This window comes from Streptomyces adustus, from assembly GCF_009377175.1.
GTDB lineage: Bacteria > Actinomycetota > Actinomycetes > Streptomycetales > Streptomycetaceae > Streptomyces > Streptomyces adustus.
In genome coordinates, this window is the sequence record NZ_VJZD01000034.1 from 1 (window position 1) to 53,699 (window position 53,699).

General features: G+C 72.8%; 54 protein-coding genes and 1 riboswitch. Of the genes, 34 read left to right on the forward strand and 20 right to left on the reverse strand.

The window, feature by feature from the left end:
• Positions 1-21 precede the first annotated feature (21 nt).
• On the reverse strand, positions 22-594 hold the full coding sequence (locus FNH09_RS11285; protein WP_152886724.1) for a helix-turn-helix domain-containing protein: 573 nt from the start codon (positions 592-594) through the stop codon (positions 22-24).
• A 44-nt stretch (positions 595-638) separates the two neighbouring features.
• Between FNH09_RS11285 and FNH09_RS11290 the strand changes: the two genes are divergently transcribed.
• The 8 genes from FNH09_RS11290 (at position 639) to FNH09_RS11325 (ending at position 8,557) form a co-directional block, all read left to right on the forward strand.
• Positions 639-1,634, forward strand: coding sequence for an NAD(P)/FAD-dependent oxidoreductase (locus FNH09_RS11290; protein WP_152886726.1), 996 nt, complete (start codon positions 639-641; stop codon positions 1,632-1,634).
• A gap of 29 nt (positions 1,635-1,663) precedes the next feature.
• A complete protein-coding gene (locus tag FNH09_RS11295) occupies positions 1,664-3,205 on the forward strand; it encodes an ATP-dependent DNA ligase (RefSeq protein WP_152886728.1) in 1,542 nt (513 codons plus the stop codon).
• On the forward strand, positions 3,202-3,675 hold the full coding sequence (locus tag FNH09_RS11300; protein WP_162468414.1) for an NUDIX domain-containing protein: 474 nt from the start codon (positions 3,202-3,204) through the stop codon (positions 3,673-3,675). Before FNH09_RS11295 ends, FNH09_RS11300 begins: the two co-directional genes overlap by 4 nt.
• A gap of 122 nt (positions 3,676-3,797) precedes the next feature.
• Positions 3,798-5,183: an NADP-dependent succinic semialdehyde dehydrogenase gene (locus tag FNH09_RS11305; RefSeq protein WP_152886730.1), complete on the forward strand. Its 1,386-nt coding sequence runs from the start codon at positions 3,798-3,800 to the stop codon at positions 5,181-5,183.
• 25 nt (positions 5,184-5,208) lie between these two features.
• The gene (locus FNH09_RS11310) at positions 5,209-5,445 is read left to right on the forward strand and encodes a DUF6213 family protein (protein ID WP_162468415.1); all 237 of its coding nucleotides are present in this window, start codon (positions 5,209-5,211) and stop codon (positions 5,443-5,445) included.
• A 91-nt stretch (positions 5,446-5,536) separates the two neighbouring features.
• Positions 5,537-6,817, forward strand: a complete 1,281-nt coding sequence (locus tag FNH09_RS11315; protein ID WP_338017539.1) for a type III polyketide synthase — start codon at positions 5,537-5,539, stop codon at positions 6,815-6,817.
• Positions 6,814-8,028 carry a cytochrome P450 gene (locus FNH09_RS11320; RefSeq protein WP_152886735.1) on the forward strand — a complete coding sequence of 405 codons (1,215 nt, stop codon included), beginning with the start codon at positions 6,814-6,816 and terminating at the stop codon, positions 8,026-8,028. Before FNH09_RS11315 ends, FNH09_RS11320 begins: the two co-directional genes overlap by 4 nt.
• A 7-nt stretch (positions 8,029-8,035) precedes the next feature.
• A complete protein-coding gene (locus FNH09_RS11325; protein WP_152886737.1) occupies positions 8,036-8,557 on the forward strand; it encodes a cupin domain-containing protein in 522 nt (173 codons plus the stop codon).
• A 57-nt stretch (positions 8,558-8,614) separates the two neighbouring features.
• Here the strand turns inward: FNH09_RS11325 and FNH09_RS11330 are convergent, their stop codons facing one another.
• Entirely contained in the window at positions 8,615-9,841 is a 1,227-nt protein-coding gene (locus tag FNH09_RS11330) for an acyl-CoA dehydrogenase family protein (protein ID WP_152886739.1), read from the reverse strand.
• Positions 9,842-10,013: 172 nt separating this feature from the next.
• Here FNH09_RS11330 and FNH09_RS11335 point away from each other — a divergent pair, with 172 nt between their 5' ends.
• Positions 10,014-10,658, forward strand: a complete 645-nt coding sequence (locus tag FNH09_RS11335) for a TetR/AcrR family transcriptional regulator (RefSeq protein ID WP_152886741.1) — start codon at positions 10,014-10,016, stop codon at positions 10,656-10,658.
• A gap of 196 nt (positions 10,659-10,854) precedes the next feature.
• Here FNH09_RS11335 and def read toward each other — a convergent pair whose 3' ends face one another.
• Positions 10,855-11,394 carry a peptide deformylase gene (def, locus tag FNH09_RS11340; protein ID WP_152886743.1) on the reverse strand — a complete coding sequence of 180 codons (540 nt, stop codon included), beginning with the start codon at positions 11,392-11,394 and terminating at the stop codon, positions 10,855-10,857.
• Between the two features lie 159 nt (positions 11,395-11,553).
• Between def and FNH09_RS11345 the strand changes: the two genes are divergently transcribed.
• The 5 genes from FNH09_RS11345 to FNH09_RS47600 all read left to right on the forward strand — a co-directional run bounded on the left by FNH09_RS11345 (position 11,554) and on the right by FNH09_RS47600 (position 16,210).
• On the forward strand, positions 11,554-12,792 hold the full coding sequence (locus FNH09_RS11345) for a MurT ligase domain-containing protein (protein WP_152886745.1): 1,239 nt from the start codon (positions 11,554-11,556) through the stop codon (positions 12,790-12,792).
• Positions 12,793-12,813: 21 nt separating this feature from the next.
• Positions 12,814-13,542, forward strand: coding sequence for a type 1 glutamine amidotransferase (locus FNH09_RS11350; protein WP_152886747.1), 729 nt, complete (start codon positions 12,814-12,816; stop codon positions 13,540-13,542).
• Between the two features lie 233 nt (positions 13,543-13,775).
• A complete protein-coding gene (locus tag FNH09_RS11355) occupies positions 13,776-14,801 on the forward strand; it encodes a 6-phosphofructokinase (RefSeq protein WP_152886749.1) in 1,026 nt (341 codons plus the stop codon).
• A 121-nt stretch (positions 14,802-14,922) separates the two neighbouring features.
• Positions 14,923-15,873, forward strand: a complete 951-nt coding sequence (locus tag FNH09_RS11360) for a cytochrome c oxidase assembly protein (RefSeq protein WP_152886751.1) — start codon at positions 14,923-14,925, stop codon at positions 15,871-15,873.
• A 160-nt stretch (positions 15,874-16,033) separates the two neighbouring features.
• On the forward strand, positions 16,034-16,210 hold the full coding sequence (locus FNH09_RS47600) for a hypothetical protein (RefSeq protein WP_152886753.1): 177 nt from the start codon (positions 16,034-16,036) through the stop codon (positions 16,208-16,210).
• A gap of 194 nt (positions 16,211-16,404) precedes the next feature.
• Here FNH09_RS47600 and FNH09_RS11375 read toward each other — a convergent pair whose 3' ends face one another.
• The 4 genes from FNH09_RS11375 to FNH09_RS11390 are packed head-to-tail and all read right to left on the reverse strand — an operon-like array spanning position 16,405 to position 20,468.
• Entirely contained in the window at positions 16,405-17,610 is a 1,206-nt protein-coding gene (locus FNH09_RS11375) for a histidine kinase (RefSeq protein ID WP_162468416.1), read from the reverse strand.
• Positions 17,607-19,337: a cation acetate symporter gene (locus tag FNH09_RS11380; protein ID WP_162468417.1), complete on the reverse strand. Its 1,731-nt coding sequence runs from the start codon at positions 19,335-19,337 to the stop codon at positions 17,607-17,609. The genes FNH09_RS11375 and FNH09_RS11380 overlap by 4 nt, the downstream gene beginning before the upstream one ends.
• A 5-nt stretch (positions 19,338-19,342) precedes the next feature.
• Positions 19,343-19,702 (reverse strand): hypothetical protein, encoded by a 360-nt coding sequence (locus FNH09_RS11385; RefSeq protein ID WP_162468418.1) that lies wholly within the window; start codon positions 19,700-19,702, stop codon positions 19,343-19,345.
• A gap of 10 nt (positions 19,703-19,712) precedes the next feature.
• Positions 19,713-20,468: a LytR/AlgR family response regulator transcription factor gene (locus FNH09_RS11390; RefSeq protein ID WP_152886756.1), complete on the reverse strand. Its 756-nt coding sequence runs from the start codon at positions 20,466-20,468 to the stop codon at positions 19,713-19,715.
• Between the two features lie 77 nt (positions 20,469-20,545).
• On the opposite strand from FNH09_RS11390, the gene FNH09_RS11395 reads away from it, so the two are divergent.
• From FNH09_RS11395 to FNH09_RS11420, 6 genes are all read left to right on the forward strand, one after another.
• Positions 20,546-21,070: an Lrp/AsnC family transcriptional regulator gene (locus FNH09_RS11395; RefSeq protein ID WP_152886758.1), complete on the forward strand. Its 525-nt coding sequence runs from the start codon at positions 20,546-20,548 to the stop codon at positions 21,068-21,070.
• A gap of 116 nt (positions 21,071-21,186) precedes the next feature.
• Positions 21,187-22,005, forward strand: a complete 819-nt coding sequence (ddaH, locus tag FNH09_RS11400; RefSeq protein ID WP_162468419.1) for a dimethylargininase — start codon at positions 21,187-21,189, stop codon at positions 22,003-22,005.
• Positions 22,005-23,243 (forward strand): ornithine--oxo-acid transaminase, encoded by a 1,239-nt coding sequence (rocD, locus tag FNH09_RS11405; protein WP_152886760.1) that lies wholly within the window; start codon positions 22,005-22,007, stop codon positions 23,241-23,243. Before ddaH ends, rocD begins: the two co-directional genes overlap by 1 nt.
• Positions 23,244-23,393: 150 nt before the next feature.
• Positions 23,394-25,853 carry a SpoIIE family protein phosphatase gene (locus FNH09_RS11410; protein ID WP_162468420.1) on the forward strand — a complete coding sequence of 820 codons (2,460 nt, stop codon included), beginning with the start codon at positions 23,394-23,396 and terminating at the stop codon, positions 25,851-25,853.
• A 274-nt stretch (positions 25,854-26,127) separates the two neighbouring features.
• Entirely contained in the window at positions 26,128-27,168 is a 1,041-nt protein-coding gene (locus FNH09_RS11415; protein ID WP_152886765.1) for an NAD-dependent epimerase/dehydratase family protein, read from the forward strand.
• 144 nt (positions 27,169-27,312) lie between these two features.
• Positions 27,313-28,038, forward strand: coding sequence for a 1-acyl-sn-glycerol-3-phosphate acyltransferase (locus tag FNH09_RS11420; RefSeq protein WP_162468421.1), 726 nt, complete (start codon positions 27,313-27,315; stop codon positions 28,036-28,038).
• Positions 28,039-28,149: 111 nt separating this feature from the next.
• On the opposite strand, the gene FNH09_RS11425 is transcribed toward FNH09_RS11420, so the two are convergent.
• The 7 genes from FNH09_RS11425 to FNH09_RS11455 form a co-directional block, all read right to left on the reverse strand.
• Positions 28,150-29,745: an alpha/beta hydrolase gene (locus FNH09_RS11425; protein WP_152886767.1), complete on the reverse strand. Its 1,596-nt coding sequence runs from the start codon at positions 29,743-29,745 to the stop codon at positions 28,150-28,152.
• A gap of 177 nt (positions 29,746-29,922) precedes the next feature.
• Positions 29,923-30,690, reverse strand: coding sequence for an urease accessory protein UreD (locus FNH09_RS11430; protein ID WP_152886823.1), 768 nt, complete (start codon positions 30,688-30,690; stop codon positions 29,923-29,925).
• Positions 30,672-31,355, reverse strand: coding sequence for an urease accessory protein UreG (gene ureG / locus FNH09_RS11435; RefSeq protein ID WP_152886769.1), 684 nt, complete (start codon positions 31,353-31,355; stop codon positions 30,672-30,674). Before ureG ends, FNH09_RS11430 begins: the two co-directional genes overlap by 19 nt.
• 257 nt (positions 31,356-31,612) lie before the next feature.
• Positions 31,613-32,287: an urease accessory protein UreF gene (locus FNH09_RS11440; RefSeq protein ID WP_152886771.1), complete on the reverse strand. Its 675-nt coding sequence runs from the start codon at positions 32,285-32,287 to the stop codon at positions 31,613-31,615.
• The gene (locus FNH09_RS11445) at positions 32,287-34,008 is read right to left on the reverse strand and encodes an urease subunit alpha (protein ID WP_152886772.1); all 1,722 of its coding nucleotides are present in this window, start codon (positions 34,006-34,008) and stop codon (positions 32,287-32,289) included. Before FNH09_RS11445 ends, FNH09_RS11440 begins: the two co-directional genes overlap by 1 nt.
• Positions 34,001-34,312: an urease subunit beta gene (locus FNH09_RS11450; RefSeq protein ID WP_152886774.1), complete on the reverse strand. Its 312-nt coding sequence runs from the start codon at positions 34,310-34,312 to the stop codon at positions 34,001-34,003. Before FNH09_RS11450 ends, FNH09_RS11445 begins: the two co-directional genes overlap by 8 nt.
• Before the next feature lie 12 nt (positions 34,313-34,324).
• The gene (locus tag FNH09_RS11455; protein WP_162468422.1) at positions 34,325-34,627 is read right to left on the reverse strand and encodes an urease subunit gamma; all 303 of its coding nucleotides are present in this window, start codon (positions 34,625-34,627) and stop codon (positions 34,325-34,327) included.
• 124 nt (positions 34,628-34,751) lie between these two features.
• On the opposite strand from FNH09_RS11455, the gene FNH09_RS49775 reads away from it, so the two are divergent.
• Positions 34,752-35,153 (forward strand): hypothetical protein, encoded by a 402-nt coding sequence (locus FNH09_RS49775; RefSeq protein WP_162468423.1) that lies wholly within the window; start codon positions 34,752-34,754, stop codon positions 35,151-35,153.
• 506 nt (positions 35,154-35,659) lie between these two features.
• Positions 35,660-35,857, forward strand: a complete 198-nt coding sequence (locus FNH09_RS49780; RefSeq protein WP_152886778.1) for a hypothetical protein — start codon at positions 35,660-35,662, stop codon at positions 35,855-35,857.
• A gap of 24 nt (positions 35,858-35,881) precedes the next feature.
• Here FNH09_RS49780 and FNH09_RS11470 read toward each other — a convergent pair whose 3' ends face one another.
• Positions 35,882-36,160, reverse strand: a complete 279-nt coding sequence (locus tag FNH09_RS11470) for a type II toxin-antitoxin system Phd/YefM family antitoxin (protein ID WP_152886780.1) — start codon at positions 36,158-36,160, stop codon at positions 35,882-35,884.
• A 73-nt stretch (positions 36,161-36,233) separates the two neighbouring features.
• Here FNH09_RS11470 and FNH09_RS11475 point away from each other — a divergent pair, with 73 nt between their 5' ends.
• From FNH09_RS11475 to FNH09_RS11485, 3 genes are all read left to right on the forward strand, one after another.
• Entirely contained in the window at positions 36,234-36,941 is a 708-nt protein-coding gene (locus FNH09_RS11475; protein WP_152886782.1) for an ATP-dependent Clp protease proteolytic subunit, read from the forward strand.
• Between the two features lie 7 nt (positions 36,942-36,948).
• A complete protein-coding gene (locus tag FNH09_RS11480; RefSeq protein ID WP_152886784.1) occupies positions 36,949-37,257 on the forward strand; it encodes a hypothetical protein in 309 nt (102 codons plus the stop codon).
• A gap of 380 nt (positions 37,258-37,637) precedes the next feature.
• Positions 37,638-37,808: riboswitch (cyclic di-AMP (ydaO/yuaA leader) on the forward strand.
• Positions 37,809-37,811: 3 nt separating this feature from the next.
• Entirely contained in the window at positions 37,812-38,285 is a 474-nt protein-coding gene (locus FNH09_RS11485) for a C40 family peptidase (protein ID WP_152886787.1), read from the forward strand.
• 95 nt (positions 38,286-38,380) lie between these two features.
• On the opposite strand, the gene FNH09_RS11490 is transcribed toward FNH09_RS11485, so the two are convergent.
• Positions 38,381-38,839: an ATP-binding protein gene (locus tag FNH09_RS11490; RefSeq protein ID WP_152886789.1), complete on the reverse strand. Its 459-nt coding sequence runs from the start codon at positions 38,837-38,839 to the stop codon at positions 38,381-38,383.
• 209 nt (positions 38,840-39,048) lie between these two features.
• Here FNH09_RS11490 and FNH09_RS11495 point away from each other — a divergent pair, with 209 nt between their 5' ends.
• Positions 39,049-39,906, forward strand: coding sequence for a helix-turn-helix domain-containing protein (locus FNH09_RS11495; protein ID WP_152886791.1), 858 nt, complete (start codon positions 39,049-39,051; stop codon positions 39,904-39,906).
• Positions 39,907-39,915: 9 nt separating this feature from the next.
• Positions 39,916-40,140, forward strand: a complete 225-nt coding sequence (locus tag FNH09_RS11500; RefSeq protein ID WP_152886793.1) for a DUF397 domain-containing protein — start codon at positions 39,916-39,918, stop codon at positions 40,138-40,140.
• Between the two features lie 126 nt (positions 40,141-40,266).
• Here the strand turns inward: FNH09_RS11500 and FNH09_RS11505 are convergent, their stop codons facing one another.
• Positions 40,267-41,394: an 8-amino-7-oxononanoate synthase gene (locus tag FNH09_RS11505; RefSeq protein WP_152886795.1), complete on the reverse strand. Its 1,128-nt coding sequence runs from the start codon at positions 41,392-41,394 to the stop codon at positions 40,267-40,269.
• Between the two features lie 146 nt (positions 41,395-41,540).
• On the opposite strand from FNH09_RS11505, the gene bioB reads away from it, so the two are divergent.
• The 3 genes from bioB to bioD are packed head-to-tail and all read left to right on the forward strand — an operon-like array spanning position 41,541 to position 44,733.
• Entirely contained in the window at positions 41,541-42,728 is a 1,188-nt protein-coding gene (gene bioB, locus FNH09_RS11510) for a biotin synthase BioB (RefSeq protein WP_152886797.1), read from the forward strand.
• Complete coding sequence (locus tag FNH09_RS11515; protein ID WP_152886799.1) at positions 42,721-44,001, forward strand: adenosylmethionine--8-amino-7-oxononanoate transaminase; 1,281 nt, start codon at positions 42,721-42,723, stop codon at positions 43,999-44,001. Before bioB ends, FNH09_RS11515 begins: the two co-directional genes overlap by 8 nt.
• A gap of 3 nt (positions 44,002-44,004) precedes the next feature.
• The gene (gene bioD, locus FNH09_RS11520) at positions 44,005-44,733 is read left to right on the forward strand and encodes a dethiobiotin synthase (protein ID WP_152886801.1); all 729 of its coding nucleotides are present in this window, start codon (positions 44,005-44,007) and stop codon (positions 44,731-44,733) included.
• Positions 44,734-44,857: 124 nt separating this feature from the next.
• Here bioD and FNH09_RS48400 read toward each other — a convergent pair whose 3' ends face one another.
• The gene (locus FNH09_RS48400) at positions 44,858-47,689 is read right to left on the reverse strand and encodes a helix-turn-helix transcriptional regulator (protein WP_338017540.1); all 2,832 of its coding nucleotides are present in this window, start codon (positions 47,687-47,689) and stop codon (positions 44,858-44,860) included.
• A 127-nt stretch (positions 47,690-47,816) separates the two neighbouring features.
• Here FNH09_RS48400 and FNH09_RS11535 point away from each other — a divergent pair, with 127 nt between their 5' ends.
• Positions 47,817-48,503, forward strand: a complete 687-nt coding sequence (locus FNH09_RS11535) for an esterase/lipase family protein (protein ID WP_152886803.1) — start codon at positions 47,817-47,819, stop codon at positions 48,501-48,503.
• A 181-nt stretch (positions 48,504-48,684) separates the two neighbouring features.
• Positions 48,685-49,374 (forward strand): class I SAM-dependent methyltransferase, encoded by a 690-nt coding sequence (locus tag FNH09_RS11540; RefSeq protein ID WP_152886805.1) that lies wholly within the window; start codon positions 48,685-48,687, stop codon positions 49,372-49,374.
• Between the two features lie 18 nt (positions 49,375-49,392).
• On the opposite strand, the gene FNH09_RS11545 is transcribed toward FNH09_RS11540, so the two are convergent.
• Together FNH09_RS11545 and FNH09_RS11550 are read right to left on the reverse strand one after the other, a co-directional pair.
• Positions 49,393-49,767: a fic family toxin-antitoxin system, toxin component gene (locus FNH09_RS11545; protein WP_152886807.1), complete on the reverse strand. Its 375-nt coding sequence runs from the start codon at positions 49,765-49,767 to the stop codon at positions 49,393-49,395.
• A gap of 4 nt (positions 49,768-49,771) precedes the next feature.
• A complete protein-coding gene (locus FNH09_RS11550; protein WP_152886809.1) occupies positions 49,772-50,011 on the reverse strand; it encodes a toxin-antitoxin system HicB family antitoxin in 240 nt (79 codons plus the stop codon).
• A 211-nt stretch (positions 50,012-50,222) separates the two neighbouring features.
• Here FNH09_RS11550 and FNH09_RS11555 point away from each other — a divergent pair, with 211 nt between their 5' ends.
• Both FNH09_RS11555 and FNH09_RS11560 read left to right on the forward strand, forming a co-directional pair.
• A complete protein-coding gene (locus FNH09_RS11555; protein WP_152886811.1) occupies positions 50,223-51,101 on the forward strand; it encodes an ABC transporter ATP-binding protein in 879 nt (292 codons plus the stop codon).
• 4 nt (positions 51,102-51,105) lie between these two features.
• Positions 51,106-53,673 carry an FtsX-like permease family protein gene (locus tag FNH09_RS11560; protein WP_162468424.1) on the forward strand — a complete coding sequence of 856 codons (2,568 nt, stop codon included), beginning with the start codon at positions 51,106-51,108 and terminating at the stop codon, positions 53,671-53,673.
• Positions 53,674-53,699: the final 26 nt, after the last annotated feature.

Consider the following 53,699-nt stretch of genomic DNA (forward strand, 5'->3'; position numbering starts at 1 on the left):
GCCCCGCTCACGGCTCACGGCTCACGGGCGCGAGGGTCGTGCCCGTACGTGCATCCGCTCGCCCTGCGGTCCGAACAGGCTGAGGAACTCCACCGGCCCCTCCCCCGTCGACCCGAACCAGTGCGGCACCCGCGTGTCGAACTCCGCCGCCTCCCCGGGGCCGAGCACCACGTCGTGCTCCCCCAGCACCAGCCGCAGCCGCCCGGACAGCACGTACAGCCACTCGTAGCCCTCGTGGGTGCGCGGGTCCGGGTCGAGGCTGCGCTGCGGTTCGAACACCTTGAACGCCTGGAGCCCGCCGGGCTGCCTGGTCAGCGGCCAGTGGGTACGCCCGTGCCGCACGATCGGCTTCGCCCGCACCCGCGGGTCCCCGACCGGCGGCGCACCGACCAGCTCGTCCAGCGGCACCTGGTGGGCCTGGGCGATCGGCAGCAGCAGTTCGAGGCTGGGCCTGCGCAGGCCGGACTCCAGCCGGGAGAGGGTGCTGACCGAGATGCCCGTCGACTCGGACAGCGCGGCGAGGGTGACCTCCCGCTCCTTGCGGATCCGGCGCAGCCTGGGGCCCACCGCCGCGAGAACGTCGTCGGTACTCATCCCCGTATTGCAGATTCGGCAAAGCTGTTTGTCAATTCCGCCGGATGCGGGCGACCGTCTCCCCGGAGGTGGTCACCGTGACCGAGAACCACGAGACGATCGAGACGGCCGGGACGTACGAGGTGATCGTCGTCGGCGGCGGCGCGGCCGGGCTGTCCGCCGCCCTGGTGCTGGGCCGGGCCCGGCGCCGCACGCTCGTCGTCGACGCGGGCGAGCCGCGCAACGCGCCGTCCGCGCACATGCAGGGCTATCTGTCCCGGGACGGCATGTCGCCCGCCGAGTTCCTCGCGGTGGGGCGCGCGGAGATCGCCCGGTACGGCGTGCGGCTCGTGCGGGACCGGGCGGTGGACGCGGTACGCGACCCGGACGGCGGGTTCGGCGTGGTGCTCGCGGGCGGGCGGACGGTGCACGCCCGTCAGCTCGTCGTCGCCACCGGCCTGAAGGACGAGCTCCCGCCGGTCGCGGGTGTCGCCGAGCGGTTCGGACGCGATGTGCTGCACTGCCCGTACTGCCACGGCTGGGAGGTGCGCGACCGGGCCTTCGGGGTGCTCGCGACCACCCCGATGAGCGTGCACCAGGCGCTGATGGTGTCCCAGTGGTCCAAGGACGTGACCCTCTTCCTGCACACCGTCGACCGGAGCGAGCTGTCCGGCGACGACGTGCGCCGGCTGACCGCGGCCGGGGTCGCCGTGGTGCCGGGCGAGGTGGCGGGGCTCGTCGTCGACGACGACCGCCTCACCGGCGTCCGGCTCGTGGACGGCACCGTGCACGCGCGTGAGGTGCTGTTCCTGGCGCCGCGCGCCGTGCCGCGCGACGGGCTGCTGCGGCGACTGGGCGCCGAGCTGCGCGACACGCCGTTCGGCGCGTATCCGGTGATCGACGAGCGGGGCCTGACGAGCGTCCCCGGGCTGTGGGCGGCCGGGAACGCCTCCGGCTTCGCCGAGCAGGTGGTGAACGCGGCGAGCCGCGGCTACCGGGCCGGTGCCGCGATCAACGGCGAGCTGCTCTTCGCCGACCTCGACGCGGCCGTGCGGGTGTAGCCGCCGCCCCCGCGGTGCACCATGGCTGCATGCTGCTGAGCCGGCTCGCCCAGGTGTCCCGGGAGGTCGCCGCCACCTCGGCACGGTCCCGCAAGACCGCGCTGCTCGCCGGGCTGTTCCGGGACGCCGACGCGGACGACGTGCCGCTCGTCATCCCCTACCTGGCCGGGCGGCTGCCGCAGGGGCGGCTGGGCGTCGGCTGGAAGGTGCTCTCCCGCCCGGTCCCGGCGGCCGCCGGACCGGCGCTGACCGTGCGCCAGGTGGACGCCCGGCTGACCGAGCTCGCCGCGGTGTCCGGTACCGGCGCGCAGGCCGAACGGGCCCGTCTGGTGGAGGCGCTGATGGGCGCGGCCACCGAGGACGAGCAGCGGTTCCTGCTCGGCCTGATCACCGGCGAGGTACGGCAGGGCGCGCTGGACGCGGTCGCGGTCGAGGGCCTGGCGGCGGCGACGGGGGCGCCCGCGGCGGACGTACGGCGGGCGGTGATGCTGGCCGGTTCGCTCCCGGCGGTGGCGCAGGCGCTGCTCGCCGACGGACCCGCGGCCCTGGACCGGTTCCGGCTCACCGTCGGACGCCCGGTGCTGCCGATGCTCGCGCACAGCGCGGCCTCGGTCGCCGACGCGATCGGCAGGCTGGGCGTCTGCGCGGTGGAGGAGAAACTGGACGGCATCCGGGTCCAGGTCCACCGCGACGGCGACACCGTGCGCGTCCACACCCGCACCCTCGACGACATCACCGACCGCCTGCCCGAAGTGACGGCGGCCGCGCGGGAGCTGGCGGGCGAGCGGTTCGTCCTGGACGGCGAGGTGATCGCGCTCGGCCCGGACGGCCGGCCGCGGTCCTTCCAGGAGACCGCCGGGCGGGTCGGCTCGCGGGTGGACGTGGCCACGGCCGCCGAGACGGTGCCCGTCTCCCCGGTCTTCTTCGACGTGCTGTACGTCGACGGCCGGGACCTGCTCGACCTGCCGCTGACCGAACGGCACGCGGAGCTGGCCCGACTGGTCCCCGAGCCGATGCGGGTACGGCGGACACTGGCCTCCGGGGCGCCGCGGGACGTCGAGGAGGCGGAGGGGTTCCTCGCCGCCACCTTGCGGCGCGGCCACGAGGGCGTGGTGGTCAAGGCCCTGGACGCCCCCTACAGCGCGGGACGGCGCGGCGCCGCCTGGCTGAAGGTCAAGCCCGTGCACACCCTGGACCTGGTGGTGCTGGCCGTCGAGCGCGGCCACGGGCGGCGTACCGGCAGGCTGTCCAACCTGCACCTGGGCGCCCGTACGGCCGACGGCGGCTTCGCGATGCTCGGCAAGACCTTCAAGGGCATGACCGACGCGATGCTCGCCTGGCAGACCGAGCGGCTGGCCGAGCTGGCCGTCGAGGACGACGGCCAGGTGGTCACCGTACGCCCCGAACTCGTCGTCGAGATCGCCTACGACGGTCTCCAGCGCTCCAGCCGCTACCCGGCCGGGGTCACGCTGCGCTTCGCCCGCGTGGTCCGTTACCGGCCGGACAAGCGCGCCGAGGAGGCGGACACCGTGGAGACGCTCCTCGCCGCGCACCCGGAGGTACGCCCGTGAACGCCGCCCGCGGCAGACGCAGCGCCGGACTGCTGTTGTTCCGGCACACCGGCCATGGCCTCGAGGTGTTGCTGGGGCATATGGGCGGTCCGTTCTTCGCCCGGAAGGACGCCGGGGCCTGGACCCTCCCCAAGGGCGAGTACGGGCCCGACGAGCCCGCCTGGGAGGCCGCCCGGCGCGAGTTCCGGGAGGAGCTCGGACTGGCGCCGCCCGACGGCGCGGCGATCGCGCTCGGGGAGGTCCGGCAGACCGGCGGCAAGACCGTCACGGCCTGGGCGGTCGAGGCCGACCTCGATCCGGCGACCGTCCGTCCGGGCACCTTCCGGATGGAGTGGCCACCGCGGTCGGGGCAGCTCCGGGAGTTCCCCGAACTGGACCGGGTGGAGTGGTTCGGGCTCGACCGGGCCCGGGAGCTGATCGTCGCGGCGCAGACCGCGTTTCTCGACCGCCTGACGGAGCACTCGACCTGAGCGGACGCGCACGCGTGGCCTGGGCGAAGGCACGGGCGTTGCCTGAGCGGACGCGCACGCGTTGCGGTTCCGCGAGGCGCGCGCGAAGGTCGAGACACAGCCTGCTCCCAGGGAGGACGGTCATGCCCATCGCAACGGTGAACCCGGCGAACGGCGAGACGCTGAAGACGTACGAGGCCATGGGCGAGGAGGAGATCGAACGCCGGCTCCAGCTCGCCGAGGCCACTTTCCGTACGTATCGCACCTCGACGTTCGCCGAGCGCGCCCGCCTGCTGCACCGGGCAGCCGACCTGCTGGAGGCGGACCAGGCGAACATCGGGCGGGTGATGACCACCGAGATGGGCAAGCCGGTCAAGCAGGCCCGCGCGGAGGCGGCCAAGTGCGCCAAGGCGATGCGCTGGTACGCCGAGCACGCCGAGGAACTGCTGGCCGACGAGCAGCCCGCCGCCGCCGACGTCCAGGACTCCGGCGCCTCGCGGGTCCTGGTCCGCTACCGGCCGCTGGGCCCGGTGCTCGCGGTGATGCCGTGGAACTTCCCGCTGTGGCAGGTGGTCCGCTTCGCGGCGCCCGCCCTGATGGCGGGCAACGTCGGCCTGCTCAAGCACGCCTCCAACGTCCCGCAGACCGCCCTCTACCTGGAGGACCTCTTCCACCGCGCGGGCTTCACCGAGGGCACCTTCCAGACCCTGCTGATCGGCGCGGGCGCGGTCGACGGGATCCTGCGCGACGAACGGGTCAAGGCGGCCACCCTCACCGGCAGCGAGCCGGCCGGCCGGTCGGTCGCGGCGACCTCGGGGGAGATGATCAAAAAGACGGTGCTGGAGCTGGGCGGCAGCGACCCGTTCGTGGTGATGCCGTCCGCCGACGTCGAGCGGGCCGCGCAGGTCGCGGTGACCGCCCGGGTGCAGAACAACGGGCAGTCGTGCATCGCCGCCAAGCGGTTCATCGTGCACACGGACGTCCATGACGAGTTCACCGAGCGCTTCACGGCGGCGATGAGGGCGCTGAAGGTCGGCGACCCGCTGCTGGAGAGCACCGAGGTCGGGCCGCTGGCGAACGAGCAGGGGCGGGCCGACCTGGAGGAACTGGTCGACGACGCGCGGCGCAGCGGCGCCGCCGTGCTGTGCGGCGGTGAACGGCCCGAAGGTCCGGGCTGGTTCTACCCGCCGACCGTGCTGTCCGGGATCACCCGGGAGATGCGCATCCATCGCGAGGAGGCCTTCGGGCCGGTCGCCACGCTGTACCGCGCGGGCGACCTGGACGAGGCGGTGCTGATCGCCAACGACTCCCCGTTCGGACTGAGTTCGAACGTCTGGACCCGGGACGAGGCCGAGGTCGACCGGTTCGTACGGGACCTGGAGGCGGGCAGTGTGTTCGTGAACGGGATGACGGCCTCCCACCCGGCGTTCCCGTTCGGCGGGGTGAAGCGGTCGGGATACGGGCGCGAGCTCTCCGGGCACGGAATCCGCGAGTTCTGCAACATCACCACCGTATGGCAGGGAGCGTGAGCCTTCCGCGGCTACGATCCCCTTTGTGAACCGCGAAGTGACCCTGCCGCTGATCGTCGACGACCGCGGCACGTTGCAGGTGTCGGCGTCCGACGTCAGCAAGCTGCTGCGCACGGTGGGCGGCCGCTGGCTGCATCTGGTGGAGGCCGGCCAGGACGGCCTGGACGAGGACACGGTCGCGGCGCTGACCATCGAACTGGCCAAGCTGGCCGACCGGATCGACGTGGCGTGCATCGCGCACAGCAGCGGACAGCGGGGCTAGGCAGCCGACAGCGGGGACCGCTCGTCCCCTGCCGCGCCCGCGGGTCCGCACGCGTACGCGGGCCCGGGCACGTCCGCGTGCCCCGCGCCGGGTGACCCGCCCGCGCCCTGCCGCGGTCGGCCGGAGCGGCTCCGGGACGCACTCGACGTGCACCGCCCGCTGCGTCCCGAGGCCCCCGATTGGAGTAGTCCAGCGAGAGACCGTCGCCCTGTCGGGTGATCGTGGGTGGACCACCCTCACGGGTGAACCACCTTCTGACCGGAGGACCTGCGAAGGGGTCTTCCGGACGGCGAAAGCAGGCACGGTCATGGCGACTTTGTGCAAGCCCTCGGTGTCGGTTCCGGAGCACGTCATCACCATGGAGGAGACGCTCGAGCTGGCGCGTAACCACCACCAGGACCACCCGCAACTGCCCCTGGCCCTCCGTCTGATCGAGAACACGGGTGTACGCACCCGGCACATCGTGCAGCCGATCGAGGAGACCCTCAGACACCCGGGGTTCGAGGAGCGCAACAAGCTCTACCAGGCCGAGGCGAAGGCCCGGGTCCCCGCGGTCATCCAGCGCGCGCTCGACGAGGCCGAACTGCTCACCACCGACATCGACGTGATCATCTACGTCTCGTGCACGGGCTTCATGATGCCCTCGCTCACGGCGTGGCTGATCAACGAGATGGCCTTCGACAGCACCACCCGACAGATCCCCATCGCCCAGCTGGGCTGCGCGGCGGGCGGCGCCGCGATCAACCGGGCCCACGACTTCTGCACGGCGTACCCGGACGCCAACGCGCTCATCGTGGCCTGCGAGTTCTGCTCGCTGTGCTACCAGCCCACCGACCTCGGCGTCGGATCGCTGCTGTCCAACGGCCTGTTCGGGGACGGCATCGCCGCCGCCGCGGTCCGCGGCAGGGGCGGCACCGGCATCGAGCTGGAGCGCAACGGCTCGTACCTGATCCCCAAGACCGAAGAGTGGATCATGTACGACGTCCGGGCGACCGGCTTCCACTTCCTGCTGGACAAGCGGGTGCCCGCCACCATGGAGCCGCTCGCCCCGGCGCTCCACGACCTCGCGAGCATGCACGGCTGGAACGCGGCCGACCTGGACTTCTACATCGTCCACGCGGGTGGTCCCCGAATACTCGACGACCTCAGCAAGTTCCTGGAGGTCGATCCGCACGCCTTCCGGTTCAGCCGGGCCACGCTCACCGAGTACGGCAACATCGCCAGCGCCGTCGTCCTGGACGCGCTGCGCCGGCTGTTCGACGAGGGCGGCACCGAGCACCGGGCCCGCGGGCTGCTCGCCGGGTTCGGCCCCGGCATCACGGCCGAGATGTCGCTGGGCCGGTGGAACCGCGGCGACGAAGGGGCGTCATGACCGAGAAGACGATCACCGAGACCCTGCCCCCGGTCCGGCACTGGCCGGCCCTCGATCTGGCCGGCGTCGACTTCGACCCGGTCCTGACCGAGCTGATGAACGAGGGCCCGATCACCCGCATCCAGCTGCCCAACGGCGAGGGTTGGGCGTGGCTGGTCACCCGGCACGACGATGTGCGCACGGTGACCAACGACCCCCGGTTCGGCCGCGAGGCGGTCATGGACCAGCCGGTCACCCGGCTGGCCCCGCACTTCATCCCGACCCGCGGCGCGGTCGGCTTCCTGGACCCGCCGGACCACACCAGGCTGCGCCGGTCGGTGGCCGCCGCCTTCACGGCGAAGGGGGTCGAGCGGGTCCGGGAGAAGTCCCGCCTGCTGCTCGACGAGCTGGTCGACGAGCTGCTCCAGGACGGGCCGCCCGCGGATCTCACCGAGACGGTGCTCAGCCCGTTCCCCATCGCGGTCATCTGCGAGCTGATGGGCGTCCCGGCGGCCGACCGCCACGGCATGCACACCTGGACCCAGTTGATCCTGTCCTCCTCGCACGGGGCGCACGTCAGCGAGAAGGCCAAGGCGGAGATGGGCGCGTACTTCGCGGACCTGATCGGCCGGCGCGAGGGCAGCACGGCCGAGGACGTGGCCTCGCTGCTCGGCGCCGCCGTGGGCCGGGGCGAGATCACCCCGGACGAGGCCGTGGGGCTCGCGGTCCTGCTCCAGATCGGCGGCGAGGCGGTCACCAACAACAGCGGGCAGATGTTCTACATCCTGTTGACCCGCCCGAACCTGGCCCGGCAGCTGCGTGCCGAACCGGAGATCCGGCCGCAGGCCATCGACGAACTCCTGCGGTACATCCCGCACCGCAACGCGGTCGGTCTGTCCCGGATCGCGCTGGAGGACGTGGCGATCAGAGGCGTACGGATCCGGGCCGGCGACCCGGTCTACGTGTCCTACCTGGCCGCCAACCGCGACCCGGACGTCTTCCCGTACCCCGAGACGATCGACTTCTCGCGGTCCCCGAACCCGCACGTCGCGTTCGGTTTCGGTCCGCACTACTGCCCCGGCGGCATGCTGGCCCGCCTGGAGTCCGAGCTGCTCGTCGACGCGCTGCTCGACCGGATGCCGGGGCTGAAGCTGGCCGTGCCGGCGGAGAAGGTGCCGTTCCGCAAGGGCGCGCTGATCCGCGGGCCCGAGGCCCTGCCCGTCACCTGGTGAGCCCCCGATGACGGCGACCGAAGGACTGCTGGTGCCGCCCGGCCACGGCCGGGTGGTCCAGAGTCCCGCGCAGCACGTGACGTTCAAGGTGACCGGCTCGCACTCGCGTACGGCCTCCACCTTCGAGGTGGTGGTCCCCCCCGGCTTCGACGTCGGCGCCCATGTGCACGCGCGCAGCGAGGAGTTGTTCTACGTGCTGGAGGGCGAGCTGGACGTGCTCGCCTTCGAGCCCCGCGTCCGTACCCCCGACAACTGGCGGACCTGGGAGTCGGGTTCGGGCAACAGGGTGGTACGGGCGACACCGGGCACGGTGATCGTCGTACCGCCCGGTTGCCCGCACGCGTTCGCGAATCCGACGGAGACGCCCGCGAAGATGTTCTTCCAGGCGTCGCCTCCGCCGGACCACGAGCGCTACTTCGAGGAGCTCCTGGCGATCCTGGACGGCGGAGGTCCGCCGGACCACGCGGCGATCGAGGCACTGAGACTGCGCTACGACATCGAGCAGCTGACCCCGCTGAAGCACCGCTGAACCACCGGGGCACGGGTGTCGGGGCGTGGACCGGACCGGCACCCGCGCCCCGCCGCGCTAGCGGATGGGCATCCCCGACAGGGTGCGGGCGATCACCAGCCGCTGGATCTCGCTGGTGCCCTCGAAGATCGTGTAGATCGCCGCGTCCCGGTGCATCCGCTCCACCGGGTACTCCCGGGTGTAGCCGTTGCCGCCCAGGATCTGGATGGCCTGTCCGGTCACCTTCTTCGCGGTCTCACTCGCGAACAGCTTCGACATCGACCCCTCGGCCGAGGTGAACGGCCGGCCGTTGACCGCCATCCAGGAGGCCCGCCACACCAGCAGCCGCGCCGCGTCGATGGACGTGCGCATGTCGGCGAGCTGGAAGGCCACGCCCTGGTTGTCGATGATCGGCCGGCCGAACTGCTCGCGGGTCGTGGCGTAGTCGAGGGCGACCTCGTAGGCGGCGCGGGCGGTGCCCACCGCCATCGCGCCCACGGCCGGGCGGGACGCCTCGAAGGTGGCCATCGCCGCGTTCTTCACTCGCTCGCCGCCCGACCTGGCCCGCTCGCGCGCCCGGGCGAGGCGCTCGTCCAGCTTCTCCTTGCCGCCCAGCAGGCAGGAACCGGGGACGCGCACGTTCTCCAGGACGACCTCGGCGGTGTGCGAGGCGCGGATGCCGTGCTTCTTGAACTTCTGCCCCTGGGACAGGCCCGGCGTGTTCGGCGGGACGATGAAGGACGCGTGGCCCTTGGAGCCGAGCTCGGAGTCGACCACGGCGACGACCACGTGGACGTTGGCGATGCCGCCGTTGGTCGCCCAGGTCTTCGTGCCGTTGATCACCCACTCGTCCTTGGCCTCGTCGTAGACGGCACGGGTGCGCAGGGAGGCCACGTCGGAGCCGGCGTCCGGCTCGGAGGAACAGAAGGCGGCGACCTTCACGTCGTTCGCGTCGCCGTACATCTGCGGGATCCAGGTGCCGATCTGCTCCTCGGTGCCGTTGGCGAGGACGCCCACGGCGGCGAGGCCGGTGCCCACGATCGACAGGGCGATGCCCGCGTCGCCCCAGAACAGCTCCTCCATGGCCATGGGGATGCCGAGGCCGGTGGGGTCGAAGTACTGCTGGGCGTAGAAGTCGAGGGAGTAGATTCCGACCTTGGCGGCCTCCTGGATGACCGGCCAGGGAGTCTCCTCACGCTCGTCCCATTCGGCGGCCGCGGGGCGGATGACGTCGGCGGCGAAACCGTGCAGCCAGTCCCGGACCTCCTTCTGTTCGTCGTTGAGCTCCATGGTGAACTCGGCCATGTCCCCTCCAGCGGCGGCGCACGTGCATGTTACTAGCGGTAACGCGAGTCTGTTACCGACGGGTAGGCGATGTCAACTCCTGATGACCGGTCGGCAGCCCGTTCGATGTCAGGGGGGTGTTGAGTGTTACTTTGCGCAGGCGTCACCGAACCAGCACGGGTGGGGAGAGCTCATGGACACCACACAGCGGACCGATCAGCAGCGGGCCGCCGACCGTCGACGGCGCGAGCTGCTGGAGGCCGCCGACCGCGTGGTGCTCCGCGACGGCCCGCAGGCGTCGATGAACGCCATCGCGGCGGAGGCCGGCATCACCAAGCCGATCCTCTACCGGCACTTCGGCGACAAGGGCGGACTGTACGCCGCCCTGGCCACGCGGCACACGGACGCCCTGCTCGCCTCGCTGCGGGCCGCGCTGGACGCGCCCGCCGAACGGCGCGAGCGGGTCGAGGCCACCCTCGACACCTACCTCGCGGCGATCGAGGCACGCCCCCAGGTGTACCGGTTCCTGATGCACCCGGCGGAGGGCGGCCAGGCCGGCGACCAGGGCTTCGACGTGGGCAAGCACAGCGCGCCGCTGCTGCGGCGGATGGGCGAGGAACTGGCCCAGGTGATCGAGGAGCGGGTGGATCTGGGTCCGGGCAGCCAGCAGCTGGCACGGGTCTGGGGACACGGGATCGTCGGCATGATGCACGCGGCCGGCGACTGGTGGCTGGGCGAACGGCCGTGCTCCCGCGCCGAACTCGTGCGCAGTCTCGCCGACCTGCTGTGGGGCCGGCTGGCTGCGGCCGGCGACAAGGTGGGCGGCCCGGGGTTCTGAGACCCCGCGCCCCGGCGCCGGTCCGCCCGAGGCGCGTCGGACGGGCCCGGCGCGTCCGCACGTACGGACGCGCACCGCGACGTCGGGACCGGCCGGCCCGCCCCTGCGGACGCGCACCCCGACATTGGGGGCCGGTCCGCCGGCGCGTACGGACGCGCACCGCGGCGTCGGCGGCCGGTCCGCCCGCGCGGACGCGTCACCTGTGCCAGGGGGCCCGCTTCACCTGCCGCATCAGCCGGTGGCCGCGCCATCCCGTCACCCGGTCCGCGTACACCGTACCGTCCAGATGATCACATTCGTGTTGCAGACAGCGGGCGAAGAAGCCGGTCCCGTGCACGGTGACCGGCTCGCCCGTCACCGTGAACCCCTCGACGACCGCGTGGTCGTGACGCTCGGTCCCCGCCTCCAGGCCCGGCAGGGACAGGCAGCCCTCCGGCCCGCGCAGCACCAGTCCGTCCGCCGTGACCAGCCGGGGGTTCACCACGTGCCCAAGGTGCCGGACGTCCTCGTCGTCCGGGCAGTCGTACACGAACACCCGCAGCGCTTCGCCGACCTGGTTCGCGGCCAGTCCCACCCCCTGCGCCGCGTACATCGTGGCGAACAGGTCCTCCACGAGTCGGGCCAGTTCGGGACCGAAGTCGGTGACCTCGGCGCACGGGCTGTGCAGCACCGGGTCGCCGAGCAGGGTGAGGGGCCGGACGCGCCCGCGGGCGCCCGGGATCGGACCGTGTCGCATGGCGGCAAGGGTACGGTCCTGACAGCCACGCGGATGTCGCGTGGGTGCCGCGGGGGTGCCAGGGTTCGGGAGTGTGAATGGATCTCGATAGGCTGAGGTCCACACCACGTTGCCGAACGGCTTGAGGCGCGGCGCGTACGCAAGGAGGATCGAGAACTGATGGCAGGCAACTCGGACCCGCTCACGCCGCGGGCCAAGATCGCCGTGACCGCGGGCAAGGCGGTCGCGGCGGCATCGCGCGCAGCAGGGCGCGGCAGCGGTTCGGTGATCGGCGGACGGGTGGCGCTCAAGCTCGACCCCGACCTGCTCGCCCGGCTCGCCCAGCACTTGGACGTCGTCCTGGTCTCGGCGACCAACGGCAAGACGACCACCACCCGGCTGATCGCGGAGGCCCTGGGCGCCGCGGGCCCGGTCGTGTCCAACGCGCTCGGCGCGAACATGCCGGCCGGCATCACCTCGGCGCTCGCGGGCGGTTCGGAAGCCCGCTACGCGGTGATAGAGGTCGACGAGAAGTACCTCGCGGGCGTGGCCCGGGACACCGACCCGAAGTGCATCGCGCTGCTCAACCTCTCCCGCGACCAGCTCGACCGCGCGGCCGAGACGCGGATGCTGGCGGAGAACTGGCGTGAGGGCCTGGCCGGTTCCAAGGCCGTCGTCGTCGCCAACGCGGACGACCCGCTGGTCGTGTGGGCCGCGTCCTCGTCCGCCAATGTGATCTGGGTCGCAGCCGGGCAGATGTGGAAGGACGACGCCTGGTCCTGCCCGTCCTGCGGCGGTGTGATGCAGCGTCCGGGCGACGACTGGTTCTGCGGCGACTGCGGCTTCCGCCGGCCGTCGCCGAGCTGGGCGCTGTCCGGCGACCACGTCCTCGACCCGCACGGTTCGGCCTGGCCGATCCACCTCCAGCTGCCGGGCCGCGCCAACAAGGCCAACGCCGCCTCCTCGGCCGCGGTCGCCGCCGTCTTCGGGGTGCCGCCGCAGGTGGCCCTGGAGCGCATGTACCAGGTGCAGGCCGTGGCCGGCCGCTATGACGTCGTGCAGTTCATGCAGCGCGACCTGCGGCTGCTGCTCGCCAAGAACCCGGCCGGCTGGCTGGAGACGTTCTCCCTGATCGACCCGCCGCCGACCCCGGTGATCCTGTCGGTGAACGCGCGCGGCGCCGACGGCACGGACACCTCGTGGCTGTGGGACGTCGACTACACCCGGCTGACCGGCCACCCGATCTTCGTGATCGGCGACCGGAAGCTGGACCTCGCGGTACGTCTGGAGGTCGCCAACCAGAGCTTCCAGGTGTGCGAGAGCGTCGACCAGGCCGTGCAGATGGCACCTCCCGGGCGGATCGAGGTCATCGCGAACTACACCGCCTTCCAGGACCTGCGCCGCCGCGTCGGCAACTGACCCACCAAGGACGGTCATCTCATGAGCGACAACCAACTGCGGATCGTCTGGGTCTACCCCGACCTCCTCAGCACCTACGGCGACCAGGGCAACGTCCTCGTCGTGGAACGCCGGGCCCGGCAGCGCGGCCTCGACGTGGCCCGGATGGACGTACGCAGCGACCAGCCGATCCCGACCTCCGGCGACATCTACCTCATCGGTGGCGGCGAGGACCGGCCGCAGCGGCTCGCGGCCGAGCGGCTGCGCCGCGACGGGCACCTGTACCGGGCCGTGGAGAACGGCGCGATCGTGTTCTCGGTGTGCGCCGGCTACCAGATCCTCGGCCAGGAGTTCGTCAACGACCTGGGCCAGCGCGAGCCGGGTCTCGGGCTGCTGGACGTCACGACGGTGCGCGGCACCGGTGAGCGCTGCGTCGGCGACGTGCTCGCGGACATCGACTCGCGGCTCGGTCTGCCCCCGCTGACCGGCTTCGAGAACCACCAGGGCGTCACCCAGCTCGGCCCCACCGCCCGCCCCTTCGCCCAGGTGCGGATCGGCCGGGGCAACGGCACGGGGGACGGCACGGAGGGCGCGTACAACGACACGGTCTTCGGTACGTACATGCACGGGCCCGTGCTCGCCCGCAACCCTCAGGTCGCGGACCTGCTGCTGAAGCTGGCCCTGGACGTGAACGCGCTGCCGCCGATCGACGACCACTGGTACGAGGCGCTGCGCAACGAGCGGATCGCGGCCGCGCAGCAGCCTGCCTGAACGTCTCTGCACAGGCCCGTCGGACACCTTGCGGACACCCGTCCGTTGCCCGTCCGACGGGCCTTCCGCACAGGTGAGCGGGCCCGTCTGACACCCTGTCCGCACAGGTGAGCGGGCCCGTCCAGCAGGCGGACGCACGGTGCGGTCCGGCCCCCTCCTGACGCTAGGGTGGCGACGTCCGTGCCGGACAGCGTGGTTCGGCCCCGGCCCACGTGGAGAAGGTTTTTCGGGCTATGCGCATTGGTGTCCTCACGTCCGGCGGCGACTGCCCCGGCCTGAACGCCGTCATCCGGTCCGTCGTGCACCGTGCCGTGGTCGACCACGGCGACGAGGTCATCGGCTTCCGGGACGGCTGGCGGGGCCTCCTGGAGTGCGACTACCTCAAGCTCGACCTCGACGCCGTCGGCGGCATCCTGGCCCGCGGCGGCACCATCCTCGGCTCCTCCCGGGTCCGCCCCGAGCATCTGCGGGACGGCGTGGAACGGGCCCGGGGTCATGTCGAGGAGCTCGGTCTCGACGCGATCATCCCGATCGGCGGCGAGGGCACGCTGAAGGCGGCCCGCCTGCTCTCGGACAACGGCCTGCCCATCGTCGGGGTGCCGAAGACCATCGACAACGACATCGCGGTCACCGACGTCACCTTCGGCTTCGACACGGCCGTCGGGGTCGCGACCGAGGCCCTGGACCGGCTGAAGACCACCGCCGAGTCCCACCAGCGCGTGCTGATCGTGGAGGTCATGGGCCGTCACACCGGCTGGATCGCGCTGCACTCGGGCATGGCGGCCGGCGCCCACGCCATCGTCGTACCGGAACGCCCCTTCGACATCGACGAGCTGGCGCGGCGGGTCGGGGAGCGCTTCGAGGCCGGCAAGCGGTTCGCGATCGTCGTGGCCGCGGAGGGCGCCAAGCCGCGGGCCGGCTCCATGGACTTCGACGAGGGCGGCAAGGACGTCTACGGCCACGAGCGGTTCGCGGGGATCGCCCGGCAGCTCTCGATCGAGCTGGAGGAGCGCCTCGGCAAGGAGGCCCGGCCGGTCATCCTCGGACACGTCCAGCGCGGCGGCACGCCCACCGCGTACGACCGCGTGCTGGCCACCCGCTTCGGGTGGCACGCGGTGGAGGCCGTGCACCGCGGCGAGTTCGGCATGATGACCGCGCTGCGCGGCACGGACATCGTGATGGTGTCGCTCGCGGAGGCCGTGCAGACGCTGAAGACGGTCCCGGAGGAGCGGTACGCCGAGGCGGAGTGCGTGCTCTAGCCGCTTTTGCGGGCTTCAGCCGCCCCCGGCCGCAGTCGCGGCCGGGGGCGGCTCTAGTCTGGGTGCGGACAGACAGCTGTGGACAGACAGCGCGCAACCCCCACGAACCAGGAGCCGGCGGATGGATCACAGCGGGCACGGCATGACCATGGATCTGCCGCCGTTCACGCTGGGGCGAGGTCTTCAGTGGTCGGCGGACCCCTTCTTCCTCGTGGCCTGCCTGCTGGCACTGGCCCTGTACGGCTGGGGGGTCGTCAGACTGCGGCGGCGCGGGGACGCCTGGCCGGTCGGCCGGACCGTGTCGTTCACCGTCGGCGTGCTGACGGTCATGGCGGTGATGTGCACCGCGCTGAACGACTACGGGATGGTCATGTTCAGCGTGCACATGGTGCAGCACATGGTGATCAGCATGCTGTCGCCGATCCTGATCCTGCTCGGTGCCCCGGCCACCCTGGCGCTGCGCGCGCTGCCGGTCGCGGGCCGGGGCCGCAAGGGGCCGCGCGAGCTGCTGCTGGCGCTGCTGCACAGCCGCTACATGCGGATCATCACGCATCCGGCGTTCACGATCCCGCTGTTCATCGCGAGCCTGTACGCCCTGTACTTCTCCCCGCTGTTCGACTTCCTGATGGGCTCCCGGGCGGGGCACATCGCGATGATGGTGCACTTCCTCGCCGTCGGCGTGGTGTTCTTCTGGCCGATCATCGGCGTGGATCCCGGGCCGAACCGGCCGGGTCATCTGATGCGGATGCTGGAGCTGTTCGCGGGCATGCCGTTCCACGCGTTCTTCGGTATCGCGCTGATGATGGCGTCGACGCCGATGGTCGACAGCTTCCGCAACCCGCCCGCCTCGCTCGCCATCGACGCCCTCTCCGACCAGAACGCGGCCGGCGGCATCGCGTGGGCGTTCAGCGAGATCCCTTCGGTGCTGGTGCTGATCGCACTGCTGTTCCAGTGGTACGGGTCCGAGCAGCGGCAGGCCAAGCGCTCGGACCGGGCCGCGGAGCGTGACGGCGACAAGGAGCTGGAGGCGTACAACGCCTACCTGGCCTCCCTGAACGCACAGGGGCGCTGAGGCCCGCCGGCCCGCTCCGGGCCGGGCCGGGCCGCCACAGCGGCGGTGGGCACTCCCCCGACGGCACCTCGCCCGCGCACGGGCGGTACCGGCGAGCCGGAACCGGGGCACCATGGAGGGGGACGAACCCTGAGCAGGGTGTCCTGAGGAGGGTGTCGCGATGCCCGGTTCCACGGACGGTTCCACGAGAGCGATGGGGGTGCTCACCCTCGGCGGCCTCGTCGTGGTGACGGCCTACACGGTGGCGCTCGGCAGCAACGGCTGGCTGTGGTTCGGCTGGGTCGTGCTGGGACTGCTCACCCTGGCCATGATCGTCACCGACCACCGACCCGCCTAGGGCCTGTCTGACAATTCCCGTCTGCCCGGCGACGCCATGCACGCCCTCTCGCCGCACCGGCCCCAAGCCCGAGTACATCCAGTACGCAGGCCTGGGGCCGGCACACCGAGAGCACGCACCTGACGCCGCCGGGCCGCCCTTCGGGCGACGACGCGAATTGTCAGACAGGCCCTAGCCCGGCGCCCGCCGGGGGCTCACGTGCCGGTCAGCCGGCCCGCCGAGTGCACGCCCGGCTGGTACTTCGGCAGCCGGGCGGTGATCTTCATGCCCGCCCCGACCGCGGTCTCGATGACGAGGCCGTGGTCGTCGCCGTAGACCTGCCGCAGCCGGTCGTCGACGTTCGACAGTCCGATACCGCCGGACGGGCTGACCTCGCCCGCGAGGATGCGGCGCAGCAGGGCGGGGTCCATGCCCGCGCCGTCGTCCTCGATGACCACCAGGGCCTCGGCGCCCGCGTCCTGCGCGGTGATCTGGATGCGGCACGTGTCGGCCTTGCCCTCCAGACCGTGCTTGACGGCGTTCTCGACGAGGGGCTGGAGGCAGAGGAAGGGCAGCGCCACCGGCAGCACCTCGGGGGCGATCTGGAGGGTCACGGAGAGCCGGTCGCCGAAGCGGGCCCGGACCAGTGCCAGATAGTGGTCGATGGCGTGCAGCTCGTCGGCAAGGGTGGTGAACTCGCCGTGCCTGCGGAACGAGTAGCGGGTGAAGTCGGCGAACTCCAGCAGCAGCTCGCGGGCGCGCTCGGGGTCGGTGCGCACGAACGAGGCGATGACCGCGAGCGAGTTGAAGATGAAGTGCGGGGAGATCTGGGCCCGCAGGACCTTGATCTCGGCCTCGATCAGCCGGGTCCGGGACTGGTCGAGGTCGGCCAGTTCCAGCTGCACGGACACCCAGCGGGCGACCTCGCCGGCCGCCCGGAGCAGGACCGCGGACTCGCGGGGCGCGCAGGCGACGAGCGCGCCGCGCACCCGGTCGTCGACGGTGAGCGGGGCGACCACGGCCCAGCGCACCGGGCAGTCGGGGGCGTCGCAGTCCAGCCGGAACGCCTCGCCGCGGCCGGTCTCCAGCGGGCCCGCGAGCCGCTCCCTGACCTCGGCCCGGTGATGACTGCCCGCTCCGTCCCAGACGAGGACGTCGTGGTCGTCGGCGAGGCACAGCGCGTCCGTGCCGAGCAGCGACCGCAGGGTGCGGGCCGATCTGCGGGCCGTCTCCCCGGTGAGGCCCTCGCGCAGCGGGGGCGCGGCGAGGGACGCGGTGTGCAGGGTCTGGAAGGTGGCGTGCTCGACGGGGGTGCCGAGACCGCCCTGGCTCTCCGGGCGTGCCGTGCGCCGCCCCAGCCAGAATCCGGCGGCCAGCAGGGGCAGCGCGGCCACGCACAGGCCCGCCAGGAATCCGCTCACGCCCGCGCCTCCGGCCGCAGCTCCTCGGTGCGCAGCTCCTCCGGCAGATGGAAGCGCGCCAGCACGGCCGCCGTGCCGGCCGGTACCCGCCCCGGGGTCGCGAGGGACACCAGCACCATGGTGAGGAAGCCCAGCGGTACGGACCACAGGGCGGGCCAGGCGAGCAGCGCGTGCGGCGGTCCGCCGGTGCCCGGGAAGCCCGCCATGGTCGCGGTGACCGCCACGAACGCCGAGCCGCCGCCCACCAGCATCCCGGCGGCCGCGCCGGGCGGGGTCAGCCGGCGCCACCAGATGCCGAGGACGAGCAACGGGCAGAACGACGACGCGGACACGGCGAAGGCGAGCCCGACCGCGTCGGCCACGGGCAGACCGCCGACCAGGACGCTCGCCGCGAGCGGTACGGCCATGGCGAGCACCGTGCCGAGCCGGAAGTGCGGTACGCCGCGTGCGGGCAGCACGTCCTGGGTGAGGACGCCGGCCACGGCCATGGTCAGCCCCGACGCGGTGGACAGGAACGCGGCGAAGGCGCCCCCGGCGACCAGCGCGCCGAGCAGTTCCCCGCCCAGGCCCCCGATCAGCCGTTCGGGCAGCAGCAGTACGGCGGCGTCCGCGTCGCCGGTGAGGGTGAGCTCGGGGGCGTACAGCCGGCCGAGCGCGCCGTAGACCGGGGGCAGCAGGTAGAAGGCGCCGACCAGGACGAGGACCGCGACGGTCGTGCGGCGGGCGGCGACCCCGTGCGGGCTGGTGTAGAAGCGGACGACGACGTGCGGCAGTCCCATGGTGCCGAGGAAGGTGGCGAGGATCAGTCCGTACGTGGCGTACAGCGGGCGTTCCTCGCGACCGGCGGCCAGCGAGGTCGACATGCCGGCCTGGCCGCCGCGGTCGGCCGCGGGCACCGTGCTGCCCTCGGCGAAGGTCAGCCGGGTGCCCCGCTCGATGCGGTGGACCCCGGCCGGCAGGGCGAGCCGGGTGCCCTCCAGGGGCCGGCCGTCGACGGTGCCGCTGACGGTCACGGTCAGCGGCCGGTCCAGCATCAGGTCGAGGGTGGAGTCGAAGCGCACGGAGCGCTGGTGGCGGAAGGCGGGGGGTTCCTCGAAGGCGTGCGTGGGCGCGCCGTCGCCCTGCCAGGCGAGGACCAGGAAGAGGGCGGGGACCAGCAGGGCGGTGAGCTTCAGCCAGTACTGGAAGGCCTGGACGAAGGTGATGCTGCGCATCCCGCCCGCGGCCACGGTCGCCACCACGACGACCGCGACGATCACCGCGCCGAGCATCCCGGGCGCTCCCGTCAGCACCGTCAGCGTCAGCCCGGCGCCCTGGAGCTGGGGCAGCAGATAGAGCCAGCCGACGCCCACGACGAAGGCGCCCGCGAGGCGTCGTACGGCCTGGGAGGCGAGCCGTGCCTCGGCGAAGTCGGGGAGGGTGTAGGCGCCGGAACGGCGCAGCGGGGCGGCGACGAACAGGAGCAGGACCAGGTATCCGGCGGTGTAGCCGACGGGGTACCAGAGCATGTCGGGGCCCTGGACGAGGACGAGGCCCGCGATGCCGAGGAAGGAGGCGGCGGAGAGGTATTCGCCGCTGATGGCGGCCGCGTTGAGGCGGGGGCCGACGGTGCGGGAGGCGACGTAGAAGTCGGAGGTGGTACGGGATATGCGCAGCCCGAACGCGCCGACGAGGACGGTGGCGACCACGACGAGGGCGACGGCGGGGACGGCGTAGCCGGAGTTCACGACGCTCAGCGGTCCTCCACGAGGAGCACGAAGTCCCGTTCGTTGCGTTCGGCCCGGCGCACGTACCAGCGGGCGAGCAGCACGAGGGGGGCGTAGAGGCAGAAGCCGAGGACGGCCCATTCGAGGCGGCGGGCGTCCGGCATGGCGGCGAACAGCAGCGGGAGCGGTCCGACGAGCAGCACGAGGACGGCGAACACGGCCGAGGCGGCGCGCAGTTGAGTGCGCATCAGGGAGCGGACGTAGGTGTGTCCGAGGGTGGTCTGCTCGGCTATCTCGGTGCGGGGGCGGTAGTAGCCGGAGGCGCGTCGGGTGCGGCGGGGCGGGCCGGTGACGACGACGCGGCGCTCGGCGGGGTCCTGGGGCACGAAATCCTCCCTAGCTGGTCGGGCGGCGCATCAGCAGGTCCCTCAGCTCGCGTGCGTGGCGGCGGCTGACCTGGAGCTCCTCGGTGCCGACCTGGACGCTCACCGTACCTGCGTCCAGGCGGAGTTCGCCGATGTGGCGCAGGGCGACCAGGTGGCGGCGGTGGATGCGGACGAATCCGCGGGAGCGCCAGCGCTCCTCCAGGGTGGACAGCGGGATGCGGACGAGGTGGCTGCCGCGGCCGGTGTGCAGTCGGGCGTAGTCGCCGTGCGCCTCGACATGGGTGATGTCGTCGACCGCGACGAAGCGGGTCACGCCGCCGAGTTCGACCGGCAGATGGTCGGGGTCGGGTTCGTGCACGGGGATCCGTGTGGTGGTGCCGCGCAGTTCGGCGGCCCGTCGTACCGCTTCGCCGAGGCGTTCCTTGCGGACCGGTTTGAGCACGTAGTCGACGGCCTTCAGGTCGAAGGCCTGGACGGCGAAGTCCTCGTGGGCGGTGACGAACACGATCAGCGGCGGCCGGGCGAAGCCGGTCAGCAGCCGGGCCAGGTCGAGGCCGTCGAGACCGGGCATGTGGATGTCGAGGAAGACGACGTCGACGGCCTCGGGGCCGTGCGGGCCGGACTCCAGGGCACGGTTGATGCGGCGCAGCGCCTCGGTCGCGTCGCCCGCGCCCTGCACGCTGCCTATCCGGGGGTCGGCGTTGAGCAGGTAGAGCAGTTCCTCCAGCGAGGGGCGTTCGTCGTCGACGGCGAGGGCGCGCAGCATGAAGGTGGAGTGTAGGAGCAATCGGTACGTCTGGACATGTGCCCTGCGTGTCGGTTCGCGCTGGATACAGTGCGGCCATGAACAGCAGGCCCACGTCGTTCGACGAGCTCGACCGGAAGATCCTCACCGCGCTGATGGCGAACGCCCGGACCAGTTTCGCCGAGATCGGCACGGCGGTCGGGCTGTCCTCGACGGCAGTGAAGCGCCGGGTGGACCGGTTGCGGGAGACCGGGGTGATCACGGGGTTCACGGCCACGGTGAAGCCGTCGGCGCTGGGCTGGAGCACGGAGGCGTACGTCGAGGTGTACTGCGAGGGCGCGGCGCCGCCGCGGCGGCTGGCGGAGGTGGTGCGCAACCATCCGGAGATCACCGCCGCGATGACGGTGACGGGCGGCGCGGACGCGCTGCTGCATGTGCGGGCCCGGGACGTGGACCACTTCGAGGAGGTGCTGGAGCGGATCCGCGTCGAGCCGTTCATCCGGAAGACGATCAGCGTCATGGTGCTCTCCCACCTGCTGCCGGAGAGCCCGGAGGCGGGCGCGAACCAGCCGGCTCCCACGGAGCCCGCGCAGGACGCAGCGGACATGCGCCGACCGGCGTAAAGACGCAGCAATGCTGCGCGAACACGCAGGGTTCGTTCCTTGTCGTGCGGTTCTGTCACTTCCTACCTTGGTGTCAACCCTCAGTCGCCACCCGTAGGAAGCGGAGGAACCCCTCTGTGTCCGAAAGCCGTGTGCCACGCTCCCGGCGTTTCCTGGTCTGCGAACCCAGACACTTCGCCGTGCAGTACGCGATCAATCCCTGGATGCATCCCGACACCCCCGTCGACGTCGATCTGGCCCAGGAGCAGTGGCGGGCGCTGATCGACGCCTACCGGGCCCACGGCCACACCGTCGAGACGGTGGAGCCGGTGGCCGGTCTGCCGGACATGGTCTTCGCCGCGAACTCGGCGGTCGTCGTCGACGGCCGGGTCTTCGGCTCGCTGTTCCACGCGCCCGAACGGCGCCCCGAGGCCGTGCACTACGACACCTGGTTCAAGACCGCGGGCTTCACCGTGCACCGTCCCGAGTCGGTCTGCGAGGGCGAGGGCGACCTGGTCTGGACGGGCCGGTACCTGCTGGCCGGCACCGGGTTCCGGACGACCCGCGAGGCGCATCGCGAGGTGCAGGAGTTCCTCGGCCGGCCGGTGATCGGCCTGACGCTGGTGGACCCGTACTTCTACCACCTGGACACGGCTCTGTTCGTCCTCGGCGACGGTCCCGACGCCGACATCGTGTACTACCCGCAGGCGTTCTCGCCGGGCAGCCGCGAGGTGCTGGAGCGGCTGTTCCCTGACGCCGTCCTGGCCACCCGCGAGGACGCGCTGGCCTGGGGCCTGAACTCGGTGTCCGACGGCCGTCACGTCTTCATCGCGCCGCAGGCCGAGGCGCTGGCCGCCCGGCTGGCCGAGCGCGGCTACCTCCCCGTCCCCGTCGACCTGTCCGAGTTCCACAAGGCCGGCGGCGGCATCAAGTGCTGCACCCAGGAGATCCGCTGATGACCGCACCCGCCCGTACGCTCCCGGACAGCCGCACCTCGGCCGACCTCATCCGCGCGGAGGCGCCCGTCCTCGCGCACAACTACCATCCGCTGCCCGTGGTCGTGGCCCGGGCCGAGGGCGTCTGGGTGGAGGACGTCGAGGGCCGCCGCTATCTCGACATGCTGGCCGGCTACTCGGCGCTCAACTTCGGCCACCGCCATCCGGCGCTGATCGAGGCGGCGCACCGCCAGCTCGACACGCTGACCCTCACCTCGCGCGCGTTCCACAACGACCGCCTCGCCGAGTTCGCCGAGCGGCTGGCGGCGCTGACCGGTCTGGACATGGTGCTGCCCATGAACACCGGCGCGGAGGCGGTGGAGAGCGCGATCAAGGTGGCCCGCAAGTGGGCGTACGAGGTGAAGGGCGTGCCCGCCGACCGGGCCACGATCGTGGTCGCGGCGGACAACTTCCACGGCCGTACGACGACGATCGTCGGCTTCTCCACGGACGAGACGGCCCGCGCGGGCTTCGGACCCTTCGCGCCCGGCTTCCGGGTGGTGCCGTACAACGACCTCGCCGCGCTGCGGGAGGCGGTCGACGAGACGACGGCCGCGGTGCTGATCGAGCCGATCCAGGGCGAGGCGGGCGTCGTGATCCCGGACGACGGCTATCTGGCCGGTGTCCGGGAGCTGACCCGGCGCGAGAACTGCCTGTTCGTCGCGGACGAGATCCAGTCGGGCCTCGGCCGCACCGGCCGCACCCTCGCGGTCGAGCACGAGGAGGTCGTCCCGGACGTCCTGCTGCTGGGCAAGGCGCTGGGCGGCGGCATCGTGCCGGTGTCGGCCGTGGTGGCCCGCCGGGAGGTCCTCGGAGTGCTGCGGCCGGGCGAGCACGGCTCCACGTTCGGCGGCAACCCGCTCGCCGCCGCGGTCGGCACGGCCGTCGTCGAACTGCTGGAGACGGGCGAGTTCCAGCGCCGGGCCGCCGAGCTGGGCACGGCCCTGCGCGACGGACTGACCGCGCTGGTCGGCCGGGGTGTGGTCGGCTTCCGCGCCCGCGGGCTGTGGGCGGGCGTCGACGTCGACCCGGCCATCGGCACCGGTCGCGAGATCAGCGAGCGCCTGATGCGCGAGGGCGTCCTGGTCAAGGACACCCACGGCTCCACGATCCGGCTGGCGCCGCCACTGACGATCACCGGCGAGGAACTGGCGGGGGCGCTCGCCGCCCTGGCGAAGGTGCTCACGCAGGCGGCCTGATCGGGGCCCGCGCGACCCCGTCCTTACGAGCCCGTCCGGCTCGTACGGACGGGGTCGTCGCGCGTCTGCGGTGGCGCGGGCGCCTGCGGTTGCGCAGGGTGAAGACAGTCGGGTGGTGGTGGACCACTGTCAGCGCCAGAGAGGTCGGCCGTGAGCGCACACGAGGAGCACCACGTGGCTCGCCCGCGCTTCGACGTGGCCGACGCCGCACCCCTGCTGCTCGACGCGCGGGGGGTGGTGACGAGCTGGACGGGCGCGGCCCGGCGGCTGCTGGTGTACTCGGCCGCGGAGGCGGTCGGCCGGGGGCTGGCCGACCTGCTCGGCGAGCGGGACGCGGCGCGGGTGCCGGAGCTGGTCGAGCACTGCCGTGCGCACGGCGGCTGGGCGGGGCTGCTCACGGTACGGACCAGGGACGGGCGGCCGGTCAGCGTGATGGCCCGGCTGGTGCGGGCCGAGGACGGCGCGGGCCCGGCCCGGCTGTTGCTGCTGTTGTCGGAGCTGTCCGGGGCGGCGGGCTGGGACCTGGACCGCGGCATGCTGGAACAGCTGGTCCAGTCGCCGATCGGTATCGCGATCGTGGACCGGGACCTGCGCTACGTGTGGTCCAACGAGGCCCTCACCCAGTTCGGCGGCGGGTCGCCGCACCAGCGGCTGGGCCTGCGGATCTCGGACATCCAGCCGGGCCTGGACACGGATCGCATGGAAGACCGGATGCGGCACGTGCTGGAGACCGGGGAGCCGGTGACCGGCTACGAGCACGTGGGGTACCTACGGTCCGCGCCGCACCGCGAGACCGCCCACATGATGTCGTTCACCCGTCTGGAGGACGAGCACGGCCAGCCGGTGGGCGTGTACTACACGGTCGTGGACATCACCGAGCTGCACCGGGCCCGGCGGCGGCAGGCGCTGCTGGACCGCGGCGGCGAGCACATCGGCCGCAGCCTGGACATCATGCGCACCGCGCAGGAGCTGGCCGACGTGGTGGTGCCCGGCTTCGCCGACTTCGTCACCGTGGACCTGCTGGAGCCGGTGCTGCGCGGCGCCGAGCTCGCGCCCGGTCCCCTGCGCGACGTGGACCCGCTGCGGCTTCGCCGGGTCGCCCAGCGCTCGGCGCAGGCGAACGTGCCCGAGGCCGTCGTCACCATCGGGCAGACCGCCGCCTACGCGGCCGGTTCCCCTCCGGTGCGGTGCCTGTCCACCGGCACGTCGTGGCACGAGGAACGCCTCGACCCGCTGGCCCGGGAGTGGGCGACGAACGTGCCGGAGGGCAAGGAGGCCACGTTCGTCGAGCTGGGGCTGCACAGCGTGCTGATCGTGCCGCTGCGGGCGCGGGGCATCACCCTCGGCATCACCCTGTTCTACCGGCGGCACCCCCAGGAGCCCTTCGACGAGGACGACCTGGCCCTGGCCGAGGACATCGTCTCGCGGGCGGCCGTGTGCGTCGACAACGCCCGCCGCTACACCCGCGAGCGCCTGTCCGCGCTGGTCCTCCAGCGCAACCTGCTGCCGCGCCGGCTGCCCGAGCAGGACGCGGTGGAGGCGGCCGCCTGCTACCGGCCCGCCGACGAGCTGACGGGCCTGGGCGGCGACTGGTACGACCTCATCATGCTGTCCGGCGCGCGGGTGGCCCTGGTGGTGGGCGAGGTGCTCGGCCACGGGATCCAGGCCGCCGCGGCCATGGGGCGGCTGCGGACCGCCGTGGACACCCTGGCCGCGCTCGACCTCCCGCCCGACGAGGTGCTCGGCCATCTGGACGACCTGGTCGCCCGCTCGGCGAGCGAGGAGGTGACCGGGGCGGACCCCGAGGGCGGCGACGAGGCCGGGACGCTGGGCGCGGGCTGTCTGTACGTCGTCTACGACCCGGTCGAGGGACGCTGCGGGATGGCCGCCGCGGGCCATCCCGCGCCGGTGCTGATCGCGCCGGACGGGAGCATCACCTTCATCGAGCTGCCCCAGGGGCCGCCGCTGGGGGTGGGCGGTCCGCCCTTCGAGGCGGTGGAGCTGGCCCTGGAGGAGGGCAGCACGCTGGTCCTGCACACCGACGGCCTGCTCACGCACAGTACGCAGCAGCATTTCGCCGACGCGGACCGCGACCGGCTGCGCGCGGCCCTGGAGCGCCCGGCGCCCAGCCTGGAGCTGCGCTGCCAAGACGTGGTCGACGCGCTGGTCCCGGCCGGGCCCCACGACGACGTCGCCCTGCTGATGGCCCGCACCCGGCGGCTGGACGCCGAACACGTCGCGTCCTGGGACCTGCCGGCCGCACCGGAGGTCGTCGCCGACGCCCGCAGGTCGGCCACCCGGCAACTGGCGCAGTGGGGCCTGAAGGAGCTGACGTTCAGCACGGAACTGGTGGTCAGCGAGCTGGTCACCAACGCGATCCGGCACTCGGCGGGCCCGATCCGGCTCCGGCTGATCCGGGGGCACGCCCTGGTCTGCGAGGTCTTCGACGGCTCCGCCACCGCGCCCCATCTGCGCCATGCGCGCACCACGGACGAGGGCGGGCGCGGCCTGCTGCTGGTCTCCCAGGTCGCCGACCGCTGGGGCACGCGCTTCGTCCCCGACGGCAAGATCATCTGGGCCGAGCAGTCCCTGGCGGGGCACACGGGGTGACGGGGCGCGCGACGGCGCGCGGGGCAGCCGGGGTGACCGGTCACGCGGCGCCTGCCGCCGAGTAACCCGCGCGATGCCCGGCGGCTCGCGCGGCGCCCCACGGCGCGCAGCGCTCGGCGGCACGCCCGACGCCCGGCAGCGCGCTCGGCGGCCGGGGGGATCGTCCACCGGGGGGCGGGGCCGTGCCGGGCGGCCCGGCCCCCGTCCGGACGGGGGTACGCGGTCGCCGCCTGGGTACCCGGCGGGTGGACCTCCCCCTGGAAGGGCGGCTGCGATGAACGACGTGGCGCGGCAGCGGACAGCAGGCACCGACGGACTGCGGGTCGTGGTCGTCGGCGCGACCGGCAACGCCGGTACGAGCGTGGTGGAGGCCCTGCGCCACCATCCCGCGGTGGCGTCGGTCCTGGGGCTGGCCCGCCGGGTTCCGGACTGGCGACCCGACGGCACCGCCTGGGCGGCCGCGGACGTCGACCCCGGCGGCAGCGATCTCGTCGACCACTTCGCCGGTGCGGACGCGATCGTCCATCTGGCCTGGAAGTTCCAGCCCACGCACGACCCCGTCACGACCTGGCGCACCAACGTGCTCGGCAGCATCAGGGTCTACGAGTCCGCGGCGGCGGCCGGGGTCCCCGCGCTGATCCACGCGTCGTCCGTCGGCGCCTACTCCCCCGGTCCCAAGGACCACCCGGTCGACGAGTCCTGGCCGACCCACGGCTGGCCGCAGGCGGCGTACTGCCGCGAGAAGGCCTACATGGAGCGGTACCTGGACGGGTTCGAAGCGGCCCACCCGGACGTGCGGGTGGTACGGATGCGCCCCGGATTCCTGTTCAAGCGGGAGTCGGCGTCGCAGCAACGGCGCATCTTCGCGGGGTCGCTGCTGCCCGCCCAGCTGATGCGCCCGTCGTTCGTGCCGGCGGTCCCGGACCTGCCGGGTCTGGTCTTCCAGGCCCTGCACACCGATGACGCCGCCACCGCGTACGTGGCGGCCGTCGTACGCCCCGTGCGCGGCGCGTACAACCTCGCCGCCGATCCGCCCCTGGACGCGGCCAGGCTGGGCCGGCTCCTGGATTCGCGGCCGCTGCGGCTCCCGCTGCCGCCGCTCAGGGCCGCGCTCTCGATGGCCTGGCGGCTACGGCTCGTACCCGCGTCCCCGGACCTGTTCGACGCCGTCCTGCGACTGCCGCTGATGGACTGCTCGCGGGCGCGGGCGGAGCTGGACTGGCGGCCGCGGCGCACGGCCACCGAAGCCGTCCGGGAGTTCCTGGACGGCCTGCGCGACCACGCGGGCATGAACACGGCACCGCTCGCCGCCTGAACCGGACGACCGCCGTACGCGGGCCTCCCTGCGCGGGCGGCCCGGGTGCGTCCGGAAGCGACCACGAGATTGCCTCCGCCCCGGCATCGCGGGAAGCTTGCGCAGGAGTACGCAGGTCGACCGTGGAGGGGTGAGAGGCGAGCCGTGGTCTACTACTTCCTGAAGTACGTGGTGCTGGGACCGCTGCTGAGAGTGCTCTTCCGGCCTCGGATCGAGGGCCTGGAGCATGTGCCGGCGTCGGGCGCGGCCATCGTCGCGGGCAACCACCTCTCCTTCGCCGACCACTTCCTGATGCCCGCGATCCTCAAACGGCGCATCACCTTCCTGGCGAAGTCCGAGTACTTCACCGGCTCGGGCCTCAAGGGCCGGCTGACCGCCGCCTTCTTCCACAGCATCGGGCAGATCCCGGTGGACCGCACCGGCAAGGAGGCGGGACAGGCGGCGATCCGCGAGGGCCTGGGCGTGCTGCGCAGGGGCGAGCTGCTGGGCATCTATCCGGAGGGCACCCGTTCGCACGACGGGCGGCTGTACAAGGGCAAGGTCGGCGTGGCGGTGATGGCCCTGCGGGCCGGTGTGCCGATCGTGCCGTGCGCGATGATCGGCACCTTCGAGGCACAGCCTCCGGGCCGGGTCCTCCCGCACATCCACCCCGTGGTGATCCGCTTCGGCAAGCCGCTGGACTTCTCCCGCTACGCGGGGATGGAGAACGAGAAGGCGATCCTGCGCGCTGTCACCGACGAGCTGATGTACGCCATCCTGGCACTGTCGGAGCAGGAGTACGTCGACCGCTACGCGGCCGAGGTCAAGGCCGAACTGGCGGGAGAGACGGCGGCCAGGCAACCCAGGTTCCCGAGGATGCCGCTGAGTTGAGCCGGTCCCGGAGCCCTGCCGGGCCGGACGACGCCCGGCCCGGTGCCCGGAGCCGAGCGAGGGGCGGCGGGGTGGTGACCCCCGCCGCCCCTCTCCTCGTACGACCGACGGTTACGGCTTCGGCGTGGCGTGCGGCGTGCAGGTCACGTCCGCGCCGTCCAGCTTGCCGGTGAGCAGGTAGGCGTCCACCCGGGTGTTGATGCAGGGGTTCACCAGGCCGGTCACGCCGTGCGAGCCGGCGTCCTTCTCGGTGATCAGACGCGAACCCTTGAACCGCTGGTGCAGCTCGACGGCGCCCGCGTACGGCGTGGCGGCGTCACGCTGCGACTGCACGATCAGCACCGGCGGCAGGCCCTTGCCGGTCTTCACGTTCACCGGGGTCTGCTGCTTGACGGGCCAGGTGGCACAAGGCAGGTTCATCCACGCGTTGGCCCACGTCATGAACGGGTAGTCCTTGTTGAGCCGCGTGTTGTCGCGGTCCCACTTCTTCCAGCTGGTGGGCCACTGGGCGTCGGTGCACTCGACGGCCGTGTAGACGGCGTTGCCGTTCTCCGAGGAGATGTTGCCCGCGGTGTCGGACAGGTCGGGAGCGGCGGCGTCGATCATCGCCTGGGTGTCCCCGGCGACGTACTTGCTGAACACCGTGGCGACCGGCACCCACGACGAGTCGTAGTACGGGGCGCTCTGGAAGAAGGAGATCAGCTCGGCCGGGCCGACGACCCCGCCGAGGGGGCTCTTCTTCGCGGTGGCACGCAGCGTGAGCCACTTCGCCTGGACGTCCGCGCGGGTGGTGCCGAGGTGGAAGGTGGCGTCGTTGGCGGCGACCCAGTCCTCCCAGTCCTTCCAGCGGCCCTCGAACGCGATGTCCTGCTCCAGGTTGGCCTGGTACCAGATGTTCTCGCGCGACGGGTTGACGACGCTGTCCACGATCATGCGCCGGACATGGCCCGGGAAGAGCGTGCCGTAGACGGCGCCCAGGTAGGTGCCGTAGGAGACGCCCAGGTAGTTGAGCTTCTTCTCACCCAGCGCGGCCCGGATGACATCCAGGTCACGGGCGGTGTTCGGCGTGGTCATGTGCGGCAGCATCTCGCCGCTGCGCTCGTAGCAGCCGTCCGCGTACTCGGCGGCCAGCTTGCGCTGGGCCCGCTTGTCCGCCTCGGAGTCCGGCACCGGGTCGGCCTTGGGCGCCTTGACGAACTCCTGCGGGTCGATGCAGGAGATGGGCGCGGAGTGGCCGACGCCGCGCGGGTCGAAGCCCACAAAGTCGTACGCCTTGGCCGTGTTGGCCCACAGTGCGCTCTTCGTGGTGACACGGCGCGGGAAGCGCATACCGGAGCCGCCGGGGCCGCCGGGGTTGTACACGAGGGCGCCCTGGCGCTCCTCCTTGGTACCGGTGTTGCCGATGCGGTCGACGGCCAGCTGGATCTTCTTGCCGTCGGGCCGGGCGTAGTCCAGCGGGACCGTGACGTAACCGCACTGGATCGGCTTCTCGAAGCCCCAGTCCGCGGGGCAGTCCTTCCAGTCGATCCCCGCCTTCGCGGCGCGCTCCGCGGCGATGGCGGCACCGCGGGCCTCGCGGTCCTGGCCGGGGCGGCTCTCCGCGTTCGCCGTGGGCGCCGCGAAGGCGCCGGCTATCAGGGTCGCGGTGACCAGCGCTCCGGCCGAACCGAGCGCGGTCTTTCGATTCCTCGGTCTGATGTCCCTCAAGTGGGCACTCTCCGTATCTGGTTATTGACTGCAGAGGGATCATTTCGGCTGTGAGGTCCCTGAGAACAGGGTTCGTTGACCTTCTTTGCCAATCCGATAACCGGGAGCCATGTCCCGGTTACCGGATGCACGGACCCGAACCGGCCCGCTCCGGAACCGACTTGGTCCGGGTCCGGTTCAGTCCAGTTCCGCGAGGACCCCGTCCAGCACCTGGCGCAGGCGCAGCGCGTCCGCGGCGACCGCGGTCACCAGCGCGCCCGGTCCGGCGAGCGGTACGAGCACGGCCTGCTCGCCCATCATCCGGGCCGCCACCGGCTCGACGGCGAACTCCGGCCTGACGATCACCAGTTGCCCCACGGCCCGATGCCCCGCCAGGACGGCGGGTCCGTCCCAGCCGCCGGGCGCGTCCGGCCCGCAGGCGAGTTCCTGATCGAGCAGCACGCGCCCGTCGATCCGGACAGTGAGACGGCTGGTGAGCCGTCCGGGTTGCTCACCGACCCGCCCCAGCACCTGTTCCTCGCGCAGCACGAGCCGGGCGGTGCCGGCCAGATCCACCCGGGTCGTCACATACAGTTCGCTGCCGCCGGCCGAGATCAACTGTTCGGGGAGCCAGTGGAGTTCACCGCCGTCGGCGACATCGAGCCGTACGTCGTAGCGGGCCTCGCCCTTGATCTGGCCCGGCAGCGCGATGGTGGCGGCCGCCGATCCGACGCGCAGCCGGGCCCCGCGCCGCACCTCGGCCCGGACAGCGAGCCGGTCGCCGCCGTGCGGCCCGCTCATCGCCCCGACGAGCATCACGTGCGCCTCGCTGCCGCTCGCCCGGGTCCGCCGCAGCGCGAGCGGCCCGTCGCTCTCCAGCACCGGAAGGGCGGTGCCGCCGCGGCCGTCGTCGCACGCGACAATTCCGGCGGTGGCACTGACGTCGTTCACGCGCACGCCGTCCAGGCGGCGAGCCGCGCCCGCACCCAGGCGGAGACATCCCGCACTCCGTCCTCGCCGCGCAACGACTGGAAGACGACCGGGAGTTCGGCCCGCTGTGCCTTGGCGTCCGAGGCCATCCGCCCGAGGTCGGACCCCACGTACGGGGCGAGGTCGGTCTTGTTGACGACCAGCAGGTCGGCGGTGGTCACCCCGGGGCCGCCCTTGCGCGGGATGTCGTCGCCCCCGGCCACGTCGATCACGAAGATCTGCGCGTCGACCAGTCCCCTGGAGAAGGTGGCGGTGAGATTGTCGCCGCCGGACTCGACCAGGATCAGGTCCAGTGGCCCGACCGCGTCCTCCAGGTCCTCCACCGCCTCCAGGTTGGCGGAGATGTCGTCCCGGATCGCCGTGTGCGGGCACGCGCCCGTCTCCACGGCGGTGATCCGCTCGGGCGGCAGCACGGCCTCCCGCAGCAGGAACTCGGCGTCCTCCCGGGTGTAGATGTCGTTGGTGACGACCGCGAGGGACAGCTCCGCGCGCAGCGCGCGGCAGAGTGCGGCGACGGTGGCGGTCTTGCCGGACCCGACGGGCCCGCCGAGGCCGATCCGCAGGGCCCGGCGGCGACCGTCGGGACGCCGGGCGTCGGCACTGACGGCGGACGGGCCGTCGTGGGGGTGGTCGAGATGCATGAAGCGGCTCCTGCCTGTTTTCTGCGGTGCCCTTTCGGGCGATCAGTGTGTGCCCTGCGGTCGTTCTCCCGGCGCCCCGGCCCTGGGGCCTGTCCGACAATTCCCGTCTGCCCGGCGGCGCCATGCACGCCCTCTCGCCGCACCGGCCCCAGACCCGAGTACATCCAGTACGCAGGCCTGGGGCCGACACATCGAGAGCACGCACCAGACGCCGCCGGGCCGCCCTCCGGGCGGCGACGGGAATTTGACGACAGGCCCTAGGACGCGAACAGCCTGGCCGGCCAGGCGGCATGGGCTTCCGCGTCGATCTCCAGCAGGGGGGCCGAAGCCGCGGGCAGCGCCTCGACCCCGTCGTCGAGCACCCGCCGGGCCGCCTCGACCGCCCGGTCGGCCACCCGGTCCAGCTCCGGCGCCAGCCGGGCCAGCACCGCCGTGGCGTCGAACGGGTCCAGGCTCAGCAGCCGCACCGTCGCGGTGGCCGGCCCGCCGACGCTCTCGTACGCCGCGCAGTAGGCGGCGTCGACGGCCCCGAGCCCGGCCGCCCGCGCCAGCAGCCCCAGCACCACCGGCTGGTGCATCCCCTTGGGGAACTCGGCTGCCACGGCGTCGAGTTCCGGGGACGGCCAGGTGGCCCGGGCCGCCCGCATCAGCTGCCGGCCCAGCCTGCGCGCTACGGCACGCAGCGCGGGGGACGGCGTACGGGCGTCCGCCGCCGCGTCCAGCGCCGACGGGTCCACCCCGAGCGCGGCCGCGGCGGCGAGGGACGCCGACACCAGCCCCGCCGTGTGCAGCCTGCCCCGGGCGAAGTCCTCCAGGCTCGCCGCTCCCGTGATCCGCCCGGCCCGGACGGCCGCCTCGGCCCCGCCGGAGTGCGCGTGCCCTCCGGCGGGAAAGCGGCCGTCGGCAAGGACGAGCAGTGCAGACCTGGACATCAGAAGAGGAAGTAACGCTGGGCCATGGGCAGTTCGGCGGCCGGAGTCGCCTCGACGAGCTCCCCGTCGATGTGCACGGCGAAGCTGTCGGGGTCGACCCGGACCTGCGGCCGCGCGTCGTTCTCGCGCATGTCCGCCTTGGTGACCCCGCGCGTGGAGTCGATCGCCACGAACCGCTTCCCGAGCTGGAGCCGCTCCGGCAGTCCGTCCTCGACGGCCGCCGGGGCCACGAAGTTGAACGAGTTGGCCGCGGGCGCCCGCCCGATCGCCCCGAACATCGGGCGCGGCAGGATCGGCTGCGGGGTCGGGATCGAGGCGTTGGCGTCGCCCATCTGGGCGTAGGCGATCTGCCCGCCCTTGAGGACGAGGTGCGGCTTGACGCCGAAGAACGCGGGCTCCCACAGCACCAGGTCGGCGAGCTTGCCGCTCTCGACGGAGCCGATCTCCCGCGCGAGCCCCTGGGCGAGCGCCGGGTTGATCGTGTACTTGGCGACGTAGCGGCGGACCCGGTGGTTGTCCGCCCGTCCGTCGCCGGGCAGCGCGCCCCGGCGCCGCTTCATGACGTGGGCCGTCTGCCAGGTCCGCAGGACGACCTCGCCGACGCGCCCCATGGCCTGGGAGTCGGACGAGATGATGGAGATCGCGCCGAGGTCGTGGAGGATGTCCTCCGCGCCGATCGTCGACGGCCGGATCCGGGACTCGGCGAAGGCGAGGTCCTCCGGCACCGCCGGGTTGAGGTGGTGGCACACCATCAGCATGTCGAGGTGTTCCTCGGCGGTGTTGACGGTGAACGGCCGGGTCGGGTTCGTCGAACTGGGCAGTATGTGCGGCTCGGACACCACGGTCATGATGTCCGGCGCGTGCCCGCCGCCCGCTCCCTCCGTGTGGTACGCGTGGATCCCGCGCCCGGCGATCGCGGCGAGCGTGTCCCCCACGAAGCCGGCCTCGTTCAGGGTGTCCGTGTGGATCGCGACCTGGATGCCGGTCCGTTCGGCGACGGTCAGCGAGGCGTCGATGACGGCCGGGGTGGAGCCCCAGTCCTCGTGCAGCTTCAGCCCGAGCGCTCCGCCGCGGATCTGGGACAGCATCGCCTCCTGCGAGACGGTGTTGCCCTTGCCGAGCAGACCGATGTTCAGGGGGTAGGACTCCATCGCCGCCAGCATCCGGGCCAGATGCCAGGGGCCGGGCGTCACGGTGGTCGCCTTCGAGCCCTCGGCCGGTCCGGTGCCACCGCCGACCAGCGTGGTGACACCGGAGGCGAGCGCCTCGTCGGCGATCTGCGGGCAGATGAAGTGGACGTGCGCGTCGACGGCGCCCGCGGTGAGGATCCGCCCGTTGCCCGCGATCACCTCGGTCTCCGGACCGATCACGAGATCCGGGTGCACGCCGTCCATGGTGTCGGGGTTGCCCGCCTTGCCGATGCCGGTGATCCGCCCGTCGCGGATGCCGACGTCCGCCTTGACGATCCCCCAGTGGTCGACGATCACCGCACCCGTGACGACGGTGTCCGGGGTGCCCTCCGCACGCGTGGCGCGTGCCTGCCCCATGGACTCGCGGATGACCTTGCCGCCGCCGAACACGGCCTCGTCACCGGCGAGTCCGGGCCCGCCGGAGCGGTCCTCCTCGATCTCGATCAGCAGGTCGGTGTCCGCGAGCCGGATGCGGTCGCCGGTCGTCGGGCCGAACAGGTCGGCGTACGCGGCACGTGAGATCTCAGGCATCGAGTGCGCCTCCGGTCTCCCCGCGCAGCCCGGGCACGATCCGGGCACCGGCGAGGGGGACGAGTTCGACCTCGGCGGGGATCCCGGGTTCGAAGCGCACGGCGGTGCCGGCGGCGACGTTCAGCCGCTTGCCGCGCGCGGCGGCACGGTCGAAGTCCAGGCCGGGATTGGCCTCGGCGAAGTGGTAGTGGGAGCCGACCTGGACGGGACGGTCGGCGGCGTTGAGGACGGTGAGCCGGGTGACCTCGCGGCCCTCGTTGTAGACGATCGGGTCGTCCGCGAACAGGATCTCTCCGGGAATCATGGCGCTCCCCCGTCAGACGATCGGGTCGTGGACGGTGACGAGTTTGGTGCCGTCCGGGAAGGTCGCCTCGACCTGGACGTCGTGGATCATCTCGGGAATGCCGTCCATGACGTCGTCCCTGGTGAGCAACTTGCGTCCGGAGGACATGAGTTCGGCGACGGTACGGCCGTCACGCGCACCTTCGAGGATGTGCGACGTGATGAGCGCGACCGCCTCGGGGTGGTTCAGCCTGAGGCCACGGGCCCGGCGCTTCTCGGCGACGTCGGCCGCCACATGGATCAGCAGCCTCTCTTGCTCGTGCGGGGTCAGTTGCACGTCCCACCTCACAGTCCTCGCTCCGGACCGTGCGGGGTCCGGTTGCCGCAGCCCCGGGACAGCGTCCCTGATGGCGTGGATCGGCAGGCTAGTTGGAGCGAGTTTCGAGCAAGTTAACCAAGCTGTGATCGAGTCCGCGGCCCGGCACGCGCAGACGGTCGTACGGGCCGTCGTACCGGCCGCCGCCCGGGCCGTGCCGCGTACGGACTCCGTGCCCGGGTCCCGCATGCTCGTCAACGCCCGTAGCCCGTCCCGGAGGATCTCGGAGGGAATCTCCTCGACGAGGGCGGTCCGCGCGGCGAACCCCTGGGCCGGTGCGATCACCACGCGCGCCACGGCGGCGCCCCACGACCTGCCGCTCGGCGTGGCCGGCCCGGCCGCCGCGACGGCGCATGTCGAACGCGGCCCGGCGGCACGGGAGGGCGCGTTCGAGATCCATCGCTACGCCGACGAGACGGCCGCCCGGCGGGCCGGGGCGGACCGGCGGGTGCACGGCGCGGCCGTGGTCACCGCCGACGGCCCGTAACTGCCGACGGCATCGGCGGCGAGTCCGCTCGTCGCCCAGCCGCTCCAGCGGCCGGCGGCCCGGCCGGTGTCCGCCGACGGCGCCGGTGACCGGACGGTCGACGTCGTGGCCGCCCCCGCGGACGACCCGCGCGGCGCCGCCCTGAGCGCGAGCGTGCCGCCCCTCGCGCCGGCCGGGATCGCGGCGGGCGCGGCGGTGACCCTGCTGGGACTGCGCGGCGCCCACACCGTGGCGGCCCTGGCCGGCGCCGCCGCCCCGGCCGGCCCGGCGGCCGCCGGGATCGCACGCAGCCGGCTCGGGGTGCTGACCGATGACCGGTGGGCGGAGGCCGGGTCGGCGGCTCTGGCGACGTCGGCCGTGAGCGGCGCGCCGGCCGGACTCGCGGCCCTGCTCGGCCCCGCCGGGACCGGGATCGCGGCGGGCGTGATGATGCCGTTCGGCAACCCCTTCCCGGGCGCCGCGTCGGCGCCGCGAATGCCGCCCGAGCCGGTCGCCGCGACCGGGCGGTGGCTGCCGCCGGGACCGGTACGACGTCGGTGCGCCCGGTGTCCTGCTTCGACGGCGCGGCGGCGGCCGTCCCGCCCCTCACTCCGACCTGGTGGGCGGCGCCGGGACCGGCCGCGGTGCCGGCCGGGAACGCGCCGAAGGAGCGCTCGCGGGCCACGGAACCCGCCGCGGAGCGCGAGCTCGCGCCCGTCTCCTGAACGGCGTCCCGCCCGCGCGCCCGGTCAGGCGGGGCCGGGCCCCCGGTGTTCGGCGGCGATCCCGAAGCGCTGACGCTCCCGGGGCGCGGCCGGGACCTCACGGACCCCGGAGACCGAGCTGATCACCCGCTCCTCCTCGGGGCGGTCGAGCTCGTCGAGCCGCTCCAGGTCCGCGGCGGAGACGAGGGCGACGAGAGGCTTGCCGTGGCGGGTCACGACGACGCGCTCACCGCCGTACACCACGCGGTTGATCAGGTCGGCGAGCTCAGCCCTGGCTTGTGTCACCGGAATCTCGTAGGCCATACCCCCATCATAACGTCACGTACGTCCTGTACATTTTTTACAGAGACACCTTGCCGTGAGGAGGGGGTTCCCCATGACCCGACCGTCCGCCCGCCATGTCCTGCCGGAGTTCACCGAACGCACGAGCCTCGGGCACCGGACGCTGGATCCCTACGCGAAGCTGCTGGAGGGACGGATCGTCCTGCTGGGGTCACCGATCGACGACACCTCGGCCAACGACGTGATCGCGCAGCTCATGCACCTGGAGCACGCGGCACCGGACCGGGCGATCTCGCTGTACATCAACTCCCCCGGCGGCTCGTTCAGCGCGATGACCGCCGTCTACGACACGATGCGCTACGTCAGCTGTGACGTGGAGACGTTCTGCCTGGGCCGGGCCGAGGCGTGCGCCGCGGTGCTGCTGGCCGCGGGCGCGCCGGGCAGGCGGCACGCGCTGCCGGGCGCCCGGGTGACGATCCGCCAGCCGGTGCTCCCCGGGCCGGTCGAGGCCCAGGTGAGCGATCTCGTCGTCGAGGCGGACGAACTGACGCGCACCCGGGTCCTGCTGGAGGAGATGCTGGCCCGGCACACGGGCCGGACACCGGACCAGGTGGCCGCGGACATCGAACGGGACACGGTCCTCGACGCGCGGGGCGCGCTGGAGTACGGCCTGGTGGACCACGTCGTCGGCGGCCGCGGGGTCCCGCCCGCCGCACCGGGCACGTCCGGCGCCCCCATCCTCCCCGACGCACCCGGCGCACCCGGCGCACCCGGCACGCCCGACACGCCCGGTGCGAGGTGAGCCGGGGATGCTGCCGCCGGAACTTCCGCCGCTGCCCGCCCTGACCCGGGCCGAGGGCGAGCTGATCGACCGTTACCTGGAGGTGGTCGACCTGCTCGGCCGCATCAACCCCGCGCACCACGGCGACACCTACCGCGGACTGCGCGCCGCCCAGGCACTGGTGGGCAGGGCGACCGCGCTGCGCGACGCGCTGGCGCTGATGCACCAGCGGGGCGAGGCCGAACTGCACGCGCCGACGCTCGCGCGGGCGCTGCGCGTCCTGGACGGGGAGCGCCGCACGGCGCGTGTCACCGTGCCCTCGCGCTCCGACAGTTGACTCCCCCTCCGGCCGCCTCGGACGCTCCGCGTGATGCGCGAAGCGTCCGAGGCTGAGTTCAAACGCTCCGAACGACGTACCCACTGATGGAGTAGTGACGGATCCTTTTTTCTGACCTCCGGGGTCGCGCAACGCGCGTAGCTCGACGGCGGGTCGAAGCGCTCCGTCGCTGGTCCGGGGCCCGTCGTTCCCCTGGACGGACGATCGAACAAAAAGGTGTCCACCCGAACGGGTGAGTGGTGAGTAACAACACAAATCCACGGTTCCGTTGGGATTTTGGGACACCTGTGAGTGAAGATCCCTGTCTGACGACAAGCCCCCGCCACAGCGGCGGGGCGGTCCGGGCGGACGCCGAGTCCTGCCGCCGCCCGGATGACCGGTCGACAGAAGTGCATCGGCAGGAGTGGAGGACCCAAGCACGACGGGTTCGCCGGAACGGTCAAGCCATGGCCGCACCGAGCAGCCCTTGGGGTGAAGCCGCATCGCGGCCGGGCAACTTCGCCAGCCCGAATCCGACAGGTCATCCTTCACAGGCGGCTGACGAAGGGTTGCGCATGACTGCGCTCAATCGTGTCCCGTCGCTGATGGTCCGGGCCGGTACGGCTTCGGCGCTCACCATCGCCGCCGTGGGCGGCTCGATCGTGGTCCCGGGCCTCTCCCCGGACGCGGCGGCCGCCACGACCGCGACGAAGGCTCTCAAGATCGCGGCCTCCAAGAAGGGCTCGCCGTACCGGTACGGCGCCACCGGGCCGCGCAGGTTCGACTGCTCGGGGCTCACGCTGTACGCGTTCAAGAAGGCGGGCAAGAAGCTGCCCCGCACCGCGGCCCAGCAGTACAACAAGACCCACCACGTCTCGGCCAGCCACCGCAAGGCCGGAGACCTCGTGTTCTTCCACTCGGGTTCCAGCGTCTACCACGTCGGCATCTACGCCGGAAAGGGAAAGATCTGGCACGCCCCGAAGACGGGGGACGTGGTGCGGCTCCAGAAGATCTGGACCAAGAGCGTCTGGTACGGCCGGGTGAGCTGATCCGCCCGGTGCGGTGGTGACGACCTGGCACGCCACCACCGCACCGGGTCTCCAACCTGGACGTCCTCGGGCCTGCCTGGACCCGGGCCCGGTCCTCAAGGTTCCTGCTGTCCCGCGGCAGGCACCGGCCGGGCCGGGACGGACCACGGGAGCTCGATGCAGACCGTCTTGCCCCCCTCGGGGGTGGGACGGACGTCCAGCCTTCCGCCGCACTCGGTGGTCAGCCAGCGGACGATCACCATGCCCCGGCCGTTGTCCTGCTGGACAGCGGCCGGCAGCCGTTTGGGGAAGCGCGGATGGCTGTCGGTGACGCCGACGCGCAGCCGCTCGTCACGGTCGAGGGTGAGATCGACCGTGAACGTAGGGGACTGCCCGAGCGTGTGCTGTACGGCGTTGGTGGTGAGTTCGGAGACGACCAGTCGGACGGTGTCGGCCATCTCGGCGTCCGCGGGCAGGCCCCATTCCACGAGGGCGCTCGCCACGAAGTTGCGGGCCGCGGAGACCGAGGCGGGATCGCTCGGCAGAGTGACGGATGCTTCCAGATGGTCTGCCATGACGCGTCGTCCCTTTCCCGCGGTACCGCAGTCCGACAAGGAGCGGATTCGAGTACGGTCCCGGACTGGTGCTTCTTCGCCAGACTGCCATTACCAGGCCGGTCACGGTGCCGATCCACCGAGATATGCATATATCTGTCGCTCGAAGCGGTGAACTCTGCGACGGCAGACCGTATTTGGGCGGCTTGGAAGGAGTAGGGAGTTTTCCCATGCAGTACGGTCCCGCCGTGCGCCGCCGGAAACTGGGCGCCGAACTGCGCGCGCTGCGCGCCCGCACCGGGCTCACCAGTGGTGACGCGGCCCGCCTGGTGGGCTGGCACCAGTCGAAGGTCAGCCGGATCGAGACCGGTGCCAGCGGGGTGAAACCGGCCGATGTACGGCTGCTCCTGGACGCGTACGGCGTCGTCGAGACGGAACTGCGGGAGTTGCTGCTGATACTGGCGGGCTCCCACGACGGCGGCCGGGACCACTGGTGGCACGCGTACCGTGGTGTTCTCCCGCCCACCTACCGGGATTTCATCAGTCTGGAGTCACAGGCGAGCGCGATGCGCACGCTGGAGACGTCCGTGGTCCCGGGGTTGTTGCAGACGCCCGAGTACGCCCGCGCGGTGACCCGCGCCGCGGTCGAGGGACTGGACGAGGAGCGGCTGGACGCGCTGGTGGAGGTGCGACTGGCCAGGCAGGACGTGCTGCGCGCCCATCGTCCGCTGGAGCTGACCGCCGTCCTGGACGAGGCGGTGCTGCGCCGGGAGGTCGGCGGGCCCGAGGTGATGGCGCGTCAGTTGCGGCGATTGGTGGAGGCGGGGCGGCTGCCCCAAGTGCGGCTCCAGGTCCTGCCGTTCCGGGCGGGAGCACACATTGGCATCACCGGGCCTTTCGTTATCTTGTCATTTCCGAGCACTTCTGATCTGGATGTGGTTGTTCTCGACCACATGACGAGTAGCCTCTACCTCGAACGGAAAGAAGACCTCCAGGCCTACTCGGAGGCCTTCAACACCCTCAGGACACACGCCCTTTCACCCGAGGACTCATTGGATTTCATCGCCGGGATAGGTGACGACACATAAGGAGGCACCATGACTGCACTGCCTCGGAACACGACCCCCGCCACGCATCTGCACGACGCGCGTTGGCTGCGCAGCAGCTACAGCACGGGAGCGAACAACTGCGTCGAGACGGCCCGACCCGGCCGAGGGCCGTGGGCCGGACTGCTCGCCGTACGCGACTCCAAGGATCCGGCCGGACCCGCGCTGCTCTTCTCCCCCGAGAGCTGGGCGAAATTCACGGCCACATTCCACTGATTCCGGTCATTCTCGGTCCACTCCGACCAACATCGTGCCGGTATCGATCGGCATCGAATCGGTAGCAAAGCCTCTTCATTCACCGGCAATTGGCGAACGTGCGAAACAGGGCCGTGTCACGCCGACTCACGGTCGTGTCTCGTCGATCACCCGCACCGCGTGCGCGATCTGTTCCTCGGTGAGGTCCGCGCGCGCGGTGAGCCGGAGCCGCGAGATCCCGTCGGGCACGGAGGGGGGACGGAAGCAGCCCACCACGACACCCGCCGTCCGGCAGTCGGCCGCCCATCGCACGGCCGCCTCCGGGGACGGCGCCCGCACGGAGACGACCGCGGCGTCCGGACGTACCGCCTCCAGGCCCGCGGCCGTCAGGCGCGCGTGCAGCTCGCCCGCCACCGCGCGGGAGCGCGCCGCGCGCTCCGGCTCGCGGCGCAGCAGCCGCAGGGCCGACAGGGCCGCCCCCGCCGCGGCGGGGGCTAGACCGGTGTCGAAGATGAACGTCCGTGCCGCGTTGACCAGATGGTCGATCACCCGGGCCGGGCCCAGCACGGCACCGCCCTGACTGCCCAGCGACTTGGACAGGGTGACCGTCGCCACGACGTCGTCGGCGCCCGCGAGCCCGGCCGCGTACGGGGCTCCCCGGCCGCCCTCGCCCAGCACGCCGAGCCCGTGCGCGTCGTCGACGACCAGTCCGGCGCCGTGCTCCCGGCAGACCCGGGCGAGCGCGGCCAGCGGTGCGGCGTCGCCGTCGACCGAGAACACCGTGTCGGAGACGGCGACGGCGGGCCCCTCGTGGGTGCGCAGCGCCTTGCGCACGGCGTCCGGCTCCGCGTGCGCGGCCACCTGGGTGGTGCCCCGGGCCAGCCGGCAGCCGTCGATCAGCGAGGCGTGGTTGCCCGCGTCGGAGACGATCAGCGAGCCGTGCGGGGCCAGCGCCGAGACGGCCGCGAGGTTGGCCGCGTAGCCGGAGGAGAAGACCAGCGCCGCCTCGAAACCGCAGAAGTCGGCCAGTTCCCGTTCGAGTTCGGCGTGCAGTTCGGTGGTGCCGGTGACGAGCCGGGAGCCGGTCGCGCCGCCACCCCAGGTCCGCGCGGCGCGCGCGGCGCCCTCGGTGACCTCCGGATGCCGGGTCAGACCGAGGTAGTCGTTGCTCGCGAGGTCGAGCAGCGGCGAGTCGGCCGGGCGGGGGCGCAGGGTCCGTACGAGTCCGGCGCGGCCGCGCAGTTCCGCCTGCTCGTCGATCCAGCCGAACGCCATGGGTCCTCCGGGGATTTTGTAGGCAGTGGACAGACCCTAGCCGGACGGCCGTCGGGCCAGGATGTGGCAATCCACACACCGTGAAGTGTCTCTGTTGTGTGAAGTCACCTTGGCCCCGAGCAGGTCCTTACGACAGGATCGGCCTCATGGACCTGCTGAAGACGCTGGTGGAGAAGGGGCTTCGGCGCGAGCTGCCGAGCCGCGAGGAAGCACTCGCCGTACTGGCCACCTCCGACGACGATCTGCTCGATGTGGTGGCCGCGGCCGGCAAGGTGCGCCGGCAGTGGTTCGGCCGACGGGTGAAACTCAACTACCTCGTCAACCTGAAGTCCGGGCTGTGCCCGGAGGACTGCTCCTACTGCTCCCAGCGGCTGGGCTCGACGGCCGGGATCCTCAAGTACACCTGGCTGAAGCCGGACGAGGCGTCCCGGGCCGCGGCGGCCGGTCTGGCCGGCGGCGCCAAGCGGGTCTGCCTGGTGGCCAGCGGGCGCGGTCCGACCGACCGGGACGTGGAGCGGGTCTCGGACACCATCAAGGCCATCAAGGACGAGAACGAGGGCGTGGAGGTGTGCGCCTGCCTCGGCCTGCTCTCCGACGGCCAGGCGGAGCGGCTGCGCGAGGCGGGTGCGGACGCGTACAACCACAACCTCAACACGTCCGAGGAGACGTACGCGGACATCACCACCACGCACACCTACGCCGACCGCGTCGACACCGTGCAGAAGGCCCACGCGGCCGGTCTGTCGGCGTGTTCGGGGCTGATCGCGGGCATGGGCGAGAGCGACGAGGACCTGGTCGACGTGGTCTTCTCGCTGCGCGAGCTCGACCCCGACTCCGTTCCGGTGAACTTCCTGATCCCGTTCGAGGGCACCCCGCTGGCCAAGGAGTGGAACCTCACCCCGCAGCGCTGTCTGCGGATCCTGGCGATGGTGCGGTTCGTGTGCCCGGACGTCGAGGTGCGGATCGCGGGCGGCCGCGAGGTCCATCTCCGTACGATGCAGCCGCTCGCGCTGCACCTGGCCAACTCGATCTTCCTCGGGGACTACCTGACCAGTGAGGGCCAGGCGGGCAAGGCCGACCTGGAGATGATCGCCGACGCCGGGTTCGAGGTGGAGGGCGCCGACCAGGTGACGCTGCCCGAGCACCGCTCCGGCGGCTGCCACGGGACGGCCGACAGCGGCTGTCACGACGGGGCGAGCGGATGCCACGACGGCGACAGCGTCTGCGGCTCCACCCCGGCCGCCGCCCCCGCCCCGCGGGTCGACGAGCCGCGCCCGGACCTCGTCGCCGTACGCCGCCGGGGCGCCGGCACGGACCTCGCGCCCAATGCCTGACCTGAACGTGCCCGAACTGCTCGAACTGGACCGACGCCACGTCTGGCATCCCTACGGCCCGATGCCGGGCCGCCAGGAGCCGCTGGTCGTGGCGTCGGCGAGCGGAGTACGGCTGACCCTCGCGGACGGTTCGGGCGAACTGGTCGACGGCATGTCGTCCTGGTGGTCGGCGATCCACGGCTACAACCACCCGGTGCTGAACGAGGCCGCCCGCGAGCAGCTGTCGCGGATGAGCCATGTGATGTTCGGCGGGCTCACCCACGAGCCCGCCGTACGGCTGGCGAAGCTCCTGGTCGACATCACCCCGGCCGGTCTGGAGCACGTCTTCCTCGCCGACTCCGGTTCGGTGTCGGTCGAGGTCGCGGTGAAGATGTGTCTCCAGTACTGGCGTTCGCTGGGCCGCCCCGCGAAGCGGCGACTGCTGACCTGGCGCGGCGGCTACCACGGCGACACCTGGCAGCCGATGTCGGTGTGCGATCCCGAGGGCGGGATGCACGAGCTGTGGAGCGGGGTGCTGCCGCGTCAGGTCTTCACGGACGCCCCGCCCGCGGAGTACGACGAGACCTACGCCGAGCTGCTGCGCGCGGCCGTCGCCGAACACGCGGACGACCTGGCCGCGGTGATCGTCGAGCCGGTGGTGCAGGGCGCGGGCGGGATGCGGTTCCACTCCCCCGCGTATCTGCGGGTGCTGCGCGAGGCGTGCGACGCGCACGACGTGCTGCTGGTCTTCGACGAGATCGCGACCGGATTCGGCCGTACGGGTGCCCTGTTCGCGGCGGAGCACGCGGCGGTGACGCCGGACGTGATGTGCGTGGGGAAGGCGCTGACCGGTGGTTACCTGACCATGGCGGCGACGCTGTGCACCGCACGGGTGGCCGACGGCATCTCGCGCGGCGAGGTGCCGGTGCTGGCGCACGGGCCCACATTCATGGGCAACCCCCTGGCGGCGGCCGTGGCCTGCGCCTCGGTCGAACTGCTGCTCGGCCAGGACTGGCAGGCGGAGGTCGGCCGGATCGAGACGGGGCTGCGCGAGGGGCTGGAGCCGGCCTCCGCGCTGCCCGGGGTGAAGGACGTACGCGTCCTCGGTGCCATCGGGGTCGTCCAGCTCGACCGTCCGGTGGACATGGCGGCGGCCACCTCGGCCGCGGTGCGCGAGGGCGTGTGGCTGCGCCCGTTCCGCGACCTGGTCTACACGATGCCGCCGTACGTCACCGATGACGCGGACGTGGCACGGATCGCGCGCGCGGTGTGCGCCGCGGCGCGGGAGGGATGACACATGCCGGTACTGGTGATCACGGGCACGGGCACGGAGGTCGGCAAGACCGTCACCACGGCGGCGGTCGCCGCGGCGGCGCTCGCCGCCGGCCGCACGGTGGCCGTGCTGAAGGCCGCCCAGACGGGCGTACGGCCCGACGAGCCGGGCGACGCCCAGGAGGTCGCACGGCTGGCCGGTGCGGTGACGGCGGGTGAGCTCGCCCGCTATCCGGAGCCGTTGGCACCCAACACGGCGGCCCGGCGGGCCGGAATGGCACCGGTGCGTCCGCAGGACGTGGCGGACGCGGCCCAGAAGCTGGCCACGGAACACGACCTGGTACTGGTCGAGGGCGCCGGCGGGCTGCTCGTACGGTTCGACGAGGCGGGCGGGAACCTGGCCGACGTGGCCCGGCTGCTGCGCGCCCCGGTGCTGGTGGTGGCCTCGGCGGGCCTGGGCACGCTGAACACGACCGAACTGACGGCGCGTGAACTGCGCCTGCGGGAGATCGAGTTGCTGGGTGTGGTGATCGGCAGCTGGCCCGACTCGCCCGATCTCGCGTCACGTTGCAATGTGGCGGATCTGCCGGCCGTCTCCGGCGCACCACTGCTCGGGGCGCTGCCCGCGGGCGCCGGGTCGCTCGCGCCCGCCGACTTCCGCCGGGTGGCGCCGGGTTGGCTGGCACCACGCCTGGACGGCAGCTGGGACGCGGAGGCCTTCCGGGCACGGGAGGCGGACGGCGACGGCGTCTGAGCGCGGGTCGGGCAGGGGCCGGCGCGGCTCGGGCGAGTTCGGGCGCGCGGGGTACGGCGGGTGCGCCTCAGGGCCGCCGCCCCGCCCCGCAGCCCCGGGCCGAGCCCGGGCGCCGTCGCACGGATCAGCCCGGCGGGGAACCGCCTTCGGCGAGCAGCCGGACCAGTTCGATCCGCGAACGGATGCCCAGGCGGGTGAACACACCCCGCAGATGATGGTCGATCGTGCGCGGGCTGAGCGCCAGACGAGCGGCGATCTCCCGGTTGGTGGCGCCCTCGGCGGCCATCCGGGCGACCAGCAGTTGCTGCGCGGTCAGCCGCGCGGTCGGATCGTCGAGTCCGCGCGCGGGCGAGGCGGGGGTGCCCAGCGCGCGCAGTTCGGTACGGGCCTGGTCGGCGCAGTGCGGAGCACCGAAGGACTCGAACGCGGCCAGGGCGCCGTGCAGCCGGTCGCGTGCCTCCGCCCGCCTGCGCAGACGGCGCAGCGCGCTGCCGAACAACATTTCCGTCCTGGCGCGTTCGAAGTCACGGGTGCCGTGGGCGTGCAGGTCGAGTGCCGTGCGGTAGTGCTCGACGGCCCCCGCGCCGGGGGTGAGCAGGGCCCGGCACCGAGCGCTGAGCGCCAGGTCGTCGGCGCTGCGCACGGCACTCGCCCACCGGTGGTAGTCGGCGTGCGCAGTGCGGGCGACCCGGGTGTCGCCGGTGCGGACGGCGGCCTCGACGTAGTGCGGGGTGGCCAGGTGCCGGACGGCCCGGTGTCCGTGGCCGGGGCCGAAGCCGGCGAGGGCGCGCAGTCGGGTGGCCGCGGTGTCGAAGCGGCCGGTGACCACGTCGAGGAAGGCGAGCGCCCACTGGGCGAGGGCGGCGGGCAGACCGAGGCCGTGGGCCAGGGCGTAGCCACGGGCGGCGGCGGCGCGCTCGCGGCACAGGTCGCCGTCGCCGGTGATCGCGGCGAACATGGCGAGGGCTGCCTGGAGATGACAGGCACCGTTGTCCTGACCCGTGGCGTACGCCTGGTGCAGCGCGTGCGCGGTGGCCGCCTCGGCGGCGCGCGGTCGGCCGGTCCAGAAGTCGGCGTACGCCCGGAACTCCATGGCCTGCGCCGCGGTGGCCGTCGCCCCCTGTACCCGGGCCGAGTCGACGGCGCGCACGGTGGCGGTGGCGGCGCGGGCATGGTCGCCCAGCATCAGGGCGGCGATGCCGGCGTGCACGAGCAGGGTGGGGTCGCCGCCGCCATCGGTCCGGCCCCCGCCCTCGCGTCCGATCCCGGGGCCACGGCGTCCGGCCGCTCGCTCCAGGTGGTCGCGTGCGACCTCGTACCGCCCGTCGGCGGCGGCGGTGATCCCGGCGAGCACTCCGGGTACGCCGACTCCCGAGCGCACGGCGACCTGTACCGCCTCCCTGCACCGGCGCAGGTCGCCGGTGTAGACGGCGGCCTCGGTGGCCCGTACGAGGAGCAGCCGCACCGGGAGGTCGGCCGGGAGCCGTGAGCCGGACACCGACGGCCCCGCCGTCGCCCGGCGCGTCCCGGCGCGGGCGTCGTCGGCCGGGTCCGCGCCCCGGCGCCGCCCGGCGGAGGCGCGGACGCCGGTCCCGGCATCCCGCACCATGCCCCGAACACCTGCCACCCCTGCCTCGCAGCCACCCGCCGGGCCCAAGACGCCACCCACGGGGCCCAAGACGCCACCGCTCGGGGCCAAGGCGTCGCCCGAGGAGGCCTGCGGGGTGTCCCCCACAGCTGACGGGCCGCCTCCGGAGGGCGTCGCGGCACCCCCCGCGGTCGACCCGCCATTCACGGAGACCGCCGAGGCACCGGCCGCGGCCGACGAGCCGCCCGAAGAACCGGAGAGGCCGCCCGACGCGGCCGACAGGCCACCCGAGGAAGCCGGCACGCCGACCGGCGGAGTCGACGGGACCGGCCCGTCGCCGGTGTGCCGGGGTCGGCGGCGGGCCGCCGGACCGGCGGGGGCAGGCTCGTCCCCCGTCGCGCCGCCGCCGTCGCCCCTCGTCGCGCCGCCGCCGTCGCCTCCCGCCGCGCAGGCGCTGTCGCCGCCCGCCGCGCCGCCCGCGTCCCCCGCCGCGCAGGCGCCGTCGTAGCCCTGGCGGGCGGCCGCCCGCAGCAGGGCGTCGAAGGCCTCGAAGGCGTTGCCGGTCCGCAGGGCGAGTATCCCGGTCAGCGCGTCGTCGGCGGTGGCGGCGGTCAGTCGACGGGCGCGGTCGGCCTCGCCACAGTGCCAGGCGTCCGCGGCGGCGCGGGCGAGCAGCCGGGCCTGTTCACCCGGTTCCGGGGAGAGCGCGGCCGCGCGTTCGACGAGCGCGCGGGCCAGTGCGGGGCGGCCCGCCGCGCGGGCCTGTACCGCCGCCGCGTCCAGTTCGACCGCCAGCCGCCCGCTCGGGCCCAACGCGCCCGCCCCCCGGTGCCAGGAGCGGCTGGGCGCCTCTCGCGCCCCGCTCAGCACCCGGGCCAGCAGCCGGTGGGCGTCGCGCCGGTCCGCCGGTTCCGCCGTCTCGTAGGCAGCGACCCTCGCCCAGGCGTCGCGGAAGACCACCCCACCCGTCGCCGTGTGCGCGACACCGGCGGCCTCGGCGGCGGCCAGTGGCCGGGTGTCGAGGCGGGCGGCCGTGACCGCGCGCAGGAAGGCGTGCGTGGGGACCGGATACTGGTCGGCCGCGGCCAGCAGGAGCAGCAGCCGGGTGTCGTCCGGCAGGGTACGGATCTCCCGCCGGTGTACGCGCAGCAGTGCGGGCGCGAGGTCGCCGGGCTCCGTGGGCAGCGGGTCGAGGCCTGCCGCCTGTCGTTCGGTCAGCCGCGGCAGCAGCTCCGCGGCGGCGCGCGGATCGCCGTACACGGCCCGCAACGCCCGGATGCGGACCCCTTCGGGCAGCCCGGCGACCGGGAGCCGCGGGGCGTCGGGGAGCGGCGGGGGCGAAGTGCTCTCAGGAGGTGGGGGGTTCACCGGAGTCACCACACAACTGACGTTACTGGCGCGTTAATTGAGCAGTAAAGACCGGCGGTTTCACTGATGCGGCGCGCGTAGACCCGATCGGACACTCCTGATGACCCCACCCGTCTCAGGAGGCACCATGCAACGCCCCAGGCGTCGTATCGCCGCGGCCGTCCCCGCCGTCGCGGCATCGCTCCTCGTGTCACTCTCCGTCTCCGCCCCCGCCGCGCATGCGGCGACCCACAACCCGGTCGTCTTCGTGCACGGCATCAGCAGTTCGTCGAGCAGCTGGGACGACTGGACCGCCGACTTCAAGGCCGACGGCTACTCCTCCGCCGAGCTCGACGAGTGGTCGTACGACTGGTCGCAGTCGAACGTCACCACCGCTCAGCAACTGGCCACCGAGATCCAGCGTGTCCTGGCCAGCACCGGCGCTTCCAAGGTCGACATCGTCGCTCACTCCATGGGTGTGCTCAGCGCGCGTTACTACCTGAAGAACCTGGGCGGAACGTCGTACGTCGACGACTTCGTCTCCACCGCGGGCGTCAACCACGGCACGACGACCGCCTCTTGGTGCTCGTGGCTGTACACGTCGTGCGCCGAGATGTACACCGGCAGCTCGTTCCTGACCTCGCTCAACTCCGGCGACGAGACGCCGGGCAGCGTGTCGTACGCCAGTTACTGGTCCGACTGCGACGAGGCGCTCACCCCGGACACCACCGCGGTCCTCAGCGGCGCGACGAACGTCGAGGTCGGCTGCATCTCGCACACCGACATGAACAACGACTACGGCGTGTACGAGCAGGTCCGGGACTTCATCGCCTGAGGCCTGTCCGGCGGTTCCCGCCGTCCACCGGGAGGACGGGGCGGGCGGGAGCCGCCGGACGGACCCCGGCCGCCCGTGCGCGAGGGGGACGTATGTCCTCGCGGATCGGCGCGGGCGGGGGTGCGATGGGGCTCCGCGGGGGACAATCCCCGTAGGGCCCCGTCCTGCCCGGGAGGTCGCCATGCCCGCACGGCCCGTCGTCAGCTCCCGCCAGCCGGCCGGGGATCCCGTCCACCATCCGCTGTTCGCCCGCTACTACGCCCGCGTCAGCGTCACCGCCGAGACCAGGTTGGGCATGGGCCGCGTGCGGGAGCGACTGCTCGCCGGGCTGTCGGGGCGGGTGATCGAGATCGGCGCCGGCAACGGGCTGAATTTCGCCCACTATCCGCGCACGGTCTCCGAGGTCGTCGCGATCGAACCCGAGCGGCTGCTGCGGCACGCGGCGATGGAGGCGGCGCTGCGCAGCGAGGTCCCGGTGGACGTCGTGCCGGGCGCGGCGGAGGCGCTGCCGGTCAAGAGCGAGGCCTTCGACGCGGTCGTGTTCAGTCTGGTGCTGTGCAGTGTGCGCGATGTGGGGCGGGCGCTGGCCGAGGCGAGGCGGGTCCTGCGGCCCGGCGGCCAGGTGCGGTTCTTCGAGCACGGCCGGGGCGGCGGCCCGGTGATGACGGCCACCCAGCGCCTGCTGGACCGCACGGTGTGGCCGCGGCTGGCCGGCGGCTGCCATCTGGCCGGCGACCCGGTCGGCGCGCTGCGGGACGCCGGGTTCCTGATCGGCCCCTACCGAAGCCTGGCACTGCCGGAGAAGGGACCGCGGCTGCCCACCTCGTTCTGTGTGCTGGGCACGGCCTGGCGCCCTGAACCGACCGGCTGACAGCGGACTTGGGAGCTCTCAGGCGCTCCACTGCCGCAGTTCGCGCGCGATGTCGTCGACGGAGGCCTCGCCGCTCTTCACCAGTCGGGCCAGATCGCGTACCCGCTCCGGCGTGGTGACGACCTTGAGGCCGCTGGCGACGAGGTAGCCGTAGGCGACCGCGGACGCGAACAGCGCGTTGGAACGCTCCAGCGCCGGTATGTGGATGAGGAGTTGGAGCAGCGCCGCGCCGCGCGCGTGGGGGTTGTCGTAGACGGGGACGTCGAAGATCTCGGCCTGGTGGCGGGCGACCGCGGCGACGAGGGCGCCCCAGTCGGTGACCCGGGCATCGCCCGGTGTCCGCTGTTCGGCGAGCATGAGCAGCCAGGCCAGGTCGATCCTGAGGTCGGACAACGGATCAGCCGCGGCCTTCGTGCCGGCGGTCGCCGTCCGTACCCGAGTCCTCGGCGAAGACGGCCTCGTACTGCTTCATGAAGTCCGCGGCGGCCTCCACGAAGGCGTGGCCGGCCTCTCCGGTGTCCTGTCTGACCAGTTCCTCGATGTAGCGGTTGACGCTCACACCACGGGCCAGGGCGCGTTCGCGCGCCGCGCGGGCGGTGCCCTCGTCCACGCGTACGTTCAGCTGGGTCTTCGCCATGTCTCGACGCTAGCGCCGGAGTGCTAGCACCGGCAAGTGTCTGCATGGCGTCCCGTCGGCCGGGTGGAGCATGCCCCTTACATCGGTATCGGTCGCCCGACCTCCGGCGGAGGGCGCCTCGGTCCCAGGGGGGATACCGGCTGTGGGGCGGGTCACACTACGCTCGGGCGCGACGACGAGTCGGCACGTCCACGCGAGCGAGGAGGCAGCCTTGTCCACACCTGCTGCGGAGCACGCCCCCGGCCGGGCAGCGGCCGGCGGAGTCGCGGCCCGCGCCCGCGGTCTGACCAAGGCGTACGGCTCGGGCGAGACGTCGGTGCTCGCCCTGGACTCCGTCGACGTCGACATCGCACGCGGACGCTTCACCGCGGTGATGGGCCCCTCGGGTTCGGGGAAGTCCACGCTGATGCACTGTCTGGCGGGGCTCGACACCGTGTCGGCCGGACAGGTGTGGCTCGGCGACACCGAGATCACCGGGCTCAAGGACCGCGAGCTGACCCGGCTGCGCCGGGACCGGATCGGTTTCATGTTCCAGTCGTTCAACCTCATCCCGACGCTGAACGCGGCCGAGAACATCACCCTGCCCATGGACATCGCGGGCCAGAAGCCCGACCCGAAGTGGCTGGACCAGGTCATCGACACGCTCGGCCTGCGCGACCGGCTCCGGCACCGGCCCGCCCAGCTCTCCGGCGGTCAGCAGCAACGCGTCGCCTGCGCCCGCGCGCTGGCCTCCCGGCCGGAACTGATCTTCGCCGACGAGCCGACCGGCAATCTGGACTCGCGCGCGGGTCTCGAGGTGCTCGGCTTCCTGCGCGAGGCCGTCGACGACCTCGGTCAGACGGTCGTCATGGTCACCCACGACCCGGGCGCCGCCGCCCACTCCGACCTGGTGCTGTTCCTCGCGGACGGGCGGATCGTCGACGAGATGGAGCGGCCCACCGCGGAGGCCGTGCTCGAACGGATGCGGCTGTTCACCACCGCCGGAGCCGGAGCCATGCCCGCGGCGTCGGTCGAGGCCTCGGCCGCGCCCCCGAGCCCCGGCGGCGCGGTCGATCCCGGCGCACCCGGCCGTCCCGGCGGGGAGGACTGAGCCGGTGCTGAAGGCGACCCTGAGGAGTTTCCTCGCGCACAAGGGGCGGCTGCTGCTGTCCGCCCTGGCGGTCGTCCTGTCCGTCGCGTTCGTCGCGGGCAGCCTGATCTTCTCCGACACCGTCACCCGTACCTTCGACCGGCTGTTCGCGTCCACCTCCGCCGATGTGACGATCGAGGCGAAGCAGGACCTCAAGTCGTCCGTGCCGACCGGCGCGGTGCAAACGGTGCCCGCCGCGCTCGCGGACCGGGTGGCCTCGGTCGACGGCGTCGCGGCCGTCCACCCCGACGTGAGCGTCGAGAACATCACGGTCGTCGACAGCAGGAACGAGTCGGTGGGGCCGACCACCGGCGCCCCCACCATCGCCAACGACTGGAACCCGACCGACCGCAGCCCGGTGAAGCTGACCTCCGGCCATGCCCCGCACGGCGCCGGCGAGGCCCTCCTCGACGCGGACACCGCGGACAAGAAGCACGTACGGATCGGCGACACGCTCACCGTGCTGGCCCAGCCCGGGACCTTCAAGGTCGAGATCGTCGGCATCGCCACCTTCACCACCACCAACCCGGGCGCGGCGCTGGTCTTCCTGGACCCCGCCGTGGCCCGGACCGAACTGCTGGGCTCCGCCGACCGGGTGACGAGCATCTCGCTGGACGCGGCGCCGGGGGTGACCGACACCGAGCTCAAGCGCCGGGTCACCGCCGCGGTCGGCGCCGGTTCCTACGAGGTGCGCACCGCCGACGAGCAGGCCAAGTCGGCCGCCGCCGACCTCGGCGGATTCCTGGACGTGATCAAGTACGTGATGCTCGGCTTCGCCGGGATCGCCGTACTGGTCGGCGTGTTCCTGATCGTCAACACCTTCTCGATGCTGATCGCCCAGCGCACCCGCGAACTGGGCCTGCTGCGCGCGCTCGGCGCCGACCGGCGCCAGGTGCGGCGCTCGGTCCTCACCGAGGCGGTGCTGCTCGGCCTGGTCGGCTCCACACTGGGTCTGGCGGCCGGGATCGGGCTGGCAGCCGGGCTGATCAAGCTCATGAGCGCGTTCGGCATGAACCTGAAGACCACGGAGATGGTCGTCGGCTGGGCGACGCCGGTGGCGTCGTACGTCGTCGGGGTCGGGGTCACCTTCGTGGCCGCCTACCTCCCGGCCCGGCGGGCGGCCCGGGTGTCGCCGATGGCCGCCCTCGCCGACGCCGACATCGCCGGGGTGGGGCGGCCGCTCAAGGTGCGCGCGGTGGTGGGCTCGGTGGTCGGGGCGCTCGGCGCGGCCGCGCTGGCGGGGTGCGCGGCGGCGACGAAGACCTCCTCGGCCGCCTCCCTGCTGGGCCTGGGCGTCGTCCTCACCCTGGTCGCCACGGTGATCGCGGGCCCGTTGCTGGTGCGTCCGGTGATCCGGGTGCTCGGCGGGGCCTTCCCGGCCCTGTTCGGCTCGGTCGGCCGGATGAGCCAGCGCAACGCCCTGCGCAACCCCCGTCGTACCGGCGCCACGGCGTCCGCGCTGATGGTGGGTCTCGCCCTGGTCGGCGGGATGTCGGTGGCCAGCGCCTCCATGTCCCGCTCCTTCGACCAGCAGATCGACCGGACGCTGGGCGCCGACTTCGTGATCCAGAACAGCAACTACACGCCGTTCTCCCGGGAGGTCACGGACCGGGTGCGCGCCACCGACGGCGTCGGGCTCGTCGTACGACAGCGGTTCGCGCCGGTCGCGGTACGGCTGCCGGACGGCAAGCGGGTCGAGACGACCGCGGCGGGTTACGACGCCCAGGTGGACGAGGTCGCGCATGTGACGTACGCCGAGGGCGGCTCGGCGGCCGCGCTTGCGGACGGCGCCATGGGCATGGACGCGAAGTTCGCCGAGGAACACGGCGTACGGCTGGGCAGTGTGCTCCCGGTCGAGTTCCCCGGCGACCGCATGACCGAGTTGAAGGTGGGCGCGCTCACCGACCAGGAGTCGTCCGGCGGGTTCGGCACGCAGGGCGGGCTGTTCTTCGGCCTCGGCACGGTCGAGAAGTACCTCCCCGGCGGCCAGGACTCCGCGCTGTACGTGAACGCGGCCACCGGCACCGGTGCCGATCAGCTGCGGCCCCGTCTGGAGAAGACGCTCGACCCGTATCCGCAGGTGCAGGTGCGCGACCAGGCGGACTACAAGAAGCTGGTGCACGACCAGATCGCCGTGCTGCTGTATCTCGTGTACGCGCTGCTCGGGCTCGCGATCGTGATCGCGGTGCTCGGCGTGGTCAACACCCTCGCCCTGTCGGTGGTGGAGCGCACCCGGGAGATCGGTCTGCTGCGCGCGATCGGGCTGGCCCGGCGGCAGCTGCGCCGCATGATCCGGCTGGAGTCGGTGGTGATCGCGGTGTTCGGGGCGGTGCTGGGGCTCGCGCTGGGACTGGTGTGGGGCGTGTGCACGCAGCAGGTGCTGGCGCTCCAGGGCATGAAGGCCCTGGCGATCCCGTGGGGCACGATCGTCGCGGTCGTGATCGGTTCGGCCGTGGTCGGCGTCGTGGCGGCCCTGCTGCCGGCCCTGCGCGCGTCCCGGATGAACGTGCTGGCGGCCATCGCACACGAGTGATCGTGCCGGGCCGGGCGGCTCGGGGC

What these genes read in the sequence shown, in the direction of transcription:
- FNH09_RS11285 (WP_152886724.1), bottom strand. Translation starts at nt 594, where the DNA reads ATGAGTACCGACGACGTTCTCGCGGCGGTGGGCCCCAGGCTGCGCCGG.
- FNH09_RS11290 (WP_152886726.1), top strand. Translation starts at nt 639, where the DNA reads ATGCGGGCGACCGTCTCCCCGGAGGTGGTCACCGTGACCGAGAACCAC.
- FNH09_RS11295 (WP_152886728.1), top strand. Translation starts at nt 1,664, where the DNA reads ATGCTGCTGAGCCGGCTCGCCCAGGTGTCCCGGGAGGTCGCCGCCACC.
- FNH09_RS11305 (WP_152886730.1), top strand. Translation starts at nt 3,798, where the DNA reads ATGCCCATCGCAACGGTGAACCCGGCGAACGGCGAGACGCTGAAGACG.
- FNH09_RS11320 (WP_152886735.1), top strand. Translation starts at nt 6,814, where the DNA reads ATGACCGAGAAGACGATCACCGAGACCCTGCCCCCGGTCCGGCACTGG.
- FNH09_RS11325 (WP_152886737.1), top strand. Translation starts at nt 8,036, where the DNA reads ATGACGGCGACCGAAGGACTGCTGGTGCCGCCCGGCCACGGCCGGGTG.
- FNH09_RS11330 (WP_152886739.1), bottom strand. Translation starts at nt 9,841, where the DNA reads ATGGCCGAGTTCACCATGGAGCTCAACGACGAACAGAAGGAGGTCCGG.
- FNH09_RS11335 (WP_152886741.1), top strand. Translation starts at nt 10,014, where the DNA reads ATGGACACCACACAGCGGACCGATCAGCAGCGGGCCGCCGACCGTCGA.
- def (WP_152886743.1), bottom strand. Translation starts at nt 11,394, where the DNA reads ATGCGACACGGTCCGATCCCGGGCGCCCGCGGGCGCGTCCGGCCCCTC.
- FNH09_RS11345 (WP_152886745.1), top strand. Translation starts at nt 11,554, where the DNA reads ATGGCAGGCAACTCGGACCCGCTCACGCCGCGGGCCAAGATCGCCGTG.
- FNH09_RS11350 (WP_152886747.1), top strand. Translation starts at nt 12,814, where the DNA reads ATGAGCGACAACCAACTGCGGATCGTCTGGGTCTACCCCGACCTCCTC.
- FNH09_RS11355 (WP_152886749.1), top strand. Translation starts at nt 13,776, where the DNA reads ATGCGCATTGGTGTCCTCACGTCCGGCGGCGACTGCCCCGGCCTGAAC.
- FNH09_RS11360 (WP_152886751.1), top strand. Translation starts at nt 14,923, where the DNA reads ATGGATCACAGCGGGCACGGCATGACCATGGATCTGCCGCCGTTCACG.
- FNH09_RS47600 (WP_152886753.1), top strand. Translation starts at nt 16,034, where the DNA reads ATGCCCGGTTCCACGGACGGTTCCACGAGAGCGATGGGGGTGCTCACC.
- FNH09_RS11390 (WP_152886756.1), bottom strand. Translation starts at nt 20,468, where the DNA reads ATGCTGCGCGCCCTCGCCGTCGACGACGAACGCCCCTCGCTGGAGGAA.
- FNH09_RS11395 (WP_152886758.1), top strand. Translation starts at nt 20,546, where the DNA reads ATGAACAGCAGGCCCACGTCGTTCGACGAGCTCGACCGGAAGATCCTC.
- rocD (WP_152886760.1), top strand. Translation starts at nt 22,005, where the DNA reads ATGACCGCACCCGCCCGTACGCTCCCGGACAGCCGCACCTCGGCCGAC.
- FNH09_RS11415 (WP_152886765.1), top strand. Translation starts at nt 26,128, where the DNA reads ATGAACGACGTGGCGCGGCAGCGGACAGCAGGCACCGACGGACTGCGG.
- ureG (WP_152886769.1), bottom strand. Translation starts at nt 31,355, where the DNA reads ATGCATCTCGACCACCCCCACGACGGCCCGTCCGCCGTCAGTGCCGAC.
- FNH09_RS11440 (WP_152886771.1), bottom strand. Translation starts at nt 32,287, where the DNA reads ATGTCCAGGTCTGCACTGCTCGTCCTTGCCGACGGCCGCTTTCCCGCC.
- FNH09_RS11445 (WP_152886772.1), bottom strand. Translation starts at nt 34,008, where the DNA reads ATGCCTGAGATCTCACGTGCCGCGTACGCCGACCTGTTCGGCCCGACG.
- FNH09_RS11450 (WP_152886774.1), bottom strand. Translation starts at nt 34,312, where the DNA reads ATGATTCCCGGAGAGATCCTGTTCGCGGACGACCCGATCGTCTACAAC.
- FNH09_RS11470 (WP_152886780.1), bottom strand. Translation starts at nt 36,160, where the DNA reads ATGGCCTACGAGATTCCGGTGACACAAGCCAGGGCTGAGCTCGCCGAC.
- FNH09_RS11475 (WP_152886782.1), top strand. Translation starts at nt 36,234, where the DNA reads ATGACCCGACCGTCCGCCCGCCATGTCCTGCCGGAGTTCACCGAACGC.
- FNH09_RS11480 (WP_152886784.1), top strand. Translation starts at nt 36,949, where the DNA reads ATGCTGCCGCCGGAACTTCCGCCGCTGCCCGCCCTGACCCGGGCCGAG.
- FNH09_RS11485 (WP_152886787.1), top strand. Translation starts at nt 37,812, where the DNA reads ATGACTGCGCTCAATCGTGTCCCGTCGCTGATGGTCCGGGCCGGTACG.
- FNH09_RS11490 (WP_152886789.1), bottom strand. Translation starts at nt 38,839, where the DNA reads ATGGCAGACCATCTGGAAGCATCCGTCACTCTGCCGAGCGATCCCGCC.
- FNH09_RS11495 (WP_152886791.1), top strand. Translation starts at nt 39,049, where the DNA reads ATGCAGTACGGTCCCGCCGTGCGCCGCCGGAAACTGGGCGCCGAACTG.
- FNH09_RS11500 (WP_152886793.1), top strand. Translation starts at nt 39,916, where the DNA reads ATGACTGCACTGCCTCGGAACACGACCCCCGCCACGCATCTGCACGAC.
- FNH09_RS11505 (WP_152886795.1), bottom strand. Translation starts at nt 41,394, where the DNA reads ATGGCGTTCGGCTGGATCGACGAGCAGGCGGAACTGCGCGGCCGCGCC.
- bioB (WP_152886797.1), top strand. Translation starts at nt 41,541, where the DNA reads ATGGACCTGCTGAAGACGCTGGTGGAGAAGGGGCTTCGGCGCGAGCTG.
- FNH09_RS11515 (WP_152886799.1), top strand. Translation starts at nt 42,721, where the DNA reads ATGCCTGACCTGAACGTGCCCGAACTGCTCGAACTGGACCGACGCCAC.
- bioD (WP_152886801.1), top strand. Translation starts at nt 44,005, where the DNA reads ATGCCGGTACTGGTGATCACGGGCACGGGCACGGAGGTCGGCAAGACC.
- FNH09_RS11535 (WP_152886803.1), top strand. Translation starts at nt 47,817, where the DNA reads ATGCAACGCCCCAGGCGTCGTATCGCCGCGGCCGTCCCCGCCGTCGCG.
- FNH09_RS11540 (WP_152886805.1), top strand. Translation starts at nt 48,685, where the DNA reads ATGCCCGCACGGCCCGTCGTCAGCTCCCGCCAGCCGGCCGGGGATCCC.
- FNH09_RS11550 (WP_152886809.1), bottom strand. Translation starts at nt 50,011, where the DNA reads ATGGCGAAGACCCAGCTGAACGTACGCGTGGACGAGGGCACCGCCCGC.